Origin of the sequence: Janthinobacterium sp. PSPC3-1 (genome assembly GCF_049896105.1) — a bacterium.
Taxonomy (GTDB): domain Bacteria; phylum Pseudomonadota; class Gammaproteobacteria; order Burkholderiales; family Burkholderiaceae_D; genus Janthinobacterium.
Genome location: NZ_JAFCTQ010000015.1, coordinates 56,759 through 113,798 on the forward strand (window position 1 = coordinate 56,759; position 57,040 = coordinate 113,798).

General features: G+C 62.3%; 49 protein-coding genes and 3 tRNA genes (1 of these 52 only partly in view). 29 read left to right on the plus strand and 23 right to left on the minus strand.

Annotated elements, in window-relative coordinates:
• Positions 1-137: 137 nt before the first annotated feature.
• The 4 genes from ACP7B7_RS16915 to ACP7B7_RS16930 all read left to right on the plus strand — a co-directional run bounded on the left by ACP7B7_RS16915 (position 138) and on the right by ACP7B7_RS16930 (position 4,235).
• Positions 138-1,388 (plus strand): Hsp70 family protein, encoded by a 1,251-nt coding sequence (locus ACP7B7_RS16915; protein WP_308920979.1) that lies wholly within the window; start codon positions 138-140, stop codon positions 1,386-1,388.
• Between the two features lie 119 nt (positions 1,389-1,507).
• Complete coding sequence (locus ACP7B7_RS16920) at positions 1,508-2,137, plus strand: 3'-5' exonuclease (protein WP_308920980.1); 630 nt, start codon at positions 1,508-1,510, stop codon at positions 2,135-2,137.
• A 192-nt stretch (positions 2,138-2,329) separates the two neighbouring features.
• Positions 2,330-3,709: a tetratricopeptide repeat protein gene (locus ACP7B7_RS16925; protein WP_426077408.1), complete on the plus strand. Its 1,380-nt coding sequence runs from the start codon at positions 2,330-2,332 to the stop codon at positions 3,707-3,709.
• A gap of 64 nt (positions 3,710-3,773) precedes the next feature.
• Positions 3,774-4,235, plus strand: coding sequence for a DUF6386 family protein (locus ACP7B7_RS16930; protein ID WP_426077409.1), 462 nt, complete (start codon positions 3,774-3,776; stop codon positions 4,233-4,235).
• Here ACP7B7_RS16930 and ACP7B7_RS16935 read toward each other — a convergent pair.
• The gene (locus ACP7B7_RS16935; RefSeq protein WP_426077410.1) at positions 4,232-6,019 is read right to left on the minus strand and encodes a GGDEF domain-containing protein; all 1,788 of its coding nucleotides are present in this window, start codon (positions 6,017-6,019) and stop codon (positions 4,232-4,234) included. The two genes, ACP7B7_RS16930 and ACP7B7_RS16935, sit on opposite strands and share 4 nt — an antisense overlap.
• A gap of 429 nt (positions 6,020-6,448) precedes the next feature.
• Here ACP7B7_RS16935 and ACP7B7_RS16940 point away from each other — a divergent pair, with 429 nt between their 5' ends.
• Positions 6,449-8,620, plus strand: coding sequence for a prolyl oligopeptidase family serine peptidase (locus ACP7B7_RS16940; RefSeq protein ID WP_426077411.1), 2,172 nt, complete (start codon positions 6,449-6,451; stop codon positions 8,618-8,620).
• Between the two features lie 98 nt (positions 8,621-8,718).
• On the opposite strand, the gene ACP7B7_RS16945 is transcribed toward ACP7B7_RS16940, so the two are convergent.
• The 7 genes from ACP7B7_RS16945 to ACP7B7_RS16975 form a co-directional block, all read right to left on the minus strand.
• Entirely contained in the window at positions 8,719-9,594 is an 876-nt protein-coding gene (locus tag ACP7B7_RS16945) for an STM4011 family radical SAM protein (RefSeq protein WP_426077412.1), read from the minus strand.
• 17 nt (positions 9,595-9,611) lie between these two features.
• On the minus strand, positions 9,612-10,991 hold the full coding sequence (locus ACP7B7_RS16950; protein ID WP_426077413.1) for an STM4012 family radical SAM protein: 1,380 nt from the start codon (positions 10,989-10,991) through the stop codon (positions 9,612-9,614).
• The gene (locus tag ACP7B7_RS16955; protein ID WP_426077414.1) at positions 10,988-11,827 is read right to left on the minus strand and encodes an STM4013/SEN3800 family hydrolase; all 840 of its coding nucleotides are present in this window, start codon (positions 11,825-11,827) and stop codon (positions 10,988-10,990) included. Before ACP7B7_RS16955 ends, ACP7B7_RS16950 begins: the two co-directional genes overlap by 4 nt.
• Positions 11,820-12,905 (minus strand): STM4014 family protein, encoded by a 1,086-nt coding sequence (locus tag ACP7B7_RS16960; protein ID WP_426077442.1) that lies wholly within the window; start codon positions 12,903-12,905, stop codon positions 11,820-11,822. Before ACP7B7_RS16960 ends, ACP7B7_RS16955 begins: the two co-directional genes overlap by 8 nt.
• Before the next feature lie 21 nt (positions 12,906-12,926).
• Positions 12,927-13,853 (minus strand): STM4015 family protein, encoded by a 927-nt coding sequence (locus tag ACP7B7_RS16965; RefSeq protein WP_426077415.1) that lies wholly within the window; start codon positions 13,851-13,853, stop codon positions 12,927-12,929.
• 91 nt (positions 13,854-13,944) lie between these two features.
• Positions 13,945-14,520: a helix-turn-helix domain-containing protein gene (locus ACP7B7_RS16970; RefSeq protein WP_102299134.1), complete on the minus strand. Its 576-nt coding sequence runs from the start codon at positions 14,518-14,520 to the stop codon at positions 13,945-13,947.
• 20 nt (positions 14,521-14,540) lie between these two features.
• Complete coding sequence (locus ACP7B7_RS16975; RefSeq protein WP_426077416.1) at positions 14,541-14,669, minus strand: hypothetical protein; 129 nt, start codon at positions 14,667-14,669, stop codon at positions 14,541-14,543.
• A gap of 61 nt (positions 14,670-14,730) precedes the next feature.
• On the opposite strand from ACP7B7_RS16975, the gene kbl reads away from it, so the two are divergent.
• From kbl to ACP7B7_RS16990, 3 genes are read left to right on the plus strand one after another with little or no spacing between them, the layout of a single operon-like run.
• Positions 14,731-15,957 (plus strand): glycine C-acetyltransferase, encoded by a 1,227-nt coding sequence (gene kbl / locus ACP7B7_RS16980; RefSeq protein ID WP_308920989.1) that lies wholly within the window; start codon positions 14,731-14,733, stop codon positions 15,955-15,957.
• A 23-nt stretch (positions 15,958-15,980) separates the two neighbouring features.
• Positions 15,981-16,946, plus strand: a complete 966-nt coding sequence (locus ACP7B7_RS16985) for an NAD-dependent epimerase/dehydratase family protein (RefSeq protein ID WP_426077417.1) — start codon at positions 15,981-15,983, stop codon at positions 16,944-16,946.
• Positions 16,947-16,997: 51 nt separating this feature from the next.
• Complete coding sequence (locus ACP7B7_RS16990) at positions 16,998-18,386, plus strand: L-serine ammonia-lyase (protein ID WP_426077418.1); 1,389 nt, start codon at positions 16,998-17,000, stop codon at positions 18,384-18,386.
• Between the two features lie 4 nt (positions 18,387-18,390).
• On the opposite strand, the gene ACP7B7_RS16995 is transcribed toward ACP7B7_RS16990, so the two are convergent.
• The 3 genes from ACP7B7_RS16995 to ACP7B7_RS17005 all read right to left on the minus strand — a co-directional run bounded on the left by ACP7B7_RS16995 (position 18,391) and on the right by ACP7B7_RS17005 (position 20,695).
• The gene (locus tag ACP7B7_RS16995) at positions 18,391-19,134 is read right to left on the minus strand and encodes an AAA family ATPase (RefSeq protein ID WP_426077419.1); all 744 of its coding nucleotides are present in this window, start codon (positions 19,132-19,134) and stop codon (positions 18,391-18,393) included.
• Between the two features lie 104 nt (positions 19,135-19,238).
• On the minus strand, positions 19,239-20,201 hold the full coding sequence (locus tag ACP7B7_RS17000) for a hypothetical protein (RefSeq protein ID WP_308920993.1): 963 nt from the start codon (positions 20,199-20,201) through the stop codon (positions 19,239-19,241).
• 62 nt (positions 20,202-20,263) lie between these two features.
• Complete coding sequence (locus ACP7B7_RS17005; protein ID WP_308920994.1) at positions 20,264-20,695, minus strand: hypothetical protein; 432 nt, start codon at positions 20,693-20,695, stop codon at positions 20,264-20,266.
• 205 nt (positions 20,696-20,900) lie between these two features.
• On the opposite strand from ACP7B7_RS17005, the gene thrC reads away from it, so the two are divergent.
• Genes thrC through moaD form a run of 3 tightly spaced genes read left to right on the plus strand, consistent with a single transcriptional unit; the run spans position 20,901 to position 23,880 of the window.
• Positions 20,901-22,391 (plus strand): threonine synthase, encoded by a 1,491-nt coding sequence (gene thrC / locus ACP7B7_RS17010; protein ID WP_308920995.1) that lies wholly within the window; start codon positions 20,901-20,903, stop codon positions 22,389-22,391.
• A complete protein-coding gene (gene glp, locus ACP7B7_RS17015) occupies positions 22,391-23,614 on the plus strand; it encodes a gephyrin-like molybdotransferase Glp (RefSeq protein ID WP_426077420.1) in 1,224 nt (407 codons plus the stop codon). The genes thrC and glp overlap by 1 nt, the downstream gene beginning before the upstream one ends.
• Before the next feature lie 8 nt (positions 23,615-23,622).
• Positions 23,623-23,880 carry a molybdopterin converting factor subunit 1 gene (gene moaD, locus ACP7B7_RS17020; RefSeq protein WP_308920997.1) on the plus strand — a complete coding sequence of 86 codons (258 nt, stop codon included), beginning with the start codon at positions 23,623-23,625 and terminating at the stop codon, positions 23,878-23,880.
• 10 nt (positions 23,881-23,890) lie between these two features.
• Here moaD and ACP7B7_RS17025 read toward each other — a convergent pair whose 3' ends face one another.
• Positions 23,891-24,115: a hypothetical protein gene (locus ACP7B7_RS17025; protein WP_426077421.1), complete on the minus strand. Its 225-nt coding sequence runs from the start codon at positions 24,113-24,115 to the stop codon at positions 23,891-23,893.
• Between the two features lie 132 nt (positions 24,116-24,247).
• On the opposite strand from ACP7B7_RS17025, the gene ACP7B7_RS17030 reads away from it, so the two are divergent.
• The 3 genes from ACP7B7_RS17030 to ACP7B7_RS17040 all read left to right on the plus strand — a co-directional run bounded on the left by ACP7B7_RS17030 (position 24,248) and on the right by ACP7B7_RS17040 (position 26,457).
• A complete protein-coding gene (locus ACP7B7_RS17030; RefSeq protein ID WP_426077422.1) occupies positions 24,248-25,495 on the plus strand; it encodes a TIGR03862 family flavoprotein in 1,248 nt (415 codons plus the stop codon).
• 87 nt (positions 25,496-25,582) lie between these two features.
• On the plus strand, positions 25,583-25,918 hold the full coding sequence (locus tag ACP7B7_RS17035; protein WP_308921000.1) for a PadR family transcriptional regulator: 336 nt from the start codon (positions 25,583-25,585) through the stop codon (positions 25,916-25,918).
• On the plus strand, positions 25,915-26,457 hold the full coding sequence (locus tag ACP7B7_RS17040) for a DUF2812 domain-containing protein (RefSeq protein ID WP_308921001.1): 543 nt from the start codon (positions 25,915-25,917) through the stop codon (positions 26,455-26,457). The genes ACP7B7_RS17035 and ACP7B7_RS17040 overlap by 4 nt, the downstream gene beginning before the upstream one ends.
• Positions 26,458-26,535: 78 nt before the next feature.
• Here ACP7B7_RS17040 and ACP7B7_RS17045 read toward each other — a convergent pair whose 3' ends face one another.
• The 8 genes from ACP7B7_RS17045 to hpnC all read right to left on the minus strand — a co-directional run bounded on the left by ACP7B7_RS17045 (position 26,536) and on the right by hpnC (position 32,281).
• Positions 26,536-26,664, minus strand: a complete 129-nt coding sequence (locus ACP7B7_RS17045) for a hypothetical protein (RefSeq protein WP_426077423.1) — start codon at positions 26,662-26,664, stop codon at positions 26,536-26,538.
• A gap of 19 nt (positions 26,665-26,683) precedes the next feature.
• On the minus strand, positions 26,684-27,058 hold the full coding sequence (locus ACP7B7_RS17050) for a hypothetical protein (RefSeq protein WP_308921003.1): 375 nt from the start codon (positions 27,056-27,058) through the stop codon (positions 26,684-26,686).
• Positions 27,059-27,222: 164 nt separating this feature from the next.
• A complete protein-coding gene (locus ACP7B7_RS17055; protein ID WP_308921004.1) occupies positions 27,223-28,029 on the minus strand; it encodes a head GIN domain-containing protein in 807 nt (268 codons plus the stop codon).
• An 11-nt stretch (positions 28,030-28,040) separates the two neighbouring features.
• On the minus strand, positions 28,041-28,823 hold the full coding sequence (locus ACP7B7_RS17060; protein WP_308921005.1) for a DUF1700 domain-containing protein: 783 nt from the start codon (positions 28,821-28,823) through the stop codon (positions 28,041-28,043).
• Between the two features lie 38 nt (positions 28,824-28,861).
• Positions 28,862-29,023 carry a hypothetical protein gene (locus tag ACP7B7_RS17065; RefSeq protein WP_308921006.1) on the minus strand — a complete coding sequence of 54 codons (162 nt, stop codon included), beginning with the start codon at positions 29,021-29,023 and terminating at the stop codon, positions 28,862-28,864.
• Positions 29,024-29,159: 136 nt separating this feature from the next.
• Positions 29,160-30,536, minus strand: coding sequence for a hydroxysqualene dehydroxylase HpnE (hpnE, locus tag ACP7B7_RS17070; protein WP_426077424.1), 1,377 nt, complete (start codon positions 30,534-30,536; stop codon positions 29,160-29,162).
• A complete protein-coding gene (gene hpnD, locus ACP7B7_RS17075) occupies positions 30,529-31,362 on the minus strand; it encodes a presqualene diphosphate synthase HpnD (protein ID WP_308921008.1) in 834 nt (277 codons plus the stop codon). The genes hpnE and hpnD overlap by 8 nt, the downstream gene beginning before the upstream one ends.
• 46 nt (positions 31,363-31,408) lie before the next feature.
• Positions 31,409-32,281, minus strand: coding sequence for a squalene synthase HpnC (gene hpnC, locus ACP7B7_RS17080; protein ID WP_426077425.1), 873 nt, complete (start codon positions 32,279-32,281; stop codon positions 31,409-31,411).
• 296 nt (positions 32,282-32,577) lie between these two features.
• On the opposite strand from hpnC, the gene ACP7B7_RS17085 reads away from it, so the two are divergent.
• From ACP7B7_RS17085 to ACP7B7_RS17135, 11 genes are all read left to right on the plus strand, one after another.
• Positions 32,578-33,738 (plus strand): efflux RND transporter periplasmic adaptor subunit, encoded by a 1,161-nt coding sequence (locus ACP7B7_RS17085; RefSeq protein ID WP_426077426.1) that lies wholly within the window; start codon positions 32,578-32,580, stop codon positions 33,736-33,738.
• The gene (locus tag ACP7B7_RS17090; protein WP_426077427.1) at positions 33,735-36,824 is read left to right on the plus strand and encodes an efflux RND transporter permease subunit; all 3,090 of its coding nucleotides are present in this window, start codon (positions 33,735-33,737) and stop codon (positions 36,822-36,824) included. Before ACP7B7_RS17085 ends, ACP7B7_RS17090 begins: the two co-directional genes overlap by 4 nt.
• Before the next feature lie 186 nt (positions 36,825-37,010).
• Positions 37,011-37,093 (plus strand) — tRNA-Leu (locus ACP7B7_RS17095).
• 643 nt (positions 37,094-37,736) lie between these two features.
• Positions 37,737-39,077 (plus strand): trigger factor, encoded by a 1,341-nt coding sequence (gene tig / locus ACP7B7_RS17100; RefSeq protein WP_308921012.1) that lies wholly within the window; start codon positions 37,737-37,739, stop codon positions 39,075-39,077.
• A gap of 85 nt (positions 39,078-39,162) precedes the next feature.
• A complete protein-coding gene (gene clpP, locus ACP7B7_RS17105) occupies positions 39,163-39,780 on the plus strand; it encodes an ATP-dependent Clp endopeptidase proteolytic subunit ClpP (RefSeq protein WP_374106380.1) in 618 nt (205 codons plus the stop codon).
• Positions 39,781-39,983: 203 nt separating this feature from the next.
• Positions 39,984-41,252, plus strand: a complete 1,269-nt coding sequence (clpX, locus tag ACP7B7_RS17110) for an ATP-dependent Clp protease ATP-binding subunit ClpX (RefSeq protein WP_308921013.1) — start codon at positions 39,984-39,986, stop codon at positions 41,250-41,252.
• A 280-nt stretch (positions 41,253-41,532) separates the two neighbouring features.
• Entirely contained in the window at positions 41,533-43,944 is a 2,412-nt protein-coding gene (gene lon / locus ACP7B7_RS17115) for an endopeptidase La (protein ID WP_308921014.1), read from the plus strand.
• Between the two features lie 204 nt (positions 43,945-44,148).
• Positions 44,149-44,421, plus strand: a complete 273-nt coding sequence (locus ACP7B7_RS17120; protein WP_065309571.1) for an HU family DNA-binding protein — start codon at positions 44,149-44,151, stop codon at positions 44,419-44,421.
• A gap of 111 nt (positions 44,422-44,532) precedes the next feature.
• Positions 44,533-44,609, plus strand: a tRNA-Asp gene (locus tag ACP7B7_RS17125).
• A gap of 16 nt (positions 44,610-44,625) precedes the next feature.
• Positions 44,626-44,702, plus strand: a tRNA-Asp gene (locus ACP7B7_RS17130).
• 347 nt (positions 44,703-45,049) lie between these two features.
• Positions 45,050-46,972: a SurA N-terminal domain-containing protein gene (locus ACP7B7_RS17135; RefSeq protein WP_308921015.1), complete on the plus strand. Its 1,923-nt coding sequence runs from the start codon at positions 45,050-45,052 to the stop codon at positions 46,970-46,972.
• 93 nt (positions 46,973-47,065) lie between these two features.
• Here the strand turns inward: ACP7B7_RS17135 and ACP7B7_RS17140 are convergent, their stop codons facing one another.
• On the minus strand, positions 47,066-47,641 hold the full coding sequence (locus ACP7B7_RS17140; protein WP_308921016.1) for an arylesterase: 576 nt from the start codon (positions 47,639-47,641) through the stop codon (positions 47,066-47,068).
• A 220-nt stretch (positions 47,642-47,861) separates the two neighbouring features.
• On the opposite strand from ACP7B7_RS17140, the gene ACP7B7_RS17145 reads away from it, so the two are divergent.
• A complete protein-coding gene (locus ACP7B7_RS17145; RefSeq protein WP_171899005.1) occupies positions 47,862-48,509 on the plus strand; it encodes an ABC transporter ATP-binding protein in 648 nt (215 codons plus the stop codon).
• A 117-nt stretch (positions 48,510-48,626) separates the two neighbouring features.
• Here ACP7B7_RS17145 and ACP7B7_RS17150 read toward each other — a convergent pair whose 3' ends face one another.
• Positions 48,627-50,168, minus strand: a complete 1,542-nt coding sequence (locus ACP7B7_RS17150; RefSeq protein WP_426077428.1) for an NAD(P)H-hydrate dehydratase — start codon at positions 50,166-50,168, stop codon at positions 48,627-48,629.
• Positions 50,169-50,294: 126 nt separating this feature from the next.
• Between ACP7B7_RS17150 and ACP7B7_RS17155 the strand changes: the two genes are divergently transcribed.
• Positions 50,295-53,867: a hydantoinase B/oxoprolinase family protein gene (locus tag ACP7B7_RS17155; RefSeq protein ID WP_426077429.1), complete on the plus strand. Its 3,573-nt coding sequence runs from the start codon at positions 50,295-50,297 to the stop codon at positions 53,865-53,867.
• Here the strand turns inward: ACP7B7_RS17155 and ACP7B7_RS17160 are convergent.
• Positions 53,849-54,778, minus strand: coding sequence for an AraC family transcriptional regulator (locus ACP7B7_RS17160; RefSeq protein ID WP_308921019.1), 930 nt, complete (start codon positions 54,776-54,778; stop codon positions 53,849-53,851). The genes ACP7B7_RS17155 and ACP7B7_RS17160 overlap by 19 nt on opposite strands.
• Positions 54,779-54,955: 177 nt before the next feature.
• On the opposite strand from ACP7B7_RS17160, the gene ACP7B7_RS17165 reads away from it, so the two are divergent.
• Both ACP7B7_RS17165 and ACP7B7_RS17170 read left to right on the plus strand, forming a co-directional pair.
• Complete coding sequence (locus ACP7B7_RS17165; RefSeq protein WP_308921020.1) at positions 54,956-56,008, plus strand: NAD(P)-dependent alcohol dehydrogenase; 1,053 nt, start codon at positions 54,956-54,958, stop codon at positions 56,006-56,008.
• 141 nt (positions 56,009-56,149) lie between these two features.
• Positions 56,150-57,040, plus strand: partial view of an HD-GYP domain-containing protein gene (locus ACP7B7_RS17170; protein ID WP_426077430.1) — the 5' portion only. It continues 411 nt past the right edge of the window; 891 of the gene's 1,302 nt are visible here — the first part of the coding sequence; its start codon is at positions 56,150-56,152; its stop codon lies off the right edge, out of view.

The window sequence follows — 57,040 nt, forward strand, 5'->3', positions numbered from 1 at the left end:
TAAGAGTAGCTTTTGCCCGTGCTTGCCTCTTGATGCAAAGCAAGCTTGCCCCGCAAGCGGGCAGCCACGCTTATTTTTCTGGTGAAAGAGACTGCTTTCTGGTAGCATGACGCCCCTTTATTCAGGGAAGGGTCGACATGGCCAATGCTTGCGGCGTCGATTTCGGTACGTCAAATTCCACGGTAGGCTGGGCGCGTCCCGGGCAGAGCACCATGCTCGGCCTGGAAGACGGCAAGACCACGCTGCCGTCGGTGGTGTTCTTCAATGCGGAAGACGAAGAAGTGAGCTTTGGCCGCGCCGCCCTGGCCGGCTACCTGGCCGGCTACGAAGGCCGCTTGATGCGCTCGCTGAAAAGCCTGCTAGGCACCAGCCTGATCGATGGCCAGACGGAAGTGGGCGGCCGCGCGATTCCGTTCCGCCTGCTGTTGTCGCAATTTATCGGCGAAGTCAAGAAACGCGCCGAGCAGTCGGCCGGCCGCGAATTTACCTCGGCCGTGTTTGGACGCCCCGTCTTCTTTATTGATGACAACGCCCAGGCCGACCAGCTGGCCCAGGACACCCTGGCCGAAGTGGCGCGCTCGGTCGGCTTCAAGGACGTGGCCTTCCAGTTCGAGCCGATCGCCGCCGCGTTCGATTACGAGTCGCAAATCGATCGTGAAGAGCTGGTGCTGATCGCCGACATCGGCGGCGGGACCTCGGACTTCTCGCTGGTGCGCCTGTCGCCCGAACGCGCCAAAAAGGCCGAGCGCCGTGACGATATCCTGGCCACCGGCGGCGTGCATATCGGCGGTACCGACTTCGATAAATACCTGAGCCTGTCGTCGGTAATGCCGCTGCTGGGCTATGGCAGCCGTTTGAACAACAATAGCGAAGTGCCATCCAGCTATTATTTCAACCTGGCCACATGGCATACCATCAACCTGGCCTACACCAAGAAGATCTGGGTGCAGCTGGCCGATGTGTGCCGCGATGCGCGCGAGCAAGATAAAGTAAAACGCCTGCAAAAGCTGATCGACGAGCGCGCCGGCCACTGGCTGGCGATGAAGGTCGAGGAAGGCAAGATCGCCCTGTCCGACGCGCAGGAAGTGCAGCTGGAGCTGGATCGCCTGTCGCCGGCGCAAAGCCTGCTGCTCAAGCGCGCCCAGTTCGACGAAGCCATCGGCCACCTGTGCGGCAGCGTGGAAGACACCGTGCTGCGTTTGCTGCGCGACGCGGGCGTGGCGCCGGAAGCGGTCGATACCGTGTTCTTCACGGGCGGCTCGAGCGGCGTGCGCCTGCTGCGCGAAAAAATCGCGGCCCTGGTGCCGTCGGCGCGCAAGGTGGAAGGCGATCTGTTCGGCAGTATTGGTGCCGGACTCGCGCTCGACGCGGTGCGCAAGTTCGGCTAATAAAATGCCCATGGCGGCGTTGCCGCGTCTTGCCGTACTATCGTACTGTCTGCGACGCGGCGCCTTGCCCTGAGCATTTTATTGATGTGCCCACTGCTGCACCTGAGAAAGCCCGCTACATGAATGTGTTTGAGCAACCGATCGTCATGATCGACTTTGAAACCACCGGTTTGTCGCCCGACATGGGCGACCGCATCACGGAAGTGGCGGCGCTGCGCATCGAGGGCGGGCGTATCACCGACCGCTTTGTGTCGCTGATCAACTGCAATGCACGCATTCCGTCGTTTATCACGGGCTTGACCGGGATTACCCAGGCGATGGTCGACAAGGCGCCGCCGGTGGCCGAGGTGGTGCCGCAGTTGCTGGACTTTATCGGCAGCGATGCCTTGTCGGCCCATAACGCCAGCTTCGATGAAAAATTCCTGCGCGCCGAAAGCGCCCGCCTGGACCTGGCACCAAAGCACCGCTCGCTGGTGTGTTCATTGAAACTGTCGCGCCGCGTGTTTCCAGGCCTGTCCAGCTACAAGCTGGGCCTGCTGTCCGGCCAGCTGGGCATCGCCTTCAAGAGCGCGGCCCACAGGGCCGAGTCCGATGCGGAAGTGGCCGCCCAGGTGCTGATCCATATCGGCCGCCATTTGCACAGCAATTACGGCATCGATGGCGTCGACGCCGAGCTGCTGGTGTCGCTGAACAAGCTGGCCGCCGCCAAGGTGCCGCAGTTTCTGCAGAAACATCCGCGCAAGCGTTAACTCAGCGCGCCGACCCTCGCAGCCCGCCTTCCAGGCGGGCTCGGCAATCGATATAATTTTATTATTGCCTTTGAGTTCGCTCAAGCCTGCCGGTTCCCCCGAATTTACAATTCACTGCATCAGCGATATTGCCGTTGCGGGCTGCCGTGCCTGGCCGCCTGGCGTGATGACAGGGCAATCGAGGGGGCGCACATGGACAAGCACCATACTGCCAGGGACAGCCACCAGGCCTATATCTGGTTCCGCACGGCGGCCGAGCAAGGCAATGCCTATGCGCAATTCAACCTGGGCTTGATGTATAAAAAAGGCGAGGGCGTCAGGCACGACGACGCGCGCGCCTTTATCTGGCTGCGCCTGGCCGCGCTGCAGGGGCTGGCGTTTGCGCAGAATCACCTGGGCGCCATGTATTACCACGGCCGCGGCGTGGCACAAAGCGACGAGGAGGCGGTGCAGTGGTTCCGCCGCGCGGCGGCGCAAGGCGACGCCTCGGCCCAGCAGAACCTGGGGCAGATGTACCGCAAGGGACGCGGCGTGCTGCAAAACGACGAGCTGGCGCTGGCCTGGTTCTACCGTGCGTCCGAGCAGGGCGTGGCCAGCGCCCAGTCGCTGCTGGGCGAGGCCTATGCGCGGGGGCTGGGCGCAAAACGCAACGATGCGCTGGCGCTGGCCTGGTTCCGCAAGGCCGCGCTGCAGGGCGACGCCCAGGCCCAGCTGAACCTGGGCCTGGTGTACAAGCGGGGCCAGGGCGTGATGCAAAGCGATACCCAGGCCGTGGCCTGGTTCCGCCAGGCGGCCGCGCAAGGCCTGGCCGTGGCGCAGCGCCAGCTGGGCGTGGCCTATGCCGAAGGCGTGGGCGTGGCGCTGGACCAGTTGCGCGCTTACGCCTGGCTGCTGCGGGCGGCCGAGCAGGACGATGCCGACGCCCAGTTCAACCTGGGCCTGATGCTGGCGCGCGGCCAGGGCGTTGACCAGGACGAGGCGCGCGCCGTGGCCTGGTACCGCCGTGCCGCCCGACAAGGCCACTGCTCGGCGCAATACAACCTGGGCGGCATGCTGGCCGGCGGGCGCGGCGTGGCGCGCAATGTGCGCGAGGCCGTCGAATGGTATCGCAAGGCGGCCGAGCAGGGCGCCGCCAACGCCCAGTTCAACCTGGGCGTGCTGTACGCCAACGGCGAGGGCGTGCCGCACGATCCGGCGCGCGCCGTGCGCTGGTACCGCAAGGCCGCCGACCAGGGCGACGCCAGCGCGCAAAACAACTTGGGCGTGATGTATGCGAACGGCCATGGCGTGCCGCAGGACGACGACATGGCCGTGCACTGGTATGCGCGCGCGGCCGAGCAGGGCCATGCGCTGGCCCAGTACAACCTGGGCGGCATGTACAACAGCGGGCGCGGCGTGCCGAAAGACCCCGTGCGTTCCTATATGTGGGTGGCGCTGGCGGCCGAGAGCGGCGACGCCACCGCCGGCGGGGCCGTCGCCGGCTATGCCCGCAAGCTGTCTACCGACGACCTGGGCCGGGCCCGCGCGCTGACCCGGCAATGGAAGCGCACGCGCGCTCCGGCGCCCGACTGAGCGGCGTGTTTTACCTCTCCCATGCCATACTCGTTCCTGGCAAAAATATGGAAGGGGCTGCGCCATGACCAGCGAGACCGGCGGCAACGCCGCACGCATCTGTACTTTCGTCACCGACACCGCCACCATGTGCGTGTTCGACGTGGCCGGCATGCGCCACAGATTGGCCGACGACGTCGACTGGTGGAGCATCCCCAGCGCCGAACTGGCGGAAGTCAATGCGGGCCATGTGGTGTTCCTGAACCTGGGCAGCGATGGCGCGTATGCCGTTGAGCTGGCCGATGATCTTGCTGATCCTCAGGTGAGCGTCAACCTGAAGGTGGAGTCGGGCCGCGTGTTCATTGGCGCGGCCGAGGAAGTGACGGCCGATGGCCTGGAGCCGGAAGCGGTGTTCGGCGGCATGTTCGTGCAGCTGGCGCCGGGCAACTACCGCGTGCTGGCGCGCCGCAAGGATGGCCGCATTGTCCTGGCCTTCCTGCCTGGCGACCGCGGCGACAATGGCTTTACCGGGCTGGTGCGGATTTAAGCGGCGTCCGGGCGCGGCGCCGCCGCTTGTCGCCGGTCCAGGAACAGGCTGTTGCCATGGATTTTCTTGGCTTGCCGCTTGGCTTCCGCCGCCTGCGTGGCGATCTGGTGGTGGGTGTAATACTGGTGCGCCGAGACCTTGATCACGCCCAGCGACAGGCTGATCAATGAATAAAACACTTTTTTCCCCTGCCGGTCTTCGCTGATATAGCCGCCGCGCTCGCAGTCGTCCACGCTGTAGAAGGCCAGGATGGCGGCCGCGAAGTCGTCCAGCATGGCCTGGCAGCGGGTCTCCCAGTCTTCGCTCTGGAACAGGATCATGAAATCGTCGCCGCCGATATGGCCGATGAAGTCGCGGTTGGCATCGCAATGGCTGCTGAGGATTTCACCGGTCAGCTGGATCACGTCGTCGCCCTTGCGGTAGCCGTACACGTCGTTGAAGGGCTTGAAATGGTCGAGGTCGCAATAGCAGACCCAGAAGCGGCTGCCGCTGTGCAGCAAACGGTCGATATGCTCGTTGATCGGCACATTGCCGGGCAATTGCGTGAGCGGATTGGCGTAGCGGGCCGCATTGATCTGCATCTGCGTGATTTCGCGCATCAGGTCGTGGCCCGTGCCCATGCCCATGTAGCGGCCGTGCTCGGTGATAATGAAACCGTTGTACAGATGATGGGCGTCCGACTGCGCCATGATGTAGCTCAGTTCCTGCAAGCTCGTTTCATGGTCGGCGATCAGGGGCTTGGCGTCCATGAACACGCTGCACGATTTCTTGCCATACAGTTCGCGCTGATACGGGCGGGCAAAATGGTCGATCATGTCGAAGCGGCTGATCAGGCCCAGCGGTACGCCGTCGTCCACCACGGGGATGATCATGAGCTTGGGTTCCTTCATGAAAATCTCGTACACCTCGTTGTTGTTCCTGGCCGTCGAGATCGATGACACGCGGTGCAGCAGCTTGCGGATGCTGGCGCCATTCTTTTCCAAACTGCTGCGCTGCGGATACACGGCCACGCCGTTGCGCCCCAGCGCCTGCACCACTTCGGCCGGCAGCGCGCGCGCCGGCATGGCGTTGGGCCGGCCCAGATGGTAGCCCTGGCCGAACGCCACGCCCAGGTCGCGCAAGACCAGCAATTCCGTCTGTGCCTCAATGCCCTCGGCGATCACCAGGGTGCCGGACTTTTCCGCGATCTCCTGGATCGAGCGCACGAACTGCAGTTTCACGGGGTCGTTATTGATGCCCTGGATAAAATGCATGTCGATCTTGACATATTCCGGCCGCAGCTCCGACCACAGGCGCAGGCTGGAAAAACCTTCGCCCAGGTCGTCGATGGCGATCTGGAAGCCCATGTTACGGTAATGCAGCACGGCTTCGCGCATCAGCTCGTAATCATAAGTGGGCTGGTTTTCCGTCAGTTCGATGATCACCCGTTCCGGGTTGATGCCGATCTGCTCGATGTATTCCAGGGTTTCACCGTGGCGCGCATTGCGCAGCAACAGGCATTCCGGGCTGACATTGAGAAACAGCTTGCCTGGCAGATTCAATTCCGCGAAGCGTTCCAGCACCACCTGCCGGCACAGATGCTCGACCTCCAGGGTCAGGCCGCAGGCGCGCGCCACCTTGAACAGATTCATGGGCGCATGCAGGGGGCTGTCGGACGGTCCGCGTATCAGGCCCTCGTAGCCGATGATGTTGCCGCTGGCCATCTGGATAATCGGCTGGAACAGGGCGCTGAGCTTGCGCCCGGCCAGGATATCGTGCAATACATCGGCGGCTTCGACTGTCATGGGGAGCGGGGACGATGCCGGCGGTTTCAAATAGGCCACATTCGCAGGCAGCGCTGAGTCCGGGGCGGACATGGCGGAAGAAAGAGCGAATGTGTGCATGGCGAAAGGTGGTGCGTGATAGTGGCACGGCCACCGGACGGGCCATGATCATGTTGCCTATAGTAAATATGTTTTATGACCGCTTGATGAAATGCGAGCGCTTCTGACAATATTTCTTTACTGGCGATTAACAGTGCGTGATTTTCCGTAGCACGCAATAAACGGCTTTTTGAGCCGTAGTATCCTGAAATTCTCCAAATAAAAAATGGAGAAACGCCGGTATAACTGTGCATTAAAAACTGCGATACGCGCTATGATTTATGTTGGCGAAAGTCAACATGGGCAGCCGCAGGCTTGCTTCCTTAGACATCTACAATGAGACATCTCCCCATGCAATTACGTAGTGCAACCCTCGTATTCAGTTTGCTGGCCGCCTTCGGTGGCAATGCCCTGGCACAGACCTGCCCGGCTGGCGACAGCCCGGCCGTGACCTACCCGGTCACCAAGAAAGTCGACCAGCAGGACAGCTATTTCGGCACCACCATCGCCGACCCGTACCGCTGGCTGGAAGACGCCAACAGCGCCGAGACGCATGACTGGGTGGTGGAACAGAACAAGCTGACCCAATCCTACCTGGGCACGATTCCCGAACGCGAAGCGATCAAGCAGCGCCTGACGAAACTGTGGAACTACGAGCGTTTCAGCACGCCAAGCAAGCAGGGCGGCCGCTACTTCTACACGCGCAACGATGGCTTGCAAAACCAGGCCGTGCTGTACACGGTGAGGAAACTGACTGACGAGCCGCGCCTGCTGCTGGATCCGAACACCCTGTCGGCTGACGGCACGGTGGCGCTGGCCGGCACCTCGATCAGCCCGAACGGCAAGTTCCTGGCCTATGCGACGGCCGCCTCCGGTTCCGACTGGAACGAGTGGAAAGTGCGCGATATCGATACCGGCAAGGATTTGACGGACGAAATCAAATGGGCCAAGTTCTCGGGCGCATCGTGGACCAAGGACAATACGGGCTTCTTCTACAGCCGCTACGACGCGCCGAAGGAAGCCACCAAGCTGGCCGATATCAATTATTTCCAGAAACTGTACTTCCACAAACTGGGCACGCCGCAAAGCGCCGACGTGCTGGTGTTCGACCGTCCCGACCAGAAAGAATGGGCGTTCGGCGGCAGCAAGGTCAGCGATGACGGCAACTACCTGATCATCACCGCCACGCAGGGCACCGAGCGCAAGAATCGCATTTTCTACAAGGATCTGCGCCAGAAGAGCGCCAAGGTCGTCGGCCTGCTGGAAGAATTCGACGCCTCGTACTCGTTTATCGACAATGTCGGCCCCGTGTTCTACTTCGCCACCGACAACAAGGCGCCGAAGTCGCGCGTGATCGCCATCGATATCCGCAAGCCTGCCGTGGCTGACTGGAAAGAAATCGTGCCGCAGAGCGAGCAGACCCTGGTCTCGGCCAATATCCTGAACAACCAGCTGGTGCTCGACTACCTGAAGGATGCGCAGACCCAGATCACCATCACCGACCTGAACGGCAAGCTGGTGCGCGCAGTGGAATTGCCTGGCATCGGTTCGGCGGGCGGCTTCGGCGGCAAGCGCCAGGATACGGAAACGTTTTACTCCTACACCAGTTTCACCACGCCGGCCACCATCTACCGCTATGACATGAAGACGGGCAAGAGCACGGTGTATCGCCAGCCGAAGGTCGATTTCGACCCGAACGCGTTTGACGTGCGCCAGCAGTTCTTCACCAGCCGCGACGGCACCAAGGTGCCGATGTTTATCGTCTCGAAAAAAGGCATGAAGCTGGACGGCTCCAATCCGACCTATCTGTACGGCTATGGCGGCTTCAATATTTCGCTCACGCCGGCATTCTCGGTGGCGAATCTTGCCTGGGTCGAAATGGGCGGCGTCTACGTGATGGCCAACCTGCGCGGCGGCGGCGAATACGGCGAAGCCTGGCACCAGGCCGGCACCAAGCTGAACAAGCAAAACGTGTTCGACGACTTTATCGGCGCGGCCGAATGGCTGGTGGCCAACAAGGTCACCTCGCCGGCAAAACTGGCTATCGGCGGCGGCAGCAATGGCGGCCTGCTGGTCGGCGCGGCCATGACGCAGCGTCCGGACCTTTTTGCCGCGGCGATCCCGCAAGTGGGCGTGCTTGACATGCTGCGCTTCCACAAGTTCACCGTGGGCTGGGGCTGGGTGCCTGACTACGGCTCGTCGGACGATGCCGAACAGTTCAAGGCGCTGGTGAAATATTCGCCATTGCACAACCTGAAAGCAGGCGGCTGCTACCCGGCCACCATGATCACCACCGCCGACCATGACGACCGCGTGGTGCCCGCCCACAGCTTCAAGTTCGCCGCCGCCGCCCAGGCAGCGCAAGGCGGCGCTGCCCCCGTGCTGATCCGCATCGACAGCAAGGCCGGCCACGGCGCCGGCAAGCCGACCGCCAAGCAGATCGAGGAAGTGGCGGATCGCTGGGGCTTTTTGAGCAAGGCATTGAAAATGACGCCAGAGCCGGCGAAAGTGGCAGCACAGTAAGAAGCGCAGGTCGGATTAGCGGGGCGCAGCCCCGCGTAATCCGACAACATTGTTGGCGTTGATTAGCGCCTCTGGTGGTGTCGGATTACGCGCAAGCGCTAATCCGACCTACGGTCACACGGCGACATGGTCACAATCCTGGCCAATACACCGTCCCCAAACACCGTCTGAAACGGCAAATCCTTGCGCTGCGCATAGCCGATATAGCAGTCGCACTTGAAACGCGGGCAGCTGCGTTCCTGCAGCATGTCGGCCAGATTATCCTGATACAGATTCCCCAGCCGCTCCGGCAAAAAATGGCAGCGCGCCAGCTCGCCGTCGCCGTCGACCGACAGCGCCGTCTCGCCGGCGTAGCATCCCTTGCCGCGTGACGGCGCCGGGCGGCGGTTCTGCAAAAACCACGGATCGATGGCATCGAGCCATTCCAGGTCCTCGGCGCTGTAGTAGCCGGGGCCGCGCCGGTCATAGGCATTCAGCCATAAATAGACGTGTTCTGGCAGCGCCGCGCGCAGCGCTTGAATGGCGTCGTAGTGTGCATGCAGCGCCACCACCCCGACCGAATAGCGCACGCCCATGGCGTCCAGCCGCGCGCAGCGTTCGACAAAGCGCGCGATTGTCGTCTGGCCCGGGTGATAGGTGCACCACAGGCCGATCTTGGCGCGGCTGGCAGCATGCATCTCGCTCAGCCACGCAAGCGGGCCGGCCAGGTTGGTCTGCAGCGCCACCTGCCGCACATGGGGCAGGGCCGCCAGCGCCTGCATGGCGCTGCGGTAATGGCGCCGCACCAGCGCTTCGCCCCACGGCGTAAACAGCACGCTGATGGCGCGCGTCTGCCGCGCCACCCAGCCGGTAAAGCGGGCCACTTCCCGCGCATCGCGCGCCAGCACGGCGCGGCTGTCCTGCTTCTTGGCGAAGGGGCAGTAGGCGCAGGCGTAGTTGCAGCTCGATAGCGTACCCCTGTATAAGAGGGACAAGCTTCCGGGTGGCGCTGTCAGCATGCCTGGCCGCTTTCGGCCATCAGCGCGCGCACGGTAGTGGACGCCAGCCAGGGGCCGATGGTGTCGGCGTAGGCATAGCCACTGTCATTCAGGCGCAGCAGCGGCCCATGCTGCGTCACCAGTTCCAGCGCAAACAGTTCGGCCAGCTGCGGCAGGTCCAGCAGGCAGTCGCTGCCGAAACGGGCCATGTAGGCGTCCAGGTCCAGGCCCGGCTCCGTCAGCAGCGACTGGATCACATAGCGGCGCCGTTGATCCTCGTCCCCCAGCAGATAGCCATGTTCGGCCTGCGCGAAGCGCGCTTCGTCCAGCGCCAGGTAGTTGTCGATAATGCCGATCGTCTCGGTACGCGCCACCGCGTATTCGCTCGAATAATGCAGCTGCGATGTGTACGAGCGGGCGCCCGCGCCCAGGCCCACCATGCCGTCGTTCTGGCAGCAATAGGACGGGCCGGCGTCTTCGGGCGCATGCGGAGCGCGGAACATGCGCATCGAGACCTGCACATAGCCCTGGGCACGCAGATGGTCGCGCGCGGCCGCGTACAGCGCCAGGCGGCTGTCGCCATCGCGCGCCAGCATGATGGGGTCCAGGGTCCCGGCGCCCTTGCGGCGCGCGATCTTGCCCAGGCCAGTCTGCTCGCGCACATACAGCGGATACAGATAGATTTCTTCGGGCCGGAACGCCAGCGCGCTGTCGATCGACGCCAGCAGGCTGGCCACCGTCTGGCCCGCGATGCCGTAGATCAGGTCCAGGTTCAGGGTGGGAAACCCCGCTTCGCGGATCAGGGCGATGGCCTGGCGCACGGTGGAATTTTGCTGGGGCCGCGCCAGCGCGCGCATCTCGCCGGCGGCAAAGCTCTGGATGCCCAGGCTGACACGGTCGATGCCGTGCGCGCGGCAGACAGCCAGGCGTTCGGCCGTAATGGTTTCGGGCGAGGCTTCGATGCCGGCCGGCGTGGCCTGCAAATCGATGCCGAGGATATCGCTCGCGCCGCACAGCAGGGTGTCCAATTGCGCCGCCGACAGATAGGTCGGCGTGCCGCCACCGAGCGCGAAGCGGGCAAAGCGTCGCTCACCGAGGGCGCCGTCCATCGCGCGCATCTGCACCAGCACCTGCTGCACATAGCGCTCGACCATCTCGGCGCTGGGCCGCGCCATGGCGAACAGATTGCAGAAGCCGCAGCGCATTTCGCAGAACGGAATATGGATGTAGGCGAACAGGGCGGAACGGTCCTGCCGCGCCCAGATGGGCGCCAGCGGCGTGGCCCGGGCCAGTGTGCGGTAGGCCGCCTTGTGCGGGTAAGAATAAGAATACGCCTGGTAAGGCGTGTGGCGCATGCGCTGCGCCAGGGTACCCGGCTGTTCGGATGGATTCACGGTGCGGCTCCCTGGGAATGCTGGTGTGAAGGTTCAATGAAAAAATGCGCGTACGGCACGTTCCAGACGCTGTCGTGGGCCACGCGGTGGCCGCGGTAGCCGTCTTCGCCATAGGCACTGCCGTGGTCCGAGCAGACGATGGCAAAGGTCGGCGCGCGCGTGGCGCAGGCGGCAAACAGCGGCGCCAGCGCGCCGTCGACATAGCGCAGCGCGGCCGCATGGCTGTCGAGATTATCAAGCCGGCAGCCGGGCAGGTAGGCGCGGTTCGGCGTATGCAGGGCCGCCACGTTGATGAACAAAAAGGTACGTTGGGCGTTTTCCGCCAGCAGCCGGGTGGCCAAGGCCACCTGTTTTTCCGTGGAATGGCGCCCGGCCACGCCCATGCCGGCGCTCCAGTGGCTTTCCTGGAACAGAGACGGCAGCACACGGCCCAGCGCCGTTTGTTTGTTAAAAAAGCCCACACCGCCGATGCAGATGGTGCGGTAGCCGCGCGCCGCCAGCGCCTCGGGGATGCTCGCTTCCTCGAAGGCGAAGGTGTGTGGCGACGTCGTCTCGCTGCCGGCAAAGGCGCTGGCGAACAGGCGCGGATGGCGGCCGGGCGCGCAGGGCGTCGGCAAAAAGCCGGCAAAGAAGGCCTGGTGCGCTGCGTAGGTAAAGGTGGCGGGCGAGTGGCGCTTGTCCCAGCCCGTGGCCGGCAGGAAACGCGCCAGCACCGGCAGTTCGCCTGCCTCGAACAGGGCCTGCGCCACGTCGTAACGCAGGGTGTCGAGGGTAATGAAGACCATATCGTGGCTGCCCACGACAAGGTTCATGTCGGGAATGGCCGGCTCAGTCATGATGGAAGTGCCGCAGCTGCGCCACATGGGTATCGTGCCCCTGCCACAAGAGGCCAGGCAGCAGGTCGCCAAACGCATTCGCCTCCAGCACGTGGGCCTGGCCACGGCTTACCACCAGGTCGTAGCCGGCCACGCCGCTGGCGGGAAAGGCCAGCGCCGCCTGGCGGGTAGCCGCTTCCAGCGCCGCCATGTCAAGCTCGTTCAGCAGCGAGCAAGGATCGCCGCGCTGGTTGTCCAGGTGCAGATTGGTCATCATCTGCGTGCCCAGGCGCGCCACCCGGTGCGCGGGCTGGCCGGCAATCGCCACCACGCGCAGGTCATAATGGCTGTCGCCGCAGCGCGGCTTGGCTAGCCAGGCTTCCGCATACAATTCCTGCTTGGCCAGCGCGTCGACCAGGGCGGCGATATCGGCGGCGTTTTCATGGCGCGCGATGCGCTTGACATTGAACAGCCGCGTTTCGCCGCCCGCCCGCACCAGGCTGGCCGAGGTGGTGGCCTGCTGGCGGCCACTCCGGTTGCGCCGGTAGGCCATCACGCCCGAGGCGGACGAGCCATAGCGCGGTTTCAGATAGACCCGATCAAGATCGTGCTGGTGCAGCAGCGACTGCAGATGGTCGTAGCCGTGCACCCGCCCCAGCAAGGCCGGGATGCGCACGCCATGCTCGGCCAGGTGGCGCTGGCAAGCCAGTTTGTCGGTCATCAGGGTAATCTCGCCAGGCGCATTGTAAACATGCGCCCGGGGCAGGGCGGCCAACTGGCGTGCCAGGCGCGCCATGGCGCTGGAGAAGCCGGCAAACCAGGCGTCCATCGCCAGCAGTTCGCCATGCTCGGGCGCACGCACGGGCGCGCGGCCCAGCAGGCGGCAGCCGTCGTGCAGCAGCTGCACATGCGCCACCGCATCGTCGCCCGGCGGTTCGATCTTGAACCGGCAGGGCTGGCTCAGCGCGGTCTCAAGCAAGGCCGGCTGCGCCAGCCAGTCGCGCCATTCGAGCACCCGGGCAGGCGGCAGCGCCAGCTGCGCGCGCGCCGCCTGCAGCAGGCGCACGCGCTTGCTGCCACCGGTGGCCAGCAAGATCATCGCGGACAAAGCGTACCCTCTTTACTCGCCGACGGCCACGTAGCGATACACGTCGCCATCGTCCTCGTCGTCTTCCTGCGGATCGTCCAGCACCACCTCGAACGGCAGGGCCTTGAGTTTTTCCTGGTTCGCTTCCGAGATATAGTGGTGCGACAGGTCCAGGAGGGTCAAATTGCCCAAGTGTGTGCCGTGCAGCAGCGCTTCGGCGCCCACGTCGCCGAGCGTGCCAAGCGACAGGTCGAGGGTGGTGATGGTGGCCAGCAGCGGCTCGTTGGCCAGCCAGACGGCCAGTTCGTCGGCGATCTGCGCGTCGCGCAGGCCCAGATAGCGCAGGGTCGGCGTGGCCAGTTGCGCCAGCACTTTCCGGTACAGCGCCACGTCGCCCGAAAAGCCATAGTCGTCCGTGCCCAGCCACAGCTCCAGATGTTCCAGTTTCGGCATGCTCGATTCCGCCAGGGCCTGGGCGATTTTCTGGTCCAGGCCACCGGATTCGATGGTGAACTTGCGCAGGTTCTGGTGCGCGAACGGTTCCAGTATCAATTCATTGCCGCCGCGGATGCGCAACTCTTCCAGCAACGGGAAGGCGTCCAGCAGCGGCTTGTAGCTGCCTTGCACGATCCACGAGATTTCGCATTCCTCGTACGTCATGTCGCCGATAAACAGCGCGCGCAGTTTTGGCAGCTGCGGCGCGTGGCCGGCCAGCGCGGCGATCACCTCGTCGGCGCCCGCTTCATACGGGTCGCCCCACATGCCGATGATCAGCGCCTCCAGCGTAGTCTTGTCGGTCTTTTCCAGGAAGCCGGCGATCAGGTCCGGCATCTTGCGCTTGTCGTCATATTCCAGCGACAAGCGATACACCACGTCCGGCGAGGGATCGAAAGCGATCTCGGGGTCGTACTGCACGACTTTTTTATGGTGGAAGGTGGTGGTGCTGTCGGAAATGGTCATTGCGGAGGCTCCATGAAAGGCAGTGGAAAGCTTGTCTATTCCAAAATCTTAGCATGGGCGCAAGGGCTTCTTGCACACCGCTGGACAGCAACTATCGGTGGATGACAACCAGCAGTGCCTTGCCTTCGGTCTTGCCGAGGTTGCGGATGGTATGCGGCTGGTCGGCAGGATAGCGCGCCGTGCCGCCATTCTTGACCTTTTTCTTTGCTGTGCCCACTTCCAGTTCCAGGTTGCCGTGGATGACGGTCAGATGTTCGGTGGTGCCCGGGTCGTGCGGCTGCGAGGCCAGCTCGCCGCCCGGCGCCAGGGTCACCTCATACCATTCGTATTTGCCGGCCAGTTCCATCGGTCCCAGGATGCGCAGCACATAGCCGGCGTGGTCGCCGGGCAGGGTGGGGGTTTCGTGGGCGTCGGTGACGCGGATGGTTTCCACCGCTTTTTCCGCGCTGGACAGCAATTCGCCGATCTGCACGCCCAGCGCATTGGCCAGGCGCCAGGTAATGGCGATGGTCGGGTTGGCTTTTTCGCGTTCGATCTGCGACAGCATGGACTTCGAGACGCCCGCGATGCGCGACAAATCCTCCAGTGTCAGGCCGCGCGCCAGGCGCAACCGTTGCAAAGTGGCGCCCACTTCGGGCGGAGAATTGGTCGAAACACTGGTTTTCATCGGCGGTTGGCTTGCAAAGTTCAATAGGCTTGGGTAATATCCACTATATTGAATTTCAGTTCGACATAGTGGATTTTGAGGTGAAACACGGAAAACGTGTAGACTTCAAACAGCGCTTCACGGTACAGCATATGGCGCGCAGCGGTCAAGCGGCCGGCCTTTCCCTATGGCGGCGGGTACGAAACATACAACACGGACACAAGGATCATCATGAGCGAGCAAGCGAAGAACACCTTTTTCAGCGGTCTGCAACAGAACCTCGATCAACTGCGCCAGCAGGGCCTGTACAAGCCCGAGCGCGTGATCGCCTCGCGCCAGGGCGCTGAAGTGGTGTGCGACGATGGCCGCACCCTGATCAATATGTGTGCCAATAATTACCTGGGCCTGTCGGGCGACCTGCAGACGCAGCAGGCTTCGATCGCCGCCACCGAAAAATACGGCTATGGCCTGTCGTCGGTGCGCTTTATCTGCGGCACGCAGACCGTGCACAAGGAACTGGAACAGGCCATCTCGTCTTTCTTGGGCACCGAAGACACGATACTGTACGCGGCCGCGTTCGACGCCAACGGCGGCGTGTTCGAGCCGCTGTTCGACGAGAACGACGCCATCATCTCCGACGCGCTGAACCACGCCTCCATCATCGACGGCATCCGCCTGTGCAAGGCCGGCCGCTACCGCTATGCCCACAACGACATGGCCGACCTGGAAGTGCAGCTGCAGGCCGCGATCGCCGCCGGCAAGCGCCACAAGGTGATCGTCACCGACGGCGTGTTTTCGATGGACGGCACGATTGCCCAGCTCGACAAGATCTGCGACCTGGCCGACAAATACGATGCGCTGGTGATGATCGACGAATGCCACGCTTCCGGCTTTATGGGCGCGACGGGGCGCGGGACGCACGAACACCACAATGTGATGGGCCGCATCGACATCATCACCGGCACCCTGGGCAAGGCCCTGGGCGGCGCCATGGGCGGCTTTACCTCGGCACGCAAGGAAGTGATCGACACCCTGCGCCAGAAGTCGCGTCCTTATCTGTTCTCGAACACGCTGGCGCCATCGATCGCCGGCGCCTCGCTGTCGGTGCTCGAGCGCCTGGCAAAGTCGACGGAACTGCGCGACCGCCTGCATAAAAACACGGCCTTCTTCCGCAGCGAGATCGAACGCATCGGCTTTACCATCAAGCCGGGCACCCACCCTGTGGTTCCGGTGATGCTGTTCGACGCGCCGGTGGCGCAAAAATTCGCCGCACGTCTGTATGAACTGGGCGTGCTGGTAACGGGCTTTTTCTATCCGGTGGTGCCGATGGGCCAGGCGCGCGTGCGCGTGCAGCTGTCGGCCGCACATACCCGCGAACAGCTGGTGACGGTGCTGGCCGCGTTCGAGCAGGCCGGCAAGGAACTGGGCCTGATCCAGGCCACCACGACCACCAATTAATAATAAAAATTTAGGAATACAGCATGGAACGCATTTTAGTCATCGGCGCAAACGGCCAGATCGGCAGTGAACTGGTCGGCGCCCTGGCGCAGCAGCACGGCGCGGACAACGTCATCGCCAGCGATATCGGCACCAAGAACGTGTACGACGCCAAGCGCTATGCGCAGCTGAACGTGCTTGACAAGGACGGCCTGGCACAGATCATCGCCGACGAAAACATCACCCAGGTGTACCAGCTGGCGGCCATGCTGTCGGCCACCGGCGAAGCGGCGCCGCTGAAGGCCTGGAGCCTGAACATGGATGGCCTGCTCAATATCCTGGAGCTGGCGCGCGAACGTGGCGAGGCGGGCAAACCGCTGCGCATCTTCTGGCCGTCGTCGATCGCCGCCTTCGGCCCGAATACGCCGCAGGTCAACACGCCGCAGATGACGGTGATGGACCCGACCTCGATGTACGGCATCAGCAAGCTGGCCGGCGAGCGCCTGTGCGAGTACTACCATGCGAAATACGGCGTCGACGTGCGCAGCATCCGCTACCCGGGCATCATCAGCTACAAGTCGCCTCCGGGCGGCGGCACCACCGACTACGCGATCGCGATTTTCCATGCGGCCCTGCGCGGCGAGCGCTATGACTGCTTCCTGAATGCGGCCACCACCTTGCCGATGATCTACATGCCCGACGCGATCCGCGCCACCATCGAACTGATGGACGCGCCGGCGGAATCGATCAAGATCCGCTCCTCGTACAACGTGGCCGGCGTGTCGTTCAACCCGGAACAGCTGGCGCAAGCCATCGCCGCCAAGGTGCCGGGTTTTGCCATCAGCTACACACCCGACAGCCGCCAGGCGATCGCCGACAGCTGGCCGCAAAGCCTGGACGACAGCACGGCCCATGCGGACTGGGGCTGGACGGCCAGGATCGGCGTCGAGCAGATGGTGGCCGACATGCTGGTCAATGTGGACGTTGGCCAGTCCGAAAAAGCCGCCTGAACACAGAGTCAGCCGGCAATATAAAACACGATAAAAGCAAAGAGACAAGCAATGGATATGAGCGTATTTGACCTGTTCAAGATCGGCATCGGGCCGTCGAGTTCCCACACGGTGGGGCCGATGGTGGCGGCGCGGCGTTTTCTGGTTGAATACGGCTCGCTGGATGACGTCATCGGCGTGGAAGCGGCCCTGTATGGCTCGCTGGCGCTGACCGGCGTCGGCCACGCCACCGACAAGGCCGTGATCCTTGGCCTGATGGGGGAAACGCCGCAGGACGTGGCGCCCGATGCGGTCGACGCCAAGCTGGCGGCCATCGAGTCGGCAGGCAGCATCCATTTGCTTGGCATTCATCCCGTGCCGTTTACGGCCGCGACCTGCCTGCTGTGGCACAAGAGCGAGTCCTTGCCCGAACATCCGAACGGCATGCGCTTTACCTTGAAGCTGGCCGATGGCACGCGCGTCGACAAGGTGTATTACTCGATCGGCGGCGGCTTTATTCGCGAGGCGGGCGAAGTGCCGGTGCCGGCGGCGCCTGGCGCGCAACCGGTGTTCCCCTTCGATACGATGGAGCAGTTGCTGGCGCATGGCGTGGCCAGCGGCCTGTCGATCCCCGAGATGCTGCGCGCGAACGAGGGAGTGCGGCGCAGCGAAACCGAATTGAACGAAGGCCTGGACCGCATCTGGCACGTGATGCGCGACTGTATCGCGCACGGCCTGGAGACCACCGGCAAGCTGCCGGGCGGCCTGGATGTGAAACGCCGCGCCGCCAAGCTGTGGCGCCAGGCGCAGGACGCGAAAGCGTCCGACAACCGCGCCAACGACCTGCCGCACGACGCCGTGCACCTGGTCAGCCTGTATGCGATGGCCGTCAACGAGGAAAACGCGGCCGGTGGACGCGTGGTGACGGCACCCACCAATGGCGCGGCCGGCATCATTCCCGCCGTGCTGCGCTACTACGCCGAGGATTGCCGCCCCAGCGATCCGGTCGGCGGCGTGCGCCGCTTCATGCTGACGGCCGCCGCCATCGGCATGCTGTGCAAGCGCAATGCCTCGATCTCGGGCGCCGAAGTGGGCTGCCAGGGCGAAGTGGGCGTGGCCTGCGCGATGGCGGCGGCCGGCCTGGTGGCGGCCCTGGGCGGCACGAACGAACAGATCGAGAACGCGGCCGAAATCGGCATCGAGCACCACCTGGGCATGACCTGTGACCCGATCGGCGGCCTGGTGCAGATCCCCTGCATCGAACGCAACGGCATGGGCGCCGTGAAAGCCATCACCGCCGCCTCGCTGGCCCTGAACGGCGACGGCACCCATTTCGTCAGCCTCGACGAAGTGATCGAAACCATGCGCCAGACCGGCGCGGACATGCAGGACAAATACAAGGAAACGTCGCTGGGCGGCTTGGCCGTGCACGTCATCACCGTCAATCACGCGGCTTGCTGATCCTTCATTCGTCCTCGAACAATTGCTCCAGCCGTCGCGGATAGTTGTTCAGGAAATCGCGCGTCACCGCATAGTGCTCGGTGTCCTCATACGCCACCTCGTGGATGCCGCCGCCCGTAAACATGAAGATTTTCGCATGCGGGTAGGCCAGCAGGATAGGCGAGTGGGTGGCGATGATCAGCTGCGAGTCGTCTTCCACCAGCTGGTGGATCACCGACAGCGCCGCCAACTGGCGGCTCGGTGACAGGGCCGCTTCCGGTTCGTCCAGCAAATACAAACCTTTTCCCCGCAGCTTGTTGAGCATGGTGGCCATGAAGGCTTCGCCGTGCGACTGGGCGTGCAGCGACTTGCCACCGTAGCTGGTCAAATATTCGGCAGGCATCTCGTCCATGTAGCTGGCGACGTTGAAGAAGCTCTCGGCGCGCAGGAAGTAACTGTCGTCCGGCTTCTTGTAGCTCTTGCTCAGGCGCAGGTGTTCGTGCAGGCCCGAGACCTGGTCCGATACGGCCGTGATGCGCACGCTGCGCGTGCCGCCATCCTTGCCGAATCCCAGCGCCACGGCCAGCGCTTCGAGCATGGTCGACTTGCCGCTTCCGTTCTCGCCGACGAAAAACGTCACGTCGCGATGGAAATCCATCTGCACGAAATCGCGGATGGCCGGAATGGTGAACGGGTAGCGTTCCAGGTCGACCACGGCATCGGGCCGCAGCGCGGCGCTTTGCAGATAGGGCTTTTTGCTGATCGGCATGGTGTTTTCCACAGATGGCCTCCGCGAGGCGGACAAGTTGCAGTTTGGCCCAATTGGACAGAGTGCGCCAGCGATTGTGGGCGATTTCTTGACTTTCCCTGTTTTCAGGCAGGCAAAGAAATACGCGCGCAAGAGCCGCTACCTGTCTCTTCGGTTGGCAGGGTTTCCCAAGAAACCGAATCGAAACAGCGCAAATCATAGCCCAGCATGAATAAGCATGCCTCAAAGGCATGGCAGCGCGTGGCCATGTCAGTATCATGGGTGCTGAACCAGTCACCTCGCTCGAGCGTGGCGCGTAATATCCATCCGAGTTTTACCTGCCATTGTGCCCAGTCCTGCACACTGACTGCCGACGTATAAAATTGCGGCGCCTTGGCAAGTTCACTATGGATATGTACTGGGTTGCGCAACTGTTTGCCTCGTGCTGGCCCGGAAGGAAACGCGAGTTGCTGATGTTTCGGTACAGGTAGCGCCTTTTGGCGCTGATACAAGGCATACAGCATGGCGATGGCGGCGCCGACACGCGTGTCGTAAATGGGTGATCCGCTGTCGTCAATCAGGGCATGGATCTTGGTAATGCCTGCGTCGAAATGCTCAATTCTGGTTTCGTTGAGTGCATCGAGCGATGTGTCGGAGGTGAGCGACATCCACGGGGTCAGTCGGGTGAAATAGGCGACCAGACGGCCTTGCGCGTGCAAGTCCTTGAGAAAGGGAATAGCGCCCTTTACTCCGCCCCAACGCAAGACCGCGAGGCAAGCGGCCAGCATCTGGTCTTCATTCCTTTGTGCCATAGCCGATTTGAGCCAAGCTCGCAGCTTGCTGAGCGATGTACGGGTTTCAGCCCACGTGGCCGATTTTACCGTTACTCCTCGCGCATCTTTCCATCTGGTGCTCCACACATAGTGGCGCAATACCGCTTCGAGACCGGTGACTTTCACTGCCAGGCCGCCTGGCACATACCTGCTGTGCGCCATCCTCAATTGAAAAGACCGCGTGGGCAAGCTCTCTGCCAGCCAGTCGATAAAGCCCTTGATATCATCCTGCTTGAGAAAATCGTCGCGATTCATCTGTTCTACATTCCATCGTCGTTTTTGGTGGGGTGCGCCGCATCATCGGCAATGGCGCGGTTTCAGAAATCTTCGGCCCGGCGATCCCAGTAGCCTGGTTCGTCATGGGCGGCATTTTTCATGGCGTGGTCCAGCGGTTGCACGCAGAACCGCACACCGGCGTGGCGCATGCTGCCATCGGGTAATTCAAGATAGTCGCGCAACTGGCAGTACGCCGGCAGTGCCTCGTCATAGGCAATGTCAAAACAGACTTGGCCGCGCCAGGAACTCATGGCGAGCGGCGAGCTGGCATTCGGTCCGCACGGCAGCCAGTCGATGCCATTGGCAGCGAGCCACGCCAGGATGGTGTCGCGTTGCGGGTCGGCCTCATGGTGATACAAACGATATCGTTCATGGTCTTGCGGATGGAACTCCAGGTACAGCACGTCGCATTGGCGCTGACGCGCGATGGCGTCGATATGGTGGATCAGGGTGGGCATGATGTTGGTGCGCAATCAGTTCGGCTGAGGTAATAGACAGAGCGCATCATACAGTTACTATACGACAAGATGTGTCGTTTGATAATAGTTCTTGCTTGAATGGCTGAGCACTTGACTTGGCGGACGTCGCGCGATTCCCCATGGACTGCCGCTCGCACTATAATATCGGCTCGTTTGCCATTCATTTTCAACGCTCTCAGCCCAACTGGACTCTACTCTCATGCACTATGTGTCTACCCGCGCTGACCAAGCGCCATCGCAATCGCAACAGCCGCAACAATTTTCCGACATCCTGCTGGGCGGCCTGGCCCCCGATGGCGGACTGTATCTCCCTGAACACTACCCGCAAGTCAGCGGTGCCGAGCTCGATGCCTGGCGCACATTGTCGTATGCCGACCTGGCATTCGAAATCCTGAAAAAGTTCGCCACCGATATCCCGGCGGCCGACTTGAAGGCGCTGACCGCGAAAACCTATACCAAGGCGGTTTACCGCAATGCCCGCGCCGGCGAAAACGCCGCCGACATCACGCCGCTGCGCGTGCTCGAAGAAAACCTCGTCAAGGGCGGCTCGACTACCCTGATCCTGCAGGCGCTGTCGAACGGCCCGACTCTCGCCTTTAAAGACATGGCGATGCAGTTGCTCGGCAATCTGTTCGAATACACCCTGGCCAAGACCGGCGCCGAACTCAATATCTTTGGCGCGACGTCGGGCGACACCGGCAGCGCGGCCGAATATGCGATGCGCGGCAAGAAGGGCATCCGTGTCTTCATGCTGTCGCCGCACAAGAAGATGAGCGCGTTCCAGACGGCGCAGATGTTCAGCCTGCAGGACCCGAATATCCATAATATCGCCGTCGAAGGCGTGTTCGACGACTGCCAGGACATGGTCAAGGCGGTCTCGAACGACCTGCCATACAAGGCCAGGCAGAAGATCGGCACCGTCAATTCGATCAACTGGGCGCGCGTGGTGGCGCAGGTGGTGTACTACTTCCGCGGCTACCTGGCGGCGACCACCAGCAACGACCAGAAAGTGTCGTTTACGGTGCCGTCGGGTAACTTCGGCAATATCTGCGCCGGCCATATCGCGCGCATGATGGGCTTGCCGATCGCGAAGCTGGTGGCTGCCACCAACGAAAACGACGTGCTCGATGAATTCTTCCGCACCGGCGTCTACCGCGTGCGCAAGTCGTCCGAAACCTATCACACCAGCAGCCCGTCGATGGATATCTCGAAGGCCTCGAACTTCGAGCGCTTCGTCTACGACCTGGTCGGCCGCGACAGCGCGCGCGTGAAAACCCTGTTCGCCAAGGTCGATACGCATGGCGGTTTTGACCTGTCCGGCAAGCCGGGCAGCGACGGCGACGAATTCAAGCTGGTGGCCAAGTATGGCTTCAAGTCGGGCAAGTCGACCCACAAGGACCGCCTGGACACCATCCGCGACGTGGCCGACGACTACGGCATCACCATCGACACCCACACGGCCGACGGCATCAAGGTGGCGCGCGAGCACCTGGAGCCGAACGTGCCGATGATCGTGCTGGAAACGGCATTGGCGGCCAAGTTCAACGAAACCATCCTCGACGCCCTGGGAGTGGATGCGGAACGACCAAAAGGCTTCGAGAACATCGAAGACCTGCCGCAAAAATTCGTCGTGATGGACACCGACGTGGCGAAAATGCAGGCGTATATCGCCAGGCATACGGGTCTGTGATGGCGGACGTGACCGAACGCAAACCGATGATGTCGGTGGCCGAGGCGCAAGCCTTTATGGCCGCCGCCTGCAGACCAATCACCGAAATCGAGCAGGTCGACACCATGCATGCCAACGGCCGCGTGCTGGCCGTGGCGCAGACGTCGAACCTGAACGTGCCCGAGCGCGACAATACGCAGATGGACGGCTATGCCGTGCGGGCGCTTGACTGCGCCAGTGGCGCGGCCAGCTTGCCGGTGTCGCAGCGCATCGCGGCCGGCCACGTGGGCCAGCCCTTGCAGGCAGGTACTGCAGCGCGCATCTTTACCGGCGCGCTGATCCCCGATGGCGCCGACTGCGTGGTGATGCAGGAGCAGTGCGTGCTGAACGACGGCGTGGTCACCATCAACCATCTGCCGCAGGCGGGCGAATGGGTGCGCCGCCAGGGCGAGGATATCCGCGCCGGCAGCGTGATCCTGGAAGCGGGCCGGCGCTTGCGCAGCCAGGAAATGGGCCTGGCCGCGTCGGTCGGCCTGGCGCGGTTGCCGGTGCTGCGCAAGTTGCGCGTGGCGCTGTTTTCCACCGGCGACGAGCTGGCCATGCCGGGCCAGCCCTTGCCGCCAGGTGCCGTTTATAACTCGAACCGTTTTACCTTGCGCGGGCTGCTGGAAAACCTGGGCTGCGAGATCCACGACCTGGGCATCGTGCCCGATACGCTGGCGGCCACGCGCGCCGTGCTGCGCCAGGCGGCGCAGGGCAGCGATCTGATCATCACCTCGGGTGGCGTGTCGGTCGGCGAGGAAGACCATATCAAGCCGGCGGTGGAAGCGGAAGGGCGGCTGAACATGTGGCAGATCGCCGTCAAGCCGGGCAAGCCGCTGGCGTTCGGCGAAGTCGAGCAGGCCTTTTTCGTCGGCCTGCCCGGCAATCCGGTGTCGAGTTTTGTCACCTTTCTGCTGTTCGTGCGGCCGTTTATCCTGCGCCTGCAGGGCGTCACCGGCAGCGTGGCGCCGCGCAGCTACCGGCTGGCGGCCGCGTTTGAACGCGTCAAAGCCGACCGGCGCAACGAGTTCCTGCGCGCGAAAATCAACGACGATGGCGAGCTGGAACTGTTTGCCAACCAGAGTTCGGGCGTGCTGACGTCCACCGTGTGGGGCGACGGCCTGATCGACTGTCCACCGGGGCTGTCGATCGCGCGCGGCGACCTGCTGCGGTTTATCCCGTTTAATGAATTGCTGTATTAAGGAAGTCGATGAAAATCAATCTGCGTTTTTTTGCCAGCGTGCGTGAACTGGTGGGCACTGGCCAGGAAGTGCTGGAGCTCCCGCAAGCGACCACCACCGTGGGTGAACTGCGCGCCGTGCTGGTGGCGCGCGGCGGCAACTGGGCCGAGGCGCTGGCCGAAGGCAAGCTGCTGCGCATGGCGCACAACCAGCTGATGTGCAAGGCCGATACGCCGGTGGCCGATGGCGATGAAGTGGCGTTTTTCCCGCCCGTGACGGGCGGGTGACGGCATCGGCTTAGCGTGGCTTGACGGTATCGCTGCAGCTGGCGCATTGCACCGCCTTGCGGTAGCGCCAGTATTTCGAGCCGATAAAGATGGCGGAAGCGACCAGCGACCAGGCCAGCGCGCTCAAGATGTCGGCCTGGCTGGTGGTGCCCTTGCTGTATTCGACCACGGTCAAGATGATGAATAAAATGCCGCTGGCCAGCAAATAGCGGGAAATCCAGAAACCTGCGCCCATGTCACTCTCCTGTTTTTTATCTTCATAAAACTAGTTTGTCGCAGCAGTATGCACTAATTTGCGGCTTTGTCGTCATTTGGCCGCTCAATCTCGACTAAAATGCCGGGGTTTTCATCGCCGCCTTCCATACCCATGTCTTCCGTTTCCCTACCTTCTTTTCGTGTCGCCGTGATCGGTGGCGGTCCCGCCGGGCTGATGGCCGCGCAGGCCGCCGCCAGCAGTGGCGCGCAGGTCGACCTGTTCGACGCCATGCCCTCCGTCGGCCGCAAATTCCTGCTGGCCGGGCGCGGCGGCATGAATATCACGCATGCGGAAGGCTACCAGAGCTTCGTCACGCGCTATGGCCGACAGTCGCACCGGCTGCGCCCCGCGCTCGACCAGTTCGGCCCGCAGCAGGTGCGCGACTGGGTGCATGGCCTGGGCGTGGATACTTTCGTCGGTTCCTCGAACCGCGTCTTCCCGACCGACATGAAGGCCGCGCCCTTGCTGCGTGCCTGGCTGCACCGGCTGAGGGAAAGCGGCGTGCAATTCCATATGCGCCACCGCTGGACGGGCTGGCAGGACGGCCAGCTGGCCTTCGACACGCCCGACGGCCCACGCCTGCTGGCGTTTGACGCCGTGATCCTGGCGCTCGGTGGCGGCAGCTGGGCCAGGCTCGGTTCCGACGGCGCCTGGGTGCCGCTGTTGCAAGCCCAGGGCGTCACTGTTGAACCGTTGGCGCCGGCCAATTGCGGCTTCGACGTGGACTGGAGCGCGCATTTCAGCAGCCGCCATGCGGGCGAGCCGCTGGCGACGGTGGCCATCACCGCGACGGATATCGATGGCTTGACGATCAAGCGGCAAGGCCAGTTCGTGATCACGGCCGGCGGCGTCGAGGGCAGCCTGATCTATGCGCTGTCGGCCGCGCTGCGCGAGCAGATCGCGCGTGACGGCAGCGCCACCATCTGGCTCGACCTGGTACCCGATTTCAGCGCCGAGCGCGTATTCGATGAAGTGACGCGCCCGCGCGGCGCGCGTTCGATGTCCAGCCATCTGCAAAGCCGGCTTGGCATCAAGGGAGTGAAGTCCGGCCTGCTGCGCGAATGCGTCAGCGCTGCCGATTTTGCCGACCCGGAAAAACTGGCGCGCGCCATCAAGCTGCTGCCGGTCATCCTGACGCGCCCGCGTCCGATCGACGAAGCCATCAGCAGTGCCGGCGGCGTGTCTTTCGAGGACATCGACGGCAGCATGCTGCGCGCCATGCCGGGCGTGTTCGTGGCGGGGGAAATGCTGGACTGGGAAGCGCCGACCGGCGGCTATCTGCTGACGGCCTGCCTGGCCGGCGGCAAGGCGGCCGGGGAGCAGGCGGTGGCGTGGCTGGAAAAATCTCTCTCTTCATAATGTAGTTGACAATAAAATCTCGTTTGCGCTACTATCGGGTCTCGCTATATCGATTATCGATATAGCGAACAGCGATATAGGGGTGTTATGGATGATATCGATTTTTCGCGCTACCTGCCCTTGTCCGAGGCGACGTTCTACGTGCTCGCCTGTCTGCACGAACCTTTGCACGGCTACGCCATCATGCAAAAGGTCGATGCACTCAGCGGTGGCAGCGTCAGCATCGGACCCGGCACGCTGTATGGCGCATTCGCCACTCTGGAAAAGCAGGGTCTGATTCTCAAATTGAGGGAAGAGGAGCGGCGCAAGGTGTATGGCATGACGGCGCTTGGGCGGCGCGTGCTGGCCGAGCAGGCCCGGCGCCTGGCCATCATGGCTGCCGCGGCAAACAACACATTGGCACTTTTGGGGGAGATGGCATGAGCACAGCGACGCAAGGGCAAGCGGTAAAAAAATTCAAATGGTGGTGGACGTGGCAGGACGGCATGCACGAGCAGTGGCTGCAGGCGCAGGCGCGCCAGGGCTTGCACTTGCGTTCCACCGACCCCTTGGGCCTGTTGATGACGTTCGAGCGGGGCGAGCCGGCCCAGATGGCCTACCGATGGGATTATCACGCCTTCAAGGCCGATCCGGCCTACACGCAGCTGTTTGTGGATGGCGGCTGGGAACGGGTAGTGGACGTGGCTGGCTGGCGTTGCTGGCGCAAGCCGGTCATCAATGGCAAGACGCCGGAAATTTTCACGGATACGGCCTCGAAAGTGCGCAAGTATGGGCGCAATCTGGCGACCGTCATGGTGTGTGGCCTGCCGCTGATCCTGGTGGCGGCCATGCCGTCGTCGCGCCAGGCGGTGCTGGCCGAGCCACGCGCAGCCTGCGTGGCGGGCGCTGGCTTGCTGATGCTGGCCTATGCAGCGGGCGGTCTGGTGCGACGCATCCGTCAGTTACATGCCGGCCGTTCTTGAACTGGTTTGTGAAAAGCAAAGCGGGACGGGAATGGCGCATCAAACCGAACGCCATGACCGTCGCGCGAACGTTAAATATTACCGAACAAAAATGGCGGCCAGGACGACCATGGAAAAACCGATTGCTCCGATGGAAAGACTTGCCACGCAAATCGCGGTCATTGCATGTTTCGGATCAATAAAATGACTTTTCACCCAAGCTGTCATGATTTTCTCCTTCTGTTGGTCATTGCTTTAGTACTCCATAGTGTACCACGCTGTAAGCGAGGGCCGACAGAAACGTCAGGGCCAGCGAGGTAGCAAGGGCCTGGTAATGTTTGTGCCAGCTGTTCCGTCTGACTGCTTTGATTTTTGTGGGAAATACCGCGCCACCTGCTGCAATCACCGCCGAGGTCGCCAATAAAAGAACAAAGCCGCCATTCAACCAATGAACGGTGTTTCCCGATGCCAGTGGACCTTGCGCACTTGGCACAGCGATTTCATACATCGCCAGCGCGCAGAAGGCGACAGAAGCCCAGCAAAGTTGGCCATCCTTTATCGGGATTAACAGGTGTTTCTGACTATTATTGACAGGCAATGGCAGGCGCTGCAAGACCAGCATGCCGAGTATGGGAGCAATTAACGGTATCAGTATGCTGACGACAAACCAGCCCCACGGCAGTTCTCCTTCTGCGATGGGCCAGTATATGACCTAAGACACGTGCTCAAGCCGGCTGCAAGCACTTCAGTACGCATATTTTTGCGCAGGAACAGGAGTTCAACCGTTCAATGCCAGGTAATCTCGCCCGACCCCGTGCGCTGTGCGTCGCGCTGGCGCGGGTTGCCGTGGACGTGGATGTCGCCGCTGCCGCGCAGGGTCAGTTTGGCCGTGTCGCGTACAAACACGGTGCTCTGGCCCGAGCCTTGCAGGCTGACGGTGGCGGTGTCCGAGGCCAGGTGTTCGGCGTCGATATCGCCGGAACCGCTCAGCTCGGCGTTCAGCACCTTGCTGTTGCCGCTGGCGCTGATGCGGCCCGAACCGATCATTTCCAAGGTCACCTTGTCGCTGTTGCCGCCGTTGATGTCGAGGTTGCCGCTGCCGTTGACACTGGCTTCGACCTGCTTGTAGCGGCCCGTAAAACTGATATCGCCCGAGCCGGCCAGCTCCAGCGTGAACTTGTCGCCGCTGAAACCGGTGATGCGGCTGTTGCCGGTGCCGTGGACTTCGATGCCCGTCAGCGCGGGCAGGACCAGTTCGACCTGCAGCGGCTGACGGTGGTGGAACAGCATGCCTTTCGGGCCGATATGGAGGGTGGAACCGTCGACGGTGGTGTCCACATTGGCCAGCAGGCGCTGCTCGCCGCTCACTTTCAGGGACGCCGTGGCGCCGCGGCGCAGGGTCAGGTCGATCGGGCCGCTGAGGTCCACATGGGTCACGGCGGCGGAAATCGGGCGGGTATCGGCGCGCACGGCGCGGCCCGCTGAACTGCTGGGGTTGCTGATGCCCTTGGCGCGCAGCGCCGTGTAGGACAGGGCGATCAGGACCAGGGCCAGCAGGAACATGGACAGGCCGACTTTGAACAGGCGTTTCATGGCGTGTCTCCTTAATGACCTTTGAGCAGGGAAATATTCATCGCGATATAGCGCCTGATGCCGATCAGGGTGTAGCGGGTGACGACCAGGCTGAGCAGGAACAGCGCAATGCCTCCCAGCACCATGGCCATGCCGAACAGGGTTTGCGTGGTGCGCGCATCCTGGTCCAGGTCGGTGTAGATATGGATGCCGCTGCCGGCCAGCGCCTCGGCCCGTTCGATCACGCGTGAAGACGGCGACGGCGGACTGTCCGGGGCCGTGCCAACCGGGCCGGGCAGGTGGTCGATCTCGATGCCGGTGTCGCCGATGGTGATGCGGGTCTGCCGCTGGTCGTCGCCTTCGCCGCCATCGTCGTCGTGGATCAGCATGTAGCGCAGCGGGCCGTCGAGCAGCAGTTCGTTGGCGCCCGACAGGCCGCTGGCCGTGATGGCGATGCCGGCCAGGTAAAAGCTCAGGCCGACGGCATACAGCGTCGCCAGCAGCGCCGCATAGACGGCGGCGGGTATCACCATGAACAGATTGAAGATGGCCAGCCCTGCCAGCGAGACCAGCAGGCGCAGCAGGTTGACCGGTGTTTTCTTCTGTTCGAAGGCCCGGCGCTGGGTGCTGGCGCGCAGGGTGAGGGCGATTTTTTTCGGATCGCCCAGGTCGTGTGCGATTTCCTGGGCGCTGCGCCCGGCGGCCAGGCCTTCGTTGAAGCGCTGCTCATAATAGCTCATGGTCTTGGCGACCAGGTCTGGTGGCAGGCCGGCCAGCGCGCGCCGCAGCGCGTCGAGATAGTCTTGTTGATGCATGATGTTTCCTGTGCTTTCCGTTTCCACCGGCGTCCGGTCTAGCCCAAGGCCGGCAGCAGCATGCTTGCCTGGCTCAGCATCAACGGTGCGTGCCGGGCCGCCTGGCCTTGATGGGTGCCGGCCACGATCGCCATCGCCAGCGCCACGAAGCCCAGCAGCAGCACGGTTTTGCAAGCGGTTTTGAAAGACGTGGTTTTCATGGTATTTCCTGGGTTGATTGCGTTGGTGGCCTGGTAGCCGATGATGTGACTGTATCCAAACCGCCTTGTACGCACCAGTGCGGTGCGACAGGCTGCACAAATCAAGGGGTCAGCGACGCCACAGGGCGATACGCGGTCATGCTTTCGTGGCAGGCGTGTTGATCTGGCACACGAGAGCGGCCGCCTGCACGCCGCTGCGCACGGCCGCCTCGATGGTGGCCGGATAGTCGCCGGCCGTGTAGTCGCCGGCCAGCACCAGGCCCGGCAAGCCGGTGGCGTTGGCCGGGTGCGGCAAGTCCGGCGTGCAGGCAAAGGTGGCGCGTTTTTCGGTAATCACCTGCGTCCAGGCGGGCTGGGCCAGCTGCGGCATGCGCAATACCTGCGCCAGTTGCGCCGCCACCGCCTGCGCCAGGGCCTCGTGGCCTTGCGTGGCGGCCTGGCCCGAGGCGCTGATCACCACCGCCAGCAAGCCCGCTTGCCGCGCATCGAGCTGCCCCCGGTCGAACACGAACTGGCCCCAGTGCGCCTGTTCCGTTGCATCGACCAGGGCGTAAAAGGGCAGGTCCAGGCGCACGGCGGTGTCGTACTGCAGGTAGCAGGTGCTGATCGGCTCAAAGGCAAAGGCCTGCAATTGCGCGACCACGCCCTCGACGGCTGGATCGCCCACGCTGGCCAGCAGGCTGGCGGCCTGGCTGCTGGAGGTGGCCAGCACCACGCGGTCATGGGTGGCTGCACGGTTGAGCTGCCAGCGTCCGTCCGGCAACGCTTGCAGGGATTCAATCTTGACACCCGGCCTGACTTGTCCGCCATGGCTTTCCACATAACGGGCGGCGGCTTCGGGAAACAGCGCGCTCAAATTGGTTTTCGGAATCAGCATGTCCGAGGCGCGGCGCCGGCGCGCGCCCAGACTGTCGCGCAGTACGTTGACGAAGACCTTGGCCGAGGCCCGTTCGGGCGGCGTGTTCAGCGCCGCCAGGCACAGTGGGCGCCACATCAGCTGGATCAGGCGGTCGGTCTGGTCGAAGCGCTCGAGCAGTTCGCTGACCGTGCAATCGTTGTACAGCTGCCAGCCCATCCAGCGCATGGCGCTGGAAAAACGCATCAGCGCTACCTTGTCGGCCCGTGCCAGGCCCTTGGCGCGCAGCAGGGCCCACGCCAGGTGCAGCGGCGCCGGCCAGCGCGGTGCAATAAAATCCATGCCGCCGCTGCCGTCCGGATAGCGCATCTGCAAAGGCAGGTCGAGGATGACATCGCTCGGATCTTGCCCCGACAGTTTGAGCAGGCGCAAGGTTTCGGTATAGGCGCCCAACAGGATATGCTGGCCGTTGTCCAATACAGTGAGTTTGTCCTGCGCCTCGCGTTCAACCTTGCGCGCGCGGCCACCGAGGGTGCGCGCCGCTTCGTAGACGGTGGCGGCATGGCCGGCGCGCGCCAGTTCCATGGCGGCGGCGCAACCGGCCCAGCCGCCGCCGATGACGGCGACCGACAGTGCTTGCAAGACTGCCTTAGCCACGTATCCAGGTCTTCCAGGCCAGCCACAGTTTGCGGATCGGCGTCAGCGAGATACGCTGCTTGAGCACATGGTAGCCGTCGCGCTCGACTTCATTGAGCAGGGTGCGGTAGATGGCGGCCATGATGAGCCCCGGGCGCTGGGCGCGGCGGTCTTCCGCCGGCAGCAGCGCGAACGCCTCGTCATAGGTCTTTTGCGCGCGCGCCACCTGGAAACGCATCAGGTTTTCAAAGTTTTCGGTGTGGCGCGCGTTCAGCAGGTCGGCCGCCGTGACATTAAATTGCTGCAATTCGCTGATCGGCAGGTAGATGCGCCCCTTGCGCGCATCTTCGCCCACGTCGCGGATGATATTGGTCAGCTGGAAGGCATGGCCCAGTTTTTCCGCGTACAGCAGGGTTTCCGGGCGGGTCGCGCCAAAAATACTGGCCGACAAGATGCCCACCACGCTGGCGACATGCCAGCAATAGCGGCTCATGGCCTGGTAATCGAGGTAGCGGGTCTGGTTCAGGTCCATTTCCATGCCGTCGATAATTGCCTGCAAGTGCTTTTCTTCCAGCTTGTAGACGGCCAGGTGCGGTTCCAGCGCGCGCATCACGGGATGGGTGGGGTTGCCCTCGTACATGGACTTGACTTCCTTGCGCCACCAGACCAGCTTGGTACGTGCCACGTTTTCGTCCGTGCAGTCGTCCACTGTATCGTCGACCTCGCGGCAGAACGCATACAGGGCCGTGATCGCCTTGCGGCGTTCGACCGGCAGGAACAGGAAACTGTAGTAGAAGCTGGAGCCGCTCTGGGCGGCCTTTTGTTGGCAATATTCGTCGGGAGACATAGTCAAAAGTGCAAGGGTTACAGATCGAAGCCGCTATTCTATCGTCTTAGCGGGTAGGCGACGGTGGAAATAGCGGGTTTTCTTGAGCGGCGGCCGCCACGCTTTTGCGCGACATGCGCAGGGCGCGCCAGAAAATCACCAGCCAGTCGCGCCTCGACAGTTTCGGGCGGCGCCGGAATACGTCGTAATTGACGGCCTCGATCATTTCCAGGATGCGCAAGCCGCCTTGCACCACCAGCCGCAGCTCCCAGCCGATGCGTCCGCGCAGGCGCAGGGCCAGCGGCGCGCCGGACAGCATCAGCGCGCGCGTGCGCGTCACTTCGAAACGCATCAGCGCGCTCCATTTGCCATGCGCTTCGGGCCGTTCGAAGGCGGCCGGCGAGACGGCAAAGCGGTTCAGGTCTTCCATCGGCAGGTAGATGCGCTCCTTCTGCCGGTCGATCGCCACATCTTGTAAAAAATTAATTAGTTGCAAAGCAGAACATATTGCGTTGGAATCGCGTACATTCTCTTCATCGGCCGCCTTGTACAGGCTCAGCATCAACAGGCCGACCGGATTGGCCGAGCGGGCGCAATAGTCGAGCACGTCGGCATGGCTGGCGTAGCGCGTGGTCACCACATCTTGCTTGAAGGCGGACAGCAAGTCGTAAAACGGCTGCATCGGCAGCTCGAATTTGGCGATGGTGGCGGCCAGGCGCACGAACATGGGGTTGGTTTCCGGTTCTTGGCGCTCGATGCGTCCCAGCGCCGCCTCGTATTCCTGCAGCGCGGCCAGGCGTTCGGCGGGCAGGGCGTCGCCTTCATCGGCCAGGTCGTCCGCGCTGCGGGCAAAGGCATAGATGGCCTCGACGGCGGGTACCAGGCGGCGTGGCAATAAAACAGATGCTACAGGAAAATTTTCGTAATGGTCTACAGGCATGAACACACTTCTCTCATCATGCACGGCCAGCAACGGCCGATGCAAAGGTGACACAGTAAATAGTTATCGACGCAATAAAACAATGATTAATGACGCAAAAGTCACTAAAAAAATACCGCCACGATTATAATTACTAACCAGAAAGTCAGTAAGGAAAGACACTTCCTCGCAAGACTGTCTGCCATTGTCACAAATTTAAGGATATTGCGTGAGAAAAAGTTTGGCGCTACCCAGTCGGCAGGCAAAAAGTTTCCTCATATAAAAATCTAACAGCCCGCATAGTAAAGGAAAATACCTTGTTTGCCCTGAAAACCCTGCGCCGCGAGACCGGCGCCCCAGCTCTTCCCGCCCTGCGCCTGCTGGCGGCCGCTGCCCTGGCCGCCACGCTTGCCGCGTGTTCCAAGCCCGCGCCCAAGGTCGACGACGTGCGCCCGGTGCGCGCCATCGTGTTGGCCAGCAGCAATGTCGATGTGAATGCCGAGTTCTCCGGCGAAGTGGTGGCGCGCGTGACCTCGCAGCTGGGTTTCCGCGTGGGCGGCAAGATCGTCGAGCGCAAGGTCGACGTGGGCGCCGTCGTCAAGCGGGGCCAGGTGCTGATGCAGCTCGATCCGCAAGACTTGCAATTGTCGCAGGCACAGGCCAAGGCCAGCCTGAACAGCGCGGAAACCAGCCGCGACCTGGCGCGCGCCGAACTGAAACGCTACCAGGATTTGCGCGAAAAGAATTTCGTCAGCCAGGCCGTGCTCGATGGCAAGGATGCCACCTACAAGGCGGCGCAGGCGCAGGTCGAAGCGGCGCAGGCTGTCTACCGTGGTCAAAGCAACCAGTCCGGCTACGCCAGCCTGTTGGCCGACGGCGACGGCGTGATTACCCGCCTTGACGGGGAAGTCGGGCAGGTGGTGTCGCCGGGCACGCCGGTGGCCGTGCTGGCACGCAATGGCGACAGGGAAGTGGTGATTGGCATTCCGGAGGACAAGGTCGAGACCATGCGCGGCGTGAAAAACGTGGTGGTGCGCCTGTGGGCCGACCCGAAACAGGCGCTGCCGGGCAAGATCCGTGAAGTGTCTCCGGTGGCCGACCCCGCCACCCGTACCTATCTGGCCAAGGTGACCATCCCCAACGCGCCCGAGGCGCGGCTGGGCATGACAGCGGTGGTGCAATTCGCATCCACCACGGCAACGCCGCAAATCAGGGTGCCGCTGACGGCGCTGTTCAATGAGAAATCGCAAAGCTCGGTGTGGGTGGTGGAGAACGGCGCCGTGAAACTGGTGAATGTCACCGTCGGCGGCGTGGCCGGCAATGATTTGTTGCTGAGCTCTGGCGTGAAAGAAGGCCAGACAGTGGTCACGGCCGGTGTCAATCTGCTGAAACCGGGCCAGAAGGTGACGATCCTCGGCGCCGAGCTGGCGGCGCCCGCCAAGGCCGCGCCTTTGGGTACCGCAGGGGCCGCCAAATGAAGGGCGGCTTCAATCTGTCACGCTGGGCGCTCGAGCATATACCACTGACGCGCTACCTGATGGCGGTGCTGCTGATCGGCGGCATGCTCAGCTATGCCAACCTGGGGCAGGACGAAGATCCGCCGTTTACCTTCCGCGCCATGGTGCTGCAGGCGTACTGGCCCGGCGCCACCGCCTTGCAGATGGCCGAGCAGGTAACCGACAAGCTGGAACGCAAGCTGCAGGAAACCCCGTATATCGACGAGATCACCAGCTATTCCAAGCCGGGCGAGACCTTGATTTTGCTGGAATTGCGCGAATCGACGCCGCCGAAGGAAACTGCGGCCGCCTGGTACCAGGTACGGAAAAAAATCGGCGATATCAAGAATACCTTGCCGGCCGGCGTGGTGGGGCCGTTCTTCAACGATGAGTTCGGCGACACCTATGGCTCCATCTTCGCCCTGTCCGGCGATGGTTTTACCTATGCCGAAATGAAAGATTACGCCGATGACGTGCGCCAGCAATTGCTGGGTGTGTCGCAAGTGGCCAAGGTGGAACTGTTTGGCGTGCAGGATGAAAAGGTCAATATCGTCTTTTCACACAAGAAATTCGCCCAGCTGGGCATCCCGTTCGAAGCCATCGTCAATCAGCTGTCGGAACAGAACAGCATCAACGCCACCGGCGTGCTGGTCACGCCGACCGACAATCTGCAGGTGCGGGTCACGGGCGCCATGGTCAAAGTGAAAGACCTGGAAAACCTGGAGCTGCGCGCCAATGGCACCACTTTCCGCCTGGGCGACTTTGCCACCGTGAAACGCGAATTCATCGATCCGCCCAAGGACAAGATGCGCTTCAACGGCAAGGAAGTGATCGGCCTCGGCGTATCGATGGAGAAGGGCGGCAATATCATCGAGATGGGCAAGGCCTTGCAGGCGACTGTCACGCGCATGGAAAAAGCGCTGCCGGTCGGCATCCAGCTGGAACGCGTGTCGAACCAGCCGGCGTCCGTGTCGGCCTCGGTCGGTGAATTCGTCCATACCCTGATCGAAGCCATCCTGATCGTGCTGGCCGTCAGCTTCGTCGCGCTGGGCTTGCATACAAAACCGCTGCGCATTGACGTGCGCCCGGGCCTGGTGGTGGCGCTGACCATCCCGCTGGTGCTGGCCGTCACCTTTTTGTTCATGCGCATGCTCGACATCGACCTGCACAAGATTTCGCTGGGCGCCCTGATCATCGCGCTGGGCCTGCTGGTGGACGATGCCATCATTGCGGTGGAGATGATGGTGCGCAAGATGGAGGAGGGCATGTCGCGCTTCGACGCCGCCACCTTCGCCTATACCTCGACCGCCATGCCGATGCTGACGGGCACCCTGATCACGGTGGCGGGCTTTTTGCCGATCGGCCTGGCCAAATCGACCGCCGGCGAATACACCTTTTCGCTGTTCTCCGTCAATGCGCTGGCGCTGATCATCTCGTGGGTGGTGGCGGTGGTGTTTACGCCGTATATCGGCTATTTGCTGCTGAAGGTCAAGCCGCACGCCAATAATGACCATGAGCTGTTCGATACGCCGAACTTCCGCCGTTTCCGCCGCGCCGTCACCTGGTGCGTGGAATGGCGCAAGACCACCATTGCCGCCACTCTCGCCATCTTCGCGCTGGGCATCTACGGCTTCAATTTTATTGAAAAACAATTCTTTCCAGATTCCAGCCGTCCGGAACTGATGGTGGAGATGTGGTCGCCCGAGGGGACGACGTTTGCGGCCAATGAAAAGCAGGTGAAGAAATTCGAAGCGTTCGTGAGCAAGCTCGACGGCGTGGACAGCGTGACCAGCTATGTCGGCACGGGCAGCCCCCGTTTCTACCTGCCGCTGGACCAGATTTTCCCGCAGACTAACGTCTCGCAGATCGTGGTCCTGCCGAAGAGCCTGGCCGACCGTGAATTGCTGCGCAAGAAGATCGTCGATGTCTTCAAGCAGGATTTCCCGGAAGTGCGGGGCCGTGTAAAACTGTTGCCGAATGGCCCGCCGGTGCCGTATCCGGTGCAGTTCCGCGTCACCGGCACGGAAGTGGCCACGGTGCGCCATATCGCCGACCAGGTCAAGGATATCCTGCGCGCCAATCCGAATACGGTGGGTGTCAACGACAACTGGAATGAGTCGGTCAAGGTGATGCGCCTGGACCTTGACCAGGACAAGATGCGTGCGCTGGGGATCACGTCGAAGACCGTGATGCAGGCCGCCAATACCATCCTGTCGGGTACGGTGATCGGCCAGTTCCGCGAAGACAACAAGCTGATCGACATCCAGGTACGCCAGCCACTGGAAGAGCGCAACACGATTTCCGTGCTGAACGACACGAATATCCCAACCGCGAATGGCAAATCGGTGACGATTTCGCAGATCGCCCGCGTCCATTTTGTGTGGGAGCCGGGCGTGGTCTGGCGCGACAAGCGCGAATGGGCGATTACCGTGCAGTCCGACGTGGGCGACAATATCCAGGGCGCCACCGTCTCGACCCAGCTGGCGCCGCAACTGGATGCCTTGCGGGCAAAATTGCCGCCCGGTTACCGCATCACGCTCAAGGGCGTGGCGGCCAACAGCGGCAAGGCCGAGGCGTCGATCGCGGCCAATCTGCCGCTGGCAATTTTCCTGATATTCACCTTGCTGATGCTGCAGCTGCACAGTTTCTCGCGCGCGCTGCTGGTCTTCCTGACAGGGCCGCTCGGTGTGGCGGGCGCCGCGTTTGCCTTGCTGGCCTTGCACCGTCCGCTGGGCTTTGTCGCCAACCTGGGCGTGATCGCCCTGTTCGGCATGATCATCCGCAACTCGGTGATCCTGGTCGACCAGATCGAGCAGGATATCAAGGACGGTTCCGCGCCGTGGGACGCCATCATCGACTCGGCCGTGCGCCGCTGCCGTCCCATCGTGCTGACGGCCGCCGCCGCCGCGCTGGCCATGATCCCGCTGTCGCGCTCGGTGTTCTGGGGGCCGATGGCGGTCGCCATCATGGGTGGGCTGATCCTGGCCACGGCCTTGACCTTGCTGTTCCTGCCGGCCCTGTATGCGGCCTGGTTCCGCGTCAAGAAGCCGGTGGCGCTGGACAAGTAGTCCATCAGGGCGGCCCGCAGTAAAAAAGGCGGCATTCCTCAGGGAAATCCAGTAGAATGCCGCCTTTGCTCTGGCAGCCAGCTTTTATGGCAAGTAACATCAGCCATGCCAGAGCGAGGTAGCCAGATCGCTCCCGAGTTGTTAAAATCAGGAGTGTCTGGACCAGGCAGCAGAAGTAAGCGGTAAGCGGATGTGGTGGAATTGGTAGACACGCTGGTCTTAGAAGCCAGTGCTTCGGCTTGGGAGTTCGAGTCTCCCCATCCGCACCACCCCAGGCGGTTCCAGCCTGGACGTGCAATCAGGTTTTTCTCCGGCGAACATGCCATTCTCTCCATTTGATCGTTTCAGTCAGCTTTCGAAGCGCCATTTCGGCCGTTTTTCTGCATTTCAGCGTAAAACAGGCGGTTTTTGCATGAAAACTTGGCCCTTTCGGTATTTCTTTGTTTGGGGCGTGGCGGCAGATGACATATACTAATAGACGAAGCGGGCTGGAAAGCCTCGTTTCAGGCGATAACAAGGAATGCCGGAGATAGCGGCACAGACAGGGGGCAAGCAGGTTGTGGTGAGTCATTTGCCGCCGCCGGTATTCTCTGTGTCCGGGCCGCAAACCCGGGCCACTTTTCCAGGTCCTTTGTTATAATGCCACGCTTTACCGAATGAAGCCCGGCCCTGCGATTTATACATGAAGCAGTGCCGGACAGTCGGAGCCCTGCTGCAGTTTGAAGACAGCGGATTGTCTGGTGCCTGGTGATTATCGCCGGGCAGACCGGGTCCATTACCCTGTCGTCATGCTGGGCAGATGAATATGCGAGCGAGTGAAGCTGGACCCATGTCTTGCCGCCAGTGATGGCGCAAGGGGTCGGGTCTTCTTTTCTCGCACCAACAGTGTTTATTTTTTGGACGATTTTTTACATGGCAACTGCAGTCGAAACCTTGGGCAAACTCGAACGTCGTATCACCATCTCCTTCCCGCTGACGGACGTCCGCACGGAAGTCGAGAAGCGCCTGAAAGTGCAAGCCCGTACGGCCAAGGCACCGGGCTTCCGTCCGGGTAAAGTGCCGTTGAAAATGGTCGCGGCACAATACGGCTATCAAATTGAATCCGAAGTGCTGAATGACAAAGTCGGCCGCGCGTTCAACGACGCCGCCAACGAAAACAATCTGCGCGTGGCCGGTTTCCCGAACATCGTGCCGAAAGAAGAAGCCGCCGAAGGCCAGCTGGCATTCGACGCAACGTTTGAAGTGTATCCGGAAGTCACCATCGGTGACCTGGCCGCCGTTGAAATCGAAACCGTGCAAGCCGAAGTGTCGGAAGCCGAAATCGACAAGACCATCGACATCCTGCGCAAGCAGCGCGTGCACTTCCACACCAAGGGCGAAGCCGGCGAACACGGCGACGGCGGCGAGCCAGTCGCTGCTGAAGGCGACCGCGTGACGGTGGACTTCGTCGGTTCGATCGACGACGTGGAATTCCCTGGCGGCAAAGCTGATGGCTACGCTTTCGTGCTGGGCGAAGGCCGCATGCTGCCGGAATTCGAAGCAGCGACCCTGGGCCTGAAAGTGGGCGAGTCGAAGACTTTCCCATTGTCGTTCCCTGAGGACTACCATGGCAAGGACGTGGCCGGCAAGACCGCCTCGTTCACGATCACCCTGCAAAAGCTGGAATGGGCGCACCTGCCGGAAGTCGACGGCGAATTCGCCAAGTCGCTGGGCGTTGCCGATGGCGACCTGGCTAAAATGCGCGAAGACATCAAAGTCAACCTGCAACGCGAAGTCGCTGGCCGCGTGAAAGCACGCAACAAGGAAGCCGTCATGGACGCGCTGGTCAAGGTTGCCGAGCTGGACGTGCCAAAAACGCTGATCACCCAGGATTCGGACCGCCTGGCTGAAATGACCCGCCAGGACATGGCGCAGCGCGGCATGAACGTCAAGGATGTGCCTTTCCCACCAGAACTGTTCGCGGAAAAAGCCGAGCGTCGCGTACGCCTGGGCCTGATCCTGTCGCAACTGGTTGGCGACAACAACCTGCAGGCAACGCCTGAGCAAGTCAAGGCGCAAATCGAAGATTTCGCCCAAAGCTACGAAGACCCGCGCGAAGTGCTGAAGTACTACTACAGCGACCGTCGTCGCCTGGGTGAGATCGAAGCCCTTGTATTGGAAGAAAACGTCGTCACTTACGTGTTGGGCCTGTCGAAAGTGACCTCGAAAGCAGTTGCTTTCGATGAACTGATGGGAAGCAACGCACAAGCGTAAACCAGTTGGCATCCGGATGCCGCCATCTGCCGCAAGGCCGGGGCGGCGCCCTCTAACTGCTTCACAAGGAAATGAAATGACAGGTATGAACCGTAATCCAGCGCTGGACACACAGATGCTCGGCCTGGTGCCGATGGTGGTGGAACAAAGCGGCCGCGGCGAGCGCTCGTATGATATTTACTCGCGCCTGCTGAAGGAACGCTTGATTTTCATGGTCGGTCCGGTCAATGACCAGATGGCCAACCTGGTCGTGGCCCAGCTGCTGTTCCTGGAAAGCGAAAATCCGGAAAAGGAAATCTCGCTCTACATCAACTCGCCAGGTGGTTCGGTTTCGGCCGGCATGGCCATCTACGACACGATGCAGTTCATCAAGCCGGACGTCTCGACCCTGTGCACCGGCATGGCCGCCTCGATGGGCGCGTTTTTGCTGGCCGCAGGCGCCAAGGGCAAGCGTTTTTCGCTGCCGAACTCGCGCATCATGATTCACCAGCCGTCCGGTGGTTCGCAAGGCATGGCGTCCGATATCGAGATCCAGGCCAAGGAAATCCTTTACCTGCGTACACGTCTGAACGGCATCATGGCCGAACGCACGGGCCAGTCGATCGAACAGATCGCCAAGGACACCGACCGCGATCGTTTCATGTCCGCCGACGAGGCTGTCGAGTACGGTTTGATCGACAAAGTGTTGACCAGCCGCGCTTGATGTGCCCCTACCGGTATTGCTAAGTATTTAAGTAAACGCCCGGGCGCTCAAACGTTCGGGCGTTTCGCTTTTATTTCGGGTAGCATGGTGCTTGTGCATGCTTATCCGACTTGCGCCATGGGTGCCAGCCTCACGGGGTTGGCACCGCCTTCCCGGCCAGCGATTTTGCAATATTGTTAATGCAGTTCCAACCAAAATGCCTTATGTCAGACAAAAAATCCTCTAGCGGCGAAAAATTACTGTATTGCTCGTTCTGCGGCAAAAGCCAGCACGAGGTGAAGAAACTCATCGCCGGTCCATCCGTCTTTATTTGTGACGAATGCATCGACTTGTGCAACGACATCATCCGTGATGAAACGTCGAGCATCGAGACGGTGACCGGCGCCAAGTCGGACCTGCCGACTCCGCAAGAAATTGCCGCCATGCTCGATCAGTACGTGATCGGCCAGCAGACTGCCAAGCGCATCCTGTCGGTGGCGGTGTACAACCATTACAAGCGCCTCAAGCACCTGGGCAAGAAAGACGACATCGAACTGGCCAAGAGCAACATCTTGCTGGTCGGTCCTACCGGCTCGGGCAAGACCCTGCTGGCCCAGACCCTGGCGCGCATGCTCAACGTGCCGTTCGTGATCGCCGATGCGACTACCCTGACCGAAGCCGGTTACGTGGGCGAAGACGTGGAAAACATCATCCAGAAGCTGCTGCAAAGCTGCAACTATGATGTCGAAAAAGCCCAGCGCGGCATCGTCTATATCGATGAGATCGACAAGATTTCGCGCAAGTCCGATAACCCGTCCATCACGCGCGACGTGTCGGGCGAGGGCGTGCAGCAAGCGCTGCTGAAGCTGATCGAAGGCACCATGGCCTCGGTGCCGCCACAAGGCGGGCGCAAGCATCCTAACCAGGACTTCGTACAGATCGACACGACCAACATCATGTTCATCTGCGGCGGCGCGTTCGACGGCCTGTCGAAGGTCATCTCGAACCGTTCCGACAAGAGCGGCATCGGCTTCTCGGCCAGCGTGAAGAGCAAGTCGCAACGCTCGGCCAGCGATCTGCTGCTGGAAGCGGAACCGGAAGACCTGGTGAAATTCGGCCTGATCCCGGAACTGGTGGGTCGCCTGCCCGTCATCGCCACCCTGGCGGAACTGACGGAAGAGGCGCTGATCCAGATCCTGGTCGAGCCGAAGAATGCGCTGATCAAGCAATACTCGAAGCTGCTCGACATGGAAGGCGCGGAACTGGAGATTCGTCCGGCCGCCCTGCATGCGATCGCCAAGAAGGCGCTCGCGCGCAAGACCGGCGCGCGTGGTTTGCGTTCGATCCTGGAGCACGCCCTGCTGGACGTGATGTACGAACTGCCGAGCCAGCAAAACGTGGTGAAGGTCGTGATCGACGAAAACACCATCACCAGCGGCGCCAAACCTTTATTGATTTACCAAGAGACCGCCAAGGCCTCCGGAGAAAATTGATTACTGCTGAGACATTTGCATGAAAAAGGGTTTTGATTCCTTAATGCATGGCAGTACAATTTAAATCAATAATATTGCAGGCTTCAATCGGAAAGCCACTCGCGGCAGACCTGCTGCGCGTGGCTTTTTTACTATGAATGCCGCATTTATTAGAGTCATGCGGGTGTGTTTTGCGAAATAAACAAAAGAAAGTTTGTTTCACAGAATTATTTATTCTCGCCGGTCTTGTGTTTTGGCAGCGAGCGCCAACATCGTAAACACGCTTTCTATAAGGTACGCCATGACAACTTCCAAATTAACTGAGCAAACTCAACTGCCGTTATTGCCGTTGCGGGATGTCGTCGTTTTCCCGCATATGGTGATACCGCTGTTCGTTGGCCGTCCAAAGTCGATCAAGGCGCTGGAAGCTGCGATGGAGCAGGGCAAGAGCATCATGCTTGCCGCTCAAAAAGCAGCTGCGAAGGACGAACCATCGCCTTCGGACATCTATGAAATTGGCTGCGTCGCCAATATCCTGCAAATGCTCAAGCTGCCCGACGGCACCGTCAAGGTGCTGGTCGAAGGCGCACAGCGTGCCCGTATCAACCATATCAGCGATGCGCCCACGCACTTCATCGCCGACCTGACGCCGCTCGAATCCGAGCCGGGCGACGAGTCGGAAGTCGAAGCCATGCGCCGCGCGATCGTGCAGCAGTTCGACCAGTACGTCAAACTCAACAAGAAAATCCCGCCAGAAATCCTGGCGTCGCTGTCGGGCATCGACGATGCCGGCCGCCTGGCCGACACGGTCGCGGCCCACCTGCCGCTGAAGCTCGAACAGAAACAGGTCATCCTGGAAATTTTCAGCGTGGCCAAGCGCCTCGAACACCTGCTGGGCCAGCTCGAAGGCGAGCTCGACATCCTGCAAGTGGAAAAACGCATCCGTGGCCGCGTCAAGCGCCAGATGGAAAAGTCGCAGCGCGAGTACTACCTGAACGAACAGGTCAAGGCGATCCAGAAAGAACTGGGCGAGGGCGAAGATGGCGCCGACCTCGACGAGCTGGAGAAAAAAGTCGCTTCGGCCAAGATGCCGAAGGAAGCGCTCGACAAGGCCACCAACGAGCTGAAAAAGCTCAAGCTGATGTCGCCGATGTCGGCCGAAGCGACCGTCGTGCGCAACTATATCGACACCCTGGTCAACTTGCCGTGGAAGAAAAAATCCAAGGTCAACAATGACCTGGCGAATGCCGAAAAAGTACTCGAGGGCGATCACTATGGCCTGGACAAGGTCAAGGAACGCATCCTGGAATACCTCGCGGTGCAACAACGCGTCGACAAGCTGAAAGCGCCTATCCTGTGCTTCGTCGGTCCTCCGGGCGTCGGTAAAACCTCGCTGGGCCAGTCCATCGCCCGCGCCACGAACCGCAAGTTCGTGCGCATGGCGCTGGGCGGCGTGCGCGACGAAGCCGAGATCCGTGGCCATCGCCGCACCTACATCGGCTCGATGCCGGGCAAGATTTTGCAATCGCTGTCGAAAGTCGGCGTGCGCAATCCCTTGTTCCTGCTCGATGAAGTCGACAAGATGGGCGCCGATTTCCGTGGCGATCCGTCGTCGGCCCTGCTCGAGGTGCTGGACCCGGAACAGAACCACACGTTCTCCGACCATTACATCGAAGTCGATTTCGACTTGTCGGACGTGATGTTCGTGGCGACCTCGAACTCGTACAATATTCCGCCGGCCTTGCTCGACCGCATGGAAGTGATCCGTTTGTCCGGTTACACGGAAGACGAGAAAACCAGCATCGCCCAGCGTTACCTGCTGCCGAAACAGATCAAGAACAACGGTCTGAAAGAGGAAGAGATTTCGGTGGCCGAGTCGGCATTGCGCGACATCATCCGCTACTACACGCGGGAAGCCGGTGTCCGTTCGCTGGAACGCGAAGTGTCGAAGATCTGCCGCAAGGTGGTCAAGATGCTGCTGCTGAAAAAGTCGGACAAGAAGGTGATCGTCAACTCGAAGAACCTGGATAAATTCCTCGGTGTGCGCCGCTATGATTTTGGCGTGGCCGAGAAAGAAAACCAGGTGGGCCAGGTGGTGGGTCTGGCATGGACCGAAGTGGGCGGCGATCTGCTGACCATCGAAGCCGTGTCGATGCCGGGCAAGGGCGCGATCATCCGCACGGGCACCCTGGGTGACGTGATGAAGGAATCGATCGAAGCGGCCCGCACCGTCGTGCGCAGCCGTTCCGCGCGCCTCGGCATCAAGCCGGAAGCGTTCGAGAAGAGCGATATCCACATCCACGTGCCGGAAGGCGCGACGCCGAAGGACGGTCCGTCCGCAGGCGCCGCGATGACGGTGGCGATGGTGTCGGTGTTTACGGGCATCCCGGTGCGCGCCGACGTGGCGATGACGGGCGAGATCACCTTGCGCGGCGAAGTATTGCCGATCGGCGGCCTGAAAGAGAAGCTGCTGGCGGCCCATCGCGGCGGCATCAAGACGGTCCTGATACCCGAGCAGAACGTGAAAGACCTGGCCGATATTCCGGACAACGTCAAGAACAAGCTCGAGATCGTGCCGGTGCGCTGGATCGACAAAGTGCTGGAAATCGCCCTCGAACGCATGCCCGAAGCGCTGGCCGAAGTGCCTGCGGTGGAGCCTGTCGCTGCCGCGGCGGCCAAGCCTGACGCCACTGGCGAGGTAGTAAAACACTAACGTTTTACGGCCGTTTTACCCAAACAAGCGCTTTTAGAGCGCTTGTTTCATATTGAAACGTGAATTGCGGCCCCAAAGCGCTTGACACATATACAGTGCGGCTTGTTTAATACGGCTGCACATTTTTTTCGCCGCACCGCTGTAGCGCCAAAAGCGCCGCAACAGCGCGGTAAACGTTTTATACCTTTGTAATTGGGGATGCTAGTGAACAAGACTGAATTGATCGACCACATTGCTGAAACAGCTGACATTTCCAAAGCCGCCGCTGCGCGCGCACTCGACGCTGTTATCGGCGGCGTGACGGAAACCCTGAAAAACAACGACAGCGTGACACTCGTTGGTTTCGGCACTTTCTCGGTAAGCGAGCGTGCAGAACGCACCGGCCGCAATCCACGTACCAAGGAAGCGATCACCATCGAAGCGGCAAAAGTTCCAAAATTTAAAGCTGGTAAAGCTTTGAAGGATGCTGTAAACTAACGGACTTCGGTGAGGTGACAATCACCGAAAACATCTGGCGGCGCTTTCGGGTGCCGTAATTCAGCCCAGGTAACTGGCTGAAACAGATGCAAGTCGTACTGTGTATTTTTCGGAGTGGTAGTTCAGTTGGTTAGAATGCCGGCCTGTCACGTCGGAGGTCGCGGGTTCGAGTCCCGTCCGCTCCGCCAAAAAAATACGCTCTTAGGAGTGGTAGTTCAGTTGGTTAGAATACCGGCCTGTCACGTCGGGGGTCGCGGGTTCGAGTCCCGTCCGCTCCGCCAGAATATGAAGACCCGCGCTGCATGAATATGCAGCGCGGGTTTTTTGTTTTATGCGCCCGATTATCCTGATGCCGGCCGACGTAATTCCCTCGGCCTGTTTTTGATTATCAAATCCACCTTGTTTTAAATCTTGCTTAAGCCTGGACGGGTTTAATGCCGTGGCCGCCATGGCCGCTTGCGGGCCGGGCGCGCGCCCTGATTTACCCTTGCTATAGCGCTATGGGCATTGTAGAATCAGGAGGTAAAGGGGAAGTGGGCTTGTGTCCCGTCCATTCCGCCGAAGAAATCAAGGCGAACGCATGTTCGCCTTTTTTTATAGTGATCCACTCATCCCGAATTGGCTGACCATGTTTGAATTTATTCGTACCCATCGACGTTTGATGCAGTTTCTCCTGATGCTGGTCATCGTCCCGTCATTTGCACTGGTCGGTATCAGTGGTTATCAAAGCTTCGGCGACGGCGCGAACACCATCGCCAAGGTCGGCGACCAGGTCGTGACGCAGCAGCAATATGAAGAAGCGCAACGCCAGCAGATCGACCGCTACCGCCAGATGATGGGCGAGCAGTTCGACCAGAAAATGTTCGATACGCCGGAAGCGCGCCAGAGCATCCTTGACAACCTGATCGCCGAGCGCGCCGTGGCCGCCGAAGTCGGTCACAGCAAGCTGGTCATCAGCGACGCCGTGCTGCAGAAGGAAGTGCTGGAGATTCCTGGCCTGACCATGGCCGACGGTAAATTCGACCTGGAAAAATACAAGGCCATGCTGGCCGCCCAAGGCATGACGCCGCAGATGTACGACGCGCGCCGCCGCAGCGATCTGGCCCTGCAGCAACTGGCCGGCGCCGTGCAGAATACCGCATTTGCACCGAACACCGTGTCGAAGCGCTTGTCGGACATCACCTCGGAAGAGCGCGAAGTGCAGGAGTTGCTGTTGCCGGTGGCCCAGTTCGTGCCGGAAGTCAAAGTGACCGACGCCATGGTCAAGGATTTCTACGACAAGAACGGCAAGTTCTTCGAGATCCCTGAGCAGGCCAAGATCGAATACGTGGTGCTCGACGCCGCCGCCGTGGGCGACCAGGTCGACGTCAGCGACGCCGACGTGCAAAGCTACTACGACAAGAACCAGAAGGCCTACACCACCGCCGAAGCGCGCAACGCCAGCCATATTCTGGTGACCGTCAAGAAAGACGCATCCGCCGCCGACAAGGCCGCCGCCAAGGCCAAGGCCGAAGCCATCCTGGCCGAAGTGCGCAAGGCGCCGGCAACCTTTGCCGCCGTGGCCAAGGCCAAGTCGGAAGATCCGGCTTCGGCCGAACTGGGCGGCGACCTGGGTCCGGTCGTCAAGGACGCGCTGCCAAAACCGCTGGAAGAGGCCGCCTACAAGCTCAAGCAAGGCGACATCAGCGATGTCATCACCTCGGACTACGGCTACCACGTGCTGACCGTCACCAGCGTCAAGCCGCAGCACATCCAGACGCTGGACGAAGTGAAGGGTCAGATCACGGCCGACCTGCGCAAGCAATTCGCCGCGAAAAAATACTCGGAAATGGCCGAACAGTTCACCAACACCGTGTACGAGCAATCGGACAGCCTGAAACCGGTGGCCGACAAGCTGAAACTGAAAGTGGAAACCGTCGCCAACCTGTCGCGCACGCCGTCGCCAGCCCTGGGTACGGCGCCGTACAACAACGCCAAGTTCCTGACCGCCATCTTCTCGAACGATTCCCTGAAGGACAAGCGCAACACCGAAGCCGTATCCGTTGGCGCCAATACCCTGGTCGCCGGCCGCGTAGTGGAATTCAAGCCAGCCTCGAAACGCCCGTTGGCCGAAGTCGACGCCATGATCCGCCAGCGCGTGACCCTGGAAGAAGCGGCCAAGCTGGCCAAGAAAGCCGGCGAAACCAAATTGGCAGCGCTGAAAACCTCGGGTGACGCCACCGGTTTCGGCGCCGCGCAGTGGGTCTCGCGCAGCAAGCTCGACGGCGTGAACCGCGCCGCCATCGCGCAAGTGATGAAGGCCGACACCAGCAAGCTGCCAGCCTATGTGGGCGTGGAATTGCCGGCCCTGGGCTATGGCATCTACCGCGTCGGCAAGGTACAGCAGCCGGCCGAAGTGGACGCCGCGCGCCGCCAGCAAGAGAAAGACCAGATCGGCGGCATCCTGGCGCAACAGGAAATGTTCGACTACGTCGAGTACCTGAAACACAAGGCCAAGGTGAAGATCGTCAAACCGGTCACCGCCGCCGCCCCGGTCGCCGAAGCGCCGTAAGCTTCTTCCGCCGCAAAAAAATAGCCGCTTTCGAGCGGCTATTTTTTTATCTGACCAAACTGTCGGATTACGCCGCTGCGCGGCTAGTCCGACCTACCTTGCCCCCAATAAGGGCGACAACTGCGGCCATATATTTTTCAGAATGACCGGATGCGCCTGGGCGTTCGGATGCAGGCGGTCGGCCTGGAACCATTGCGGCTTGTCCATGATGCCTTCGAACATGAAGGGTACCAGCGGCGCTTTCCATTCTTTCGCCAGCTTGCCGTACACGCCGTAGAACTTGTCGGCATAATCGCGGCCGTAGTTGGGCGGCATGCGCATGCCGACCAGCACCACTTGCGCGCCGGTCTTCCTGGCCGCGTCGCCCATGGCGCGCAGGTTTGCTTCGGCGGCTGTCACGGGCAGGCCGCGCAGGCCGTCGTTGGCGCCCAGCTCGATCAGCACCACGTCGGGATTATGCTTGGCCAGCAGGGCCGGCAGGCGCGCGCGTCCGCCGCTGGTGGTCTCGCCGCTGATGCTGGCGTTGACGATGCGCGTGTCGTTCTTTTGCGCCTTCAGGCGTTGTTCCAGCAGCGCCACCCAGCCCGTGCCGCGCGCCAGGCCATATTCGGCCGACAGGCTATCGCCCAGCACCAGCAGCGTTTTTGGTGCAGAATAGGCGTTCGTCATGCTCGATACCAGCAGCAGGGCTGCCGCAGGAAGCAAGGACAGGGAGCGCCGCCGCGACTGGCTCGTATTTCCGGTACTTATTTGTTCACGAAATTTTTTAAGATAGATCAGCATGCCCGAATTCCCTAAAGCGACTTCCACCAATTTCATTCCCCAGGCAGCATCCGGCCATCAGCCGGCGCCCTCCGCAGCGAACCGTAGCGGCCAGCAAGCCATCGAAGTGGTGGGGCTGGCCAAGCGTGTACCCGATGCCGATGGTGAACTCACCATCCTGCATCAACTTGATTTTACCGTGCAAACGGCAGAGACGCTGGCCATCGTCGGCGCGTCGGGTTCCGGCAAGTCCACCTTGCTCGGTTTGCTGGCCGGCCTCGATACGCCCAGCGCCGGCAAGGTGATCCTCGACGGCACCGATATCTTCGCCCTGGACGAAGACGGCCGGGCCGGCTTTCGCAAGGAAAAACTCGGTTTCGTGTTCCAGTCGTTCCAGCTGCTGGCCCACCTGACTGCGCTGGAAAACGTGATGCTGCCGCTGGAACTACGCGGCGACCCGGACGCCAAGGAAAAAGCGCAGGCCATGCTGGGCCGGGTCAACCTGGGCAGCCGCTTGAAGCACTATCCGAAATATCTGTCCGGCGGCGAGCAGCAGCGCGTGGCGCTGGCGCGCGCCTTCGTGACCGAACCGCCACTGCTGTTTGCCGACGAACCGACCGGTAGCCTGGACGCCGCCACCGGCGAAGCCGTGATCCAGCTGATGTTCGAGCTGAACCGCGAACGGGGCTCGACCCTGGTGCTGGTCACGCACGACACCTCGATCGCGGCGCGCTGCGGGCGCACCATCACGATTGCGGCGGGGAGGTTGGTTTAATGACGTCCGTGGTGGTGTCGGGTTACGCGCTTGCGCGCTAACCCGACCTACCCGATCCACGATGCCTGGTGATCGTAGGTTGGATTAGCGCAGCGTAATCCAACACAACAATGCATATTATGCCGACAAGGCATTGATCAACTTGCGTATCGCGGGGATCAATTCGCCGGCCGTCAGGCCGATCGGCCCGGCGCCCGAGGCCACCAGCGCATCGGCCGCCGCGCCATGCAGCCACACGGCGCCCAGCGCCGCTTCCCATTCCGGCCAGCCCTGCGCCAGCAGGCTGCCGCACAGGCCCGCCAGCACGTCGCCGGTGCCGGCCGTTGCCAGCGCAGCGCTGCCGCTGGTGTTGACCACCACGCCGCCATCCTGGGCCGCAATCACCGTGCCCGAACCTTTTAATACGACGATCACGCCCAGTTGCGCCGCCAGTTGGCGGGCGGCGGCCAGGCGGTCGGCCTGCACTTCGGCCACCGTCATGTCGAGCAGGCGCGCCGCTTCCAGCGGATGCGGCGTCAGGATGGTGGCGCCGGCGCCGCTGCGCGTGGCCAGCGCCGATTGCAGTTCCGGTTCGGCCGCCATCAGGTTCAGCGCGTCGGCATCGAACAGCAGCGGGCTGTCGCTGTCGATGGCCCGCTGCAGCAGTTCCACGCTGTCGCTATCGCTACCCAAACCCGGGCCGGCCACCAGCGCGCTGAAGGCGATGCCGGCGAAATCCATGTCCTGCGCCCGCTTGCACATCAGTTCGGGCTGGCCGCTGTCATACGCCGGCGGCGTGCCTGCAAACGCGACATGCACGCGGCCCGCGCCCGCATGCAGGGCCGTGCGCGCCGACAGGATGGGCGCGCCCGCCATGCCGGTGGCGCCGCCGATCACGGCCACGCTGCCATGGCTGCCCTTGTGCGTGTTTTGCCGGCGCGGCCGCAGGTGGCGCGCGAACAGGTGCAGGCCATTCAATTGCGCGCCGGCCTGCGGCAGCAGGGCCGGCGCGATCGCCAGCGCCGCCACTTCCACCTCGCCCGCATGGTCGCGGCCATCGGCCGTGTGCAGGCCCGGCTTGTCGCCGATAAAAGTAATCGTGTGCGTGGCGCGGACAGCCACGCCATCGACGGCGCCCGTGTCGGCATGCAGGCCGCTGGGCACGTCGAGCGCCAGCACCGGGCAGCTTTGCTGGTTCACCAGTTGCGCCATCTCGCGGTACACGCCAGCGAGCGGGCGCGTGGCGCCGATGCCGAACAGGCCGTCGATGATCAGATTCCATGGCGCGGCATTGATGGCGGCGCTGGCCATGGTGGTGGCGCCATCGATAAAGCGGGTGGCGCTGTTGCGCGCGCGCGAGGCGGCCTGCTCGCGCTCGGGCGAGGTGGACGATGCCTCGGGCGCCAGCCACACCAGCACTTCGATGCCGGCGCCGGCCAGGTGGGCCGCCGCTTCCAGCGCGTCGCCGCCGTTGTTGCCGGGGCCGGCCAGCACCAGCACGCGCATGTGGGCCGCATCGCCGTCTTCCAGGTGGTTCAGTATTTTCAGGGCGGCACTGGCGGCGGCCTGGCCGGCGCGGGCCATCAGGGTGCCTTGCGGCAGGGCGGTTGCAGCGGCCGCTTCGATGGCGCGGATCTCGGCGATGCCGTAGAGCGGGGTGGCGGTGGCAAGCAGGGTCATGGGGCGTTTCCTCAGTCAATATGCGACCAACATAAGGCCGATGGACGCGCAATGCAAGGCGCACGCGTGCAAAACGCCGGGCAATCGAGCGGCTACAATAAGCATCTCACTTAGCGGAGGCACCATATGGACTGGCAATTCTGGATCGACCGTGGCGGCACCTTTACCGATATCGTGGCGCGCCGCCCCGATGGCAGCCTGGCCACGCACAAGCTGCTGTCCGAGCATCCGGGCCAGTACCGTGATGCCGCGCTGGCCGGCATCCGCCAGTTGATGGCCGTGGCGCCCGATGCGCCGTTGCCGGTGGACGAAATCGGCGCCATCAAGATGGGTACCACGGTGGCCACCAATGCGCTGCTCGAGCGCAAGGGCGAACCCACCGTGCTGGCCATCACGCGCGGCTTTCGCGACGCGCTGCGTATCGCCTACCAGAACCGCCCGAAACTGTTTGCGCGCCAGATCGTGCTGCCCGAACTGCTGTACCGCGAGGTGATCGAGATCGATGAGCGCATCGGCGCGCATGGCGAAGTGGTGCTGCGACTCGATGAGGCGGCCGCGCGCACGGCGCTGGCAGCGGCTCATGACCGTGGCCTGCGCTCGATCGCCATCGTGCTGATGCACGGCTACCGCCATCAGGCGCATGAAGCGGCGCTGGCGCGCATCGCGCGCGAGGTAGGCTTCACCCAGGTATCGGTATCGCACGAGGTGAGCCCGATGATGAAGCTGGTGGCGCGCGGCGATACCACCGTGGTCGACGCCTATCTGTCGCCGATCCTGCGCCGCTATGTCGACCAGCTGGCCGAAGAACTGCCCGGCGCGCACCTGCAATTCATGCAGTCGAACGGCGGCCTGACGGACGCGCGCGCCTTCCAGGGCAAGGACAGTATTTTGTCCGGCCCGGCCGGCGGCATCGTCGGCATGGTGCGCGCCAGCGCGCTGGCCGGTTTCGACAAGGTCATCGGCTTCGACATGGGCGGCACCTCGACCGATGTGTCGCATTACGCGGGCGAGTTCGAGCGCGTGTTCGAGACCCAGGTGGCCGGGGTGCGCATGCGCGCGCCGATGATGAGCATCCACACGGTGGCGGCCGGCGGCGGCTCCATCCTGCACTTCGACGGCGCGCGCTACCGCGTGGGTCCGGACAGCGCGGGCGCCGATCCGGGACCGGCCAGCTACCGGCGCGGCGGGCCGCTGGCGGTGACCGACTGCAACGTCATGCTGGGCAAGCTGCAGGCCGCGCATTTCCCGAAATTGTTCGGCCCGAATGCCGACGAGGCGCTGGACGTGGCCGGCGTGCGGGCCCAGTTCGAGGCGCTGGCGCGCACCGTGGGCAGCACGCCGGAAGACGTGGCGCAGGGCTGTATCGCAATTGCGGTCGGCAATATGGCCAATGCCATCAAGCAGATCTCGGTGCAGCGCGGCCATGACGTCACCGGCTATGCCCTCACCAGCTTTGGCGGCGCGGGCGGCCAGCACGCCTGCCTGGTGGCCGATGCGCTGGGCATGAAAACCGTCTTCATCCACCGCCTGGCCGGCGTGATGTCGGCCTATGGCATGGGCCTGGCCGACCAGAGCGCGATGCGCGAGCGGGCCATCGAAGAAAAACTGGGCGTGGACTTGCAGGCGCCGCTGGCGGACCTGGGCGCACAGGCGCGGGACGACCTGCTGCGCCAGGGCGTGGAGGCGTCGCGCATTACCTTGCTGCGGCGCGTGCACCTGCGCTACGAAGGCACGGATTCGGCGCTGGTGGTGCTGTTCGATAGCGATGCGGGCATGCAAGCCCAGTTCGAAACGGCCTATCAACAACGGTTTTCCTTCCTGATGCCGGCGCGCGCGCTGATCGTCGAAGCGATTTCCGTCGAAGCCATCGGCGCCTCGAACGCGCCGGCCGAAACAGCGCCCGCGTGGCCGGAACGGATTGGGCCGCTGGCGCCGATCGATACCGTGTCCATGTACTGCGATGGACAGTGGCGCGACAGCGGCCTGTATGCGTTTGATGCGCTGCGCCCCGCTGACGCCATCGACGGCCCGGCCATCATCACCGACGCCAACGCCACCACCGTGATCGAACCGGGCTGGCGCGCGCTGGTCTCCACGCAAGGCCACCTGGTGCTGCGGCGCGTGGCGGCCTTGCCGGCCCGGCAGGCGATCGGCACGCAGGCGGACCCGGTGATGCTGGAGATCTTCAATAACCTGTTCATGTCGATCGCCGAACAGATGGGTTTGCGGCTGCAGAACACGGCGCATTCCGTCAATATCAAGGAGCGGCTCGATTTCAGCTGCGCTATTTTCGACGCTGGCGGCAACCTGATCGCCAACGCGCCCCATATGCCGGTGCACCTGGGCTCGATGGGCGAGAGCATCCGCACCGTCATGACCCGCAATGCCGCCAAGATGCGGCCCGGCGACGTCTATATGCTGAACGATCCTTACCACGGCGGCACGCACTTGCCCGACGTGACGGTGATTTCGCCGGTGTTCGACCTGGCCGGCGTCACCATCCTGTTCTATGTCGGTTCGCGCGGCCACCATGCCGATATCGGCGGCACCACGCCCGGCTCGATGCCGCCGGACTCCACGCGCATCGAGGAAGAGGGCGTGCTGATCGATAATTTCAAGCTGGTCGACGGCGCCACCGGCCTGCTGCGCGAAGCGGAAACCCTGGCCCTGCTGGCAGGCGGCGCCTGGCCCGCGCGCAATGCGCGGCAGAACCTGGCCGACCTGCGCGCCCAGGTGGCGGCCAATCAAAAAGGGGCGGACGAACTGCACAAGATGGTGGCGCATTTCGGCCTGGAGGTGGTGCAAGCGTATATGGGCCATGTGCAGGACAATGCCGAGGAAGCGGTGCGCCGCGTGATCAAGACGCTGAAAGACGGCGCCTACACTTTGGCGTTCGATAACGGCGCGCAGATCCAGGTGGCGATCCGCGTCGATGCCGCCACCCGCAGCGCCACCATCGACTTTACCGGCACGTCCGCCCAGCTGCCGAACAACTTCAACGCGCCGTCGGCCGTCTGCATGGCGGCGGTGCTGTATGTGTTCCGCACCCTGGTCGACGACGAGATCCCGCTGAACGCCGGCTGTTTGAAACCACTCACCGTGATCATCCCGCCCGGCTCCATGCTCAAGCCGCAGTACCCGGCCTCGGTCGTCTCGGGCAATGTGGAAACCTCGACCTGCATCACCAATGCTCTGTATGGCGCACTGGGGGCGATGGCGGCGTCGCAGGGCACGATGAACAACTTCACCTTCGGTAACGACAAATACCAGTATTACGAGACGATTTCGGGCGGCTCGGGCGCCGGCCCCGGGTTTGACGGCACCAGCGTGGTACAGACGAACATGACCAATTCACGGCTGACGGACCCGGAAATCCTCGAATGGCGCTTTCCCGTGCGGTTGGACAGCTACGCCATCCGTGCAGGTTCGGGCGGCGCCGGGCGCTGGCAGGGCGGCAATGGCGGCGTGCGGCGCGTGCGTTTCCTGGAAGCGATGACGGCGGCCATCCTGTCCAACAACCGCGTGCATCCGCCGTTCGGCATGGCGGGCGGCGCGGCAGGCGCGCTGGGGCGCAATTATGTCGAGCGCGTCGACGGTTCCGTCGAGCACTTGCCGCATATCGGCAAGGCGCAGATGCGGCCGGGCGATGTGTTCGTGATCGAGACGCCCGGCGGTGGCGGCTACGGCATGCCCGAATAAGCCGGTTGCGCGCCCGTCAGCTGCGCGCGCAACCGCCCCACGTCGCGCATCGGCGCGCGGCCGAACTGGCGGCTGTATTCGCGGCTGAACTGCGATTCGCTGGCGTAGCCGACCCGGTAGCCGGCTGTGCCGGCGTCGATTTGTTCCACCAGCAGCAAGCGCCGCGCTTCCTGCAGGCGCAAGGTTTTCTGGTACTGCATCGGCGTCATGGCCGTAATTGCCTTGAAATGGTGGTGCAGTGACGACACGCTCATGTTGGCCACGCCAGCCAGTTGCTCGATGCGCAGCGGCTCGCAGTAATTATGCTGTATCCATTTGATGGCTTGCCCGACCTGGTGCGACTGGCTGCTGGCCAGGGACATATGGCGCAGCCGCGCGCCGACCGGCCCCTTGAGCAGGCGGTAGGTCAGTTCGCGCTGGATCAACGGTGCCAGCGCCGCGATATCGGATGGCTGATCCAGCAGGCGCACCAGGCGCAGCATGGCGTCGAGCAGGTCGCCCGGCACTTCGCTGACGGAAATACCGCGCGTGACCGGGATCTGGCGCGAGAAGGACGCGTCGTCGCGGGCCGTCAGCGCGGCCACGTCGGCGATATCGATGCCCAGCACCACGCACAGGTGCGGCGACTGCGCGCTCGCTTCGACCACGCGCGCCTGCACCGGCAGGTCGACCGACGTCAGCAGATACTGCATGCGGCTGTAGTGAAAGACCTCGCTGCCCAGTGTCACTTCTTTCGCGCCCTGGGCGATGATCGCCACGCTGGGGCGCGCCGCATGGCACAGCGAATCGGTCGGCGCGTCGCGGCGCTGAAAGGACAGGCTCTCGATCGCCGTGCCGTAATCACCGCTGCCGGGGGCATGGCGGCTGATCAGGGCGGCGATTTCATCTTGCGGTAACAGGATAGGTGTCATGGTGGCGCCAGTGTAGCAGGGCGGCGCTGCAAGCGCAGCGTGTTGCCGGCCACATTCGGACTATCGTGCAAAGTTCTTGCAGGATCGCGGTAACGTGCGCTGCCGTGCTGGTGCACACTGTGACCTGTCGCATGCACGCCATGCGTGATCCCCGCAACCAGACCACAGGAGTGTTCAATGACCACCACCGCCAAAGGCTACGCCGCACTGAGCCCGACCAGCAAACTGCAGCCATTCACGTTTGAACGCCGCGCCCCGCGCGAAGACGACGTCGCCATCTCGATCAAATACTGCGGCGTATGCCACTCCGATATCCACCAGGCCCGCGACGAATGGGGCGGCGCTGCGTTCCCGATGGTGCCCGGCCATGAAATCGCCGGCATCGTCACCGCCGTCGGCGCCAATGTCAGCAAGTTCAAGGTGGGCGACCATGTGGGTGTGGGCTGCTTCGTCGATTCCTGCACCACCTGCAAGACGCGCAATGTCGACCTGGAACAGTATATGCCCGGCCTGGTGCAGACCTATAACAGCGTCGAAGCGGACGGCAAGACGGCCACCCAGGGCGGCTATTCGGACAGCATCGTCGTCAAGGAAGGCTATGTATTGTCGATACCCGACAACCTGCCGCTGGACGCCGCCGCGCCGCTGCTGTGCGCCGGCATCACGCTGTATTCGCCGCTGAACCATTGGAAGGCCGGCCCCGGCAAGCAGGTGGCGATCCTGGGCATGGGCGGCCTGGGCCACATGGGCGTCAAGCTCGCCCACGCCATGGGCGCCGAGGTGACGGTGCTGAGCCAGACCCTGTCGAAGCGCGAAGACGGCCTGCGCCTGGGCGCATCGCATTACTACGCCACCAATGATGCCGAAACCTTTACCAGGCTGGCCGGCACCTTTGATCTGATCATCTGCACCGTCGGCGCGTCCATCGACTGGAACCAGTACATCAACCTGCTGAAAGTCGATGGCAGCATGGTCATCGTCGGCATTCCCGACGGCGCCGTGCCGCCGATCGGCGCCTTCGGCCTGGTCGGCGCGCGCCGTAGCCTGTCCGGCTCCATGATCGGCTCGATCAAGGAAACCCAGGAAATGCTGGATTTCTGCGGCAAGCACAATATCGTCTCCGATATCGAAGTGATCCGCATCCAGGATATCAATGAAGCGTTCCAGCGCGTGGTGAAAAGCGATGTGCGCTACCGCTTCGTGATCGACATGGCGTCGCTGGCGGAGTAAGCTGCAATTTGTTGTTGTCGCTGAAATATAATCAAATAATTCAATTATTCATAAATAATTGGTGAAATTGATTTTATTTGTTGTTATCGCCTGCTTGTCGTGACACAATTACTTGTGAGCATCGCATAAGGATAGCAAGCAATGAGTCAGGACAGCAGGCAGGCAGGGACAAACACGGGCAAGCCCGGTGCGATCAGGAAGATCGCCACCGGGCAGTTGCGCATGGGCATGTATGTCCACAAGCTGGTCGGTTCCTGGCTGACGACGCCATTCTGGCAAAGTTCCTTCCTCGTCGATTGTCAGCAGACGATCGACAAGATACGCGCCAGCGCCGTCACGGAGCTGTGGATCGATACCGGCAAGGGCTGCGACGTACAGGTGGTGTCGCCCGAACCGTGCGGCGCGCCCGCCGTCGCTGCGGCCATGTCCGCCGTGCCGGCGCCCGCGCCGGCTTTCCGTTTCGCCCCCGCCCCCCCCGCGCCCATGGCCCAGGAGCTCAAGCGGGCCGTCGCCCTGATCGATAAATCGAAGGTGGCGGTGCTGTCCATGTTCCAGGACGCGCGCATGGGCCGCGCGATCGACCTGGAGGGGGCTTTGCCGATGGTGGACGAGATCGCCGGCTCGGTGATCCGCAATGCCAGCGCGCTGATCGGCCTGGCGCGGCTGAAAACCGCCGACAACTATACCTATATGCACTCGGTGGCCGTGTGCGCGCTGATGATCGCGCTGGCGCGCCAGCTGGGCCTGGACGACGCCGTCACGCGCGAACTGGGACTGGCCGGACTGCTGCACGACGTGGGCAAGATGGTGCTGCCGATGGCCATCCTGAACAAGCCGGGCAAACTCACTGTCGAGGAGTTCGATATCGTCAAAGGCCACCCGGCGGCGGGCCACGCCATGCTGCTGGGCGCCGGCGGTATCGGCGCGGTCGCGCTGGATGTGTGTTTGCACCATCACGAAAAATTCGACGGCAGCGGTTATCCGCATGGCCTGCGCGGCGAAGAGATCAGCCTGCATGCCCGCATGGGCGCC

Bases quoted from the DNA above. Each gene is read 5' to 3' on its own strand.
- ACP7B7_RS16915 (WP_308920979.1), top strand. From the start codon at position 138: ATGGCCAATGCTTGCGGCGTCGATTTCGGTACGTCAAATTCCACGGTA.
- ACP7B7_RS16920 (WP_308920980.1), top strand. From the start codon at position 1,508: ATGAATGTGTTTGAGCAACCGATCGTCATGATCGACTTTGAAACCACC.
- ACP7B7_RS16925 (WP_426077408.1), top strand. From the start codon at position 2,330: ATGGACAAGCACCATACTGCCAGGGACAGCCACCAGGCCTATATCTGG.
- ACP7B7_RS16930 (WP_426077409.1), top strand. From the start codon at position 3,774: ATGACCAGCGAGACCGGCGGCAACGCCGCACGCATCTGTACTTTCGTC.
- ACP7B7_RS16935 (WP_426077410.1), bottom strand. From the start codon at position 6,019: ATGACAGTCGAAGCCGCCGATGTATTGCACGATATCCTGGCCGGGCGC.
- ACP7B7_RS16940 (WP_426077411.1), top strand. From the start codon at position 6,449: ATGCAATTACGTAGTGCAACCCTCGTATTCAGTTTGCTGGCCGCCTTC.
- ACP7B7_RS16955 (WP_426077414.1), bottom strand. From the start codon at position 11,827: ATGACTGAGCCGGCCATTCCCGACATGAACCTTGTCGTGGGCAGCCAC.
- ACP7B7_RS16960 (WP_426077442.1), bottom strand. From the start codon at position 12,905: ATGATCTTGCTGGCCACCGGTGGCAGCAAGCGCGTGCGCCTGCTGCAG.
- ACP7B7_RS16965 (WP_426077415.1), bottom strand. From the start codon at position 13,853: ATGACCATTTCCGACAGCACCACCACCTTCCACCATAAAAAAGTCGTG.
- ACP7B7_RS16970 (WP_102299134.1), bottom strand. From the start codon at position 14,520: ATGAAAACCAGTGTTTCGACCAATTCTCCGCCCGAAGTGGGCGCCACT.
- kbl (WP_308920989.1), top strand. From the start codon at position 14,731: ATGAGCGAGCAAGCGAAGAACACCTTTTTCAGCGGTCTGCAACAGAAC.
- ACP7B7_RS16985 (WP_426077417.1), top strand. From the start codon at position 15,981: ATGGAACGCATTTTAGTCATCGGCGCAAACGGCCAGATCGGCAGTGAA.
- ACP7B7_RS16990 (WP_426077418.1), top strand. From the start codon at position 16,998: ATGGATATGAGCGTATTTGACCTGTTCAAGATCGGCATCGGGCCGTCG.
- ACP7B7_RS16995 (WP_426077419.1), bottom strand. From the start codon at position 19,134: ATGCCGATCAGCAAAAAGCCCTATCTGCAAAGCGCCGCGCTGCGGCCC.
- ACP7B7_RS17000 (WP_308920993.1), bottom strand. From the start codon at position 20,201: ATGAATCGCGACGATTTTCTCAAGCAGGATGATATCAAGGGCTTTATC.
- thrC (WP_308920995.1), top strand. From the start codon at position 20,901: ATGCACTATGTGTCTACCCGCGCTGACCAAGCGCCATCGCAATCGCAA.
- glp (WP_426077420.1), top strand. From the start codon at position 22,391: ATGGCGGACGTGACCGAACGCAAACCGATGATGTCGGTGGCCGAGGCG.
- moaD (WP_308920997.1), top strand. From the start codon at position 23,623: ATGAAAATCAATCTGCGTTTTTTTGCCAGCGTGCGTGAACTGGTGGGC.
- ACP7B7_RS17025 (WP_426077421.1), bottom strand. From the start codon at position 24,115: ATGGGCGCAGGTTTCTGGATTTCCCGCTATTTGCTGGCCAGCGGCATT.
- ACP7B7_RS17030 (WP_426077422.1), top strand. From the start codon at position 24,248: ATGTCTTCCGTTTCCCTACCTTCTTTTCGTGTCGCCGTGATCGGTGGC.
- ACP7B7_RS17035 (WP_308921000.1), top strand. From the start codon at position 25,583: ATGGATGATATCGATTTTTCGCGCTACCTGCCCTTGTCCGAGGCGACG.
- ACP7B7_RS17040 (WP_308921001.1), top strand. From the start codon at position 25,915: ATGAGCACAGCGACGCAAGGGCAAGCGGTAAAAAAATTCAAATGGTGG.
- ACP7B7_RS17045 (WP_426077423.1), bottom strand. From the start codon at position 26,664: ATGACAGCTTGGGTGAAAAGTCATTTTATTGATCCGAAACATGCAATG.
- ACP7B7_RS17050 (WP_308921003.1), bottom strand. From the start codon at position 27,058: ATGCTGGTCTTGCAGCGCCTGCCATTGCCTGTCAATAATAGTCAGAAA.
- ACP7B7_RS17055 (WP_308921004.1), bottom strand. From the start codon at position 28,029: ATGAAACGCCTGTTCAAAGTCGGCCTGTCCATGTTCCTGCTGGCCCTG.
- ACP7B7_RS17060 (WP_308921005.1), bottom strand. From the start codon at position 28,823: ATGCATCAACAAGACTATCTCGACGCGCTGCGGCGCGCGCTGGCCGGC.
- ACP7B7_RS17065 (WP_308921006.1), bottom strand. From the start codon at position 29,023: ATGAAAACCACGTCTTTCAAAACCGCTTGCAAAACCGTGCTGCTGCTG.
- hpnD (WP_308921008.1), bottom strand. From the start codon at position 31,362: ATGTCTCCCGACGAATATTGCCAACAAAAGGCCGCCCAGAGCGGCTCC.
- hpnC (WP_426077425.1), bottom strand. From the start codon at position 32,281: ATGCCTGTAGACCATTACGAAAATTTTCCTGTAGCATCTGTTTTATTG.
- ACP7B7_RS17090 (WP_426077427.1), top strand. From the start codon at position 33,735: ATGAAGGGCGGCTTCAATCTGTCACGCTGGGCGCTCGAGCATATACCA.
- tig (WP_308921012.1), top strand. From the start codon at position 37,737: ATGGCAACTGCAGTCGAAACCTTGGGCAAACTCGAACGTCGTATCACC.
- clpP (WP_374106380.1), top strand. From the start codon at position 39,163: ATGAACCGTAATCCAGCGCTGGACACACAGATGCTCGGCCTGGTGCCG.
- clpX (WP_308921013.1), top strand. From the start codon at position 39,984: ATGTCAGACAAAAAATCCTCTAGCGGCGAAAAATTACTGTATTGCTCG.
- lon (WP_308921014.1), top strand. From the start codon at position 41,533: ATGACAACTTCCAAATTAACTGAGCAAACTCAACTGCCGTTATTGCCG.
- ACP7B7_RS17135 (WP_308921015.1), top strand. From the start codon at position 45,050: ATGTTTGAATTTATTCGTACCCATCGACGTTTGATGCAGTTTCTCCTG.
- ACP7B7_RS17140 (WP_308921016.1), bottom strand. From the start codon at position 47,641: ATGACGAACGCCTATTCTGCACCAAAAACGCTGCTGGTGCTGGGCGAT.
- ACP7B7_RS17150 (WP_426077428.1), bottom strand. From the start codon at position 50,168: ATGACCCTGCTTGCCACCGCCACCCCGCTCTACGGCATCGCCGAGATC.
- ACP7B7_RS17155 (WP_426077429.1), top strand. From the start codon at position 50,295: ATGGACTGGCAATTCTGGATCGACCGTGGCGGCACCTTTACCGATATC.
- ACP7B7_RS17160 (WP_308921019.1), bottom strand. From the start codon at position 54,778: ATGACACCTATCCTGTTACCGCAAGATGAAATCGCCGCCCTGATCAGC.
- ACP7B7_RS17165 (WP_308921020.1), top strand. From the start codon at position 54,956: ATGACCACCACCGCCAAAGGCTACGCCGCACTGAGCCCGACCAGCAAA.